General features: G+C 69.0%; 49 protein-coding genes and 1 riboswitch (1 of these 50 running past the window's edge). Of the genes, 20 read left to right on the forward strand and 29 right to left on the reverse strand.

Going from position 1 to position 57,671, the window contains the following annotated elements:
* Positions 1–125: 125 nt before the first annotated feature.
* The 7 genes from JNB_RS05520 to JNB_RS05550 form a co-directional block, all read right to left on the reverse strand.
* Complete coding sequence (locus JNB_RS05520) at positions 126–536, reverse strand: hypothetical protein (RefSeq protein ID WP_009774318.1); 411 nt, start codon at positions 534–536, stop codon at positions 126–128.
* Between the two features lie 74 nt (positions 537–610).
* Positions 611–2,008: a dihydrolipoyl dehydrogenase gene (gene lpdA, locus JNB_RS05525; protein WP_009775433.1), complete on the reverse strand. Its 1,398-nt coding sequence runs from the start codon at positions 2,006–2,008 to the stop codon at positions 611–613.
* A gap of 47 nt (positions 2,009–2,055) precedes the next feature.
* A complete protein-coding gene (mrdA, locus tag JNB_RS05530) occupies positions 2,056–4,074 on the reverse strand; it encodes a penicillin-binding protein 2 (protein ID WP_009775434.1) in 2,019 nt (672 codons plus the stop codon).
* Positions 4,071–4,559: a rod shape-determining protein MreD gene (gene mreD, locus JNB_RS20310; RefSeq protein WP_083784401.1), complete on the reverse strand. Its 489-nt coding sequence runs from the start codon at positions 4,557–4,559 to the stop codon at positions 4,071–4,073. The genes mrdA and mreD overlap by 4 nt, the downstream gene beginning before the upstream one ends.
* The gene (gene mreC, locus JNB_RS05540; RefSeq protein ID WP_009775436.1) at positions 4,556–5,395 is read right to left on the reverse strand and encodes a rod shape-determining protein MreC; all 840 of its coding nucleotides are present in this window, start codon (positions 5,393–5,395) and stop codon (positions 4,556–4,558) included. Before mreC ends, mreD begins: the two co-directional genes overlap by 4 nt.
* Positions 5,392–6,423: a rod shape-determining protein gene (locus JNB_RS05545; RefSeq protein WP_009775437.1), complete on the reverse strand. Its 1,032-nt coding sequence runs from the start codon at positions 6,421–6,423 to the stop codon at positions 5,392–5,394. Before JNB_RS05545 ends, mreC begins: the two co-directional genes overlap by 4 nt.
* Positions 6,424–6,455: 32 nt before the next feature.
* Positions 6,456–8,015 carry an MFS transporter gene (locus tag JNB_RS05550; RefSeq protein ID WP_009775438.1) on the reverse strand — a complete coding sequence of 520 codons (1,560 nt, stop codon included), beginning with the start codon at positions 8,013–8,015 and terminating at the stop codon, positions 6,456–6,458.
* A gap of 101 nt (positions 8,016–8,116) precedes the next feature.
* Here JNB_RS05550 and JNB_RS05555 point away from each other — a divergent pair, with 101 nt between their 5' ends.
* Positions 8,117–8,863 (forward strand): TetR/AcrR family transcriptional regulator, encoded by a 747-nt coding sequence (locus tag JNB_RS05555; RefSeq protein WP_009775439.1) that lies wholly within the window; start codon positions 8,117–8,119, stop codon positions 8,861–8,863.
* A gap of 88 nt (positions 8,864–8,951) precedes the next feature.
* Here JNB_RS05555 and JNB_RS05560 read toward each other — a convergent pair whose 3' ends face one another.
* The 4 genes from JNB_RS05560 to JNB_RS05575 all read right to left on the reverse strand — a co-directional run bounded on the left by JNB_RS05560 (position 8,952) and on the right by JNB_RS05575 (position 12,290).
* Entirely contained in the window at positions 8,952–11,027 is a 2,076-nt protein-coding gene (locus tag JNB_RS05560; protein WP_148232328.1) for a M14 family zinc carboxypeptidase, read from the reverse strand.
* Positions 11,028–11,199: 172 nt separating this feature from the next.
* Positions 11,200–11,622 (reverse strand): nucleoside-diphosphate kinase, encoded by a 423-nt coding sequence (gene ndk / locus JNB_RS05565; RefSeq protein ID WP_009775441.1) that lies wholly within the window; start codon positions 11,620–11,622, stop codon positions 11,200–11,202.
* Between the two features lie 9 nt (positions 11,623–11,631).
* Complete coding sequence (locus JNB_RS05570; protein WP_009775442.1) at positions 11,632–12,027, reverse strand: DUF4233 domain-containing protein; 396 nt, start codon at positions 12,025–12,027, stop codon at positions 11,632–11,634.
* The gene (locus JNB_RS05575; protein WP_009775443.1) at positions 12,024–12,290 is read right to left on the reverse strand and encodes a hypothetical protein; all 267 of its coding nucleotides are present in this window, start codon (positions 12,288–12,290) and stop codon (positions 12,024–12,026) included. Before JNB_RS05575 ends, JNB_RS05570 begins: the two co-directional genes overlap by 4 nt.
* A gap of 178 nt (positions 12,291–12,468) precedes the next feature.
* Here JNB_RS05575 and JNB_RS05580 point away from each other — a divergent pair, with 178 nt between their 5' ends.
* On the forward strand, positions 12,469–13,080 hold the full coding sequence (locus JNB_RS05580) for a cation transporter (RefSeq protein ID WP_237700620.1): 612 nt from the start codon (positions 12,469–12,471) through the stop codon (positions 13,078–13,080).
* A gap of 86 nt (positions 13,081–13,166) precedes the next feature.
* On the opposite strand, the gene JNB_RS05585 is transcribed toward JNB_RS05580, so the two are convergent.
* From JNB_RS05585 to ileS, 5 genes are all read right to left on the reverse strand, one after another.
* Positions 13,167–14,558: a folylpolyglutamate synthase/dihydrofolate synthase family protein gene (locus JNB_RS05585; RefSeq protein ID WP_040884260.1), complete on the reverse strand. Its 1,392-nt coding sequence runs from the start codon at positions 14,556–14,558 to the stop codon at positions 13,167–13,169.
* A gap of 39 nt (positions 14,559–14,597) precedes the next feature.
* Entirely contained in the window at positions 14,598–15,041 is a 444-nt protein-coding gene (locus JNB_RS05590; protein WP_009775446.1) for a VOC family protein, read from the reverse strand.
* A 129-nt stretch (positions 15,042–15,170) separates the two neighbouring features.
* A complete protein-coding gene (locus JNB_RS05595) occupies positions 15,171–15,641 on the reverse strand; it encodes a helix-turn-helix domain-containing protein (protein WP_192807988.1) in 471 nt (156 codons plus the stop codon).
* Between the two features lie 36 nt (positions 15,642–15,677).
* The gene (locus JNB_RS05600) at positions 15,678–16,595 is read right to left on the reverse strand and encodes a sterol desaturase family protein (protein ID WP_009775448.1); all 918 of its coding nucleotides are present in this window, start codon (positions 16,593–16,595) and stop codon (positions 15,678–15,680) included.
* Between the two features lie 78 nt (positions 16,596–16,673).
* Positions 16,674–20,012 carry an isoleucine--tRNA ligase gene (gene ileS / locus JNB_RS05605; protein WP_040884261.1) on the reverse strand — a complete coding sequence of 1,113 codons (3,339 nt, stop codon included), beginning with the start codon at positions 20,010–20,012 and terminating at the stop codon, positions 16,674–16,676.
* A gap of 360 nt (positions 20,013–20,372) precedes the next feature.
* Positions 20,373–20,440, forward strand: a riboswitch (cobalamin riboswitch).
* A gap of 117 nt (positions 20,441–20,557) precedes the next feature.
* Between ileS and JNB_RS21445 the strand changes: the two genes are divergently transcribed.
* From JNB_RS21445 to JNB_RS05635, 6 genes are read left to right on the forward strand one after another with little or no spacing between them, the layout of a single operon-like run.
* Positions 20,558–22,069, forward strand: coding sequence for a secreted protein (locus JNB_RS21445; protein ID WP_009775450.1), 1,512 nt, complete (start codon positions 20,558–20,560; stop codon positions 22,067–22,069).
* Positions 22,066–22,983, forward strand: a complete 918-nt coding sequence (locus tag JNB_RS21450; RefSeq protein ID WP_009775451.1) for a hypothetical protein — start codon at positions 22,066–22,068, stop codon at positions 22,981–22,983. Before JNB_RS21445 ends, JNB_RS21450 begins: the two co-directional genes overlap by 4 nt.
* Before the next feature lie 21 nt (positions 22,984–23,004).
* Complete coding sequence (locus JNB_RS05620) at positions 23,005–24,141, forward strand: energy-coupling factor transporter transmembrane component T (RefSeq protein WP_009775452.1); 1,137 nt, start codon at positions 23,005–23,007, stop codon at positions 24,139–24,141.
* Complete coding sequence (locus JNB_RS05625) at positions 24,138–25,811, forward strand: ABC transporter ATP-binding protein (RefSeq protein WP_009775453.1); 1,674 nt, start codon at positions 24,138–24,140, stop codon at positions 25,809–25,811. The genes JNB_RS05620 and JNB_RS05625 overlap by 4 nt, the downstream gene beginning before the upstream one ends.
* Complete coding sequence (locus JNB_RS05630) at positions 25,808–26,665, forward strand: ECF transporter S component (RefSeq protein ID WP_237700621.1); 858 nt, start codon at positions 25,808–25,810, stop codon at positions 26,663–26,665. The genes JNB_RS05625 and JNB_RS05630 overlap by 4 nt, the downstream gene beginning before the upstream one ends.
* A 31-nt stretch (positions 26,666–26,696) precedes the next feature.
* Positions 26,697–27,236, forward strand: a complete 540-nt coding sequence (locus tag JNB_RS05635; protein ID WP_009775455.1) for an NUDIX hydrolase family protein — start codon at positions 26,697–26,699, stop codon at positions 27,234–27,236.
* 201 nt (positions 27,237–27,437) lie between these two features.
* On the opposite strand, the gene JNB_RS05640 is transcribed toward JNB_RS05635, so the two are convergent.
* A complete protein-coding gene (locus JNB_RS05640) occupies positions 27,438–28,202 on the reverse strand; it encodes a 1-acyl-sn-glycerol-3-phosphate acyltransferase (RefSeq protein WP_009775456.1) in 765 nt (254 codons plus the stop codon).
* A gap of 36 nt (positions 28,203–28,238) precedes the next feature.
* The gene (locus JNB_RS05645) at positions 28,239–32,207 is read right to left on the reverse strand and encodes a type VII secretion protein EccC (RefSeq protein WP_009775457.1); all 3,969 of its coding nucleotides are present in this window, start codon (positions 32,205–32,207) and stop codon (positions 28,239–28,241) included.
* 139 nt (positions 32,208–32,346) lie between these two features.
* Between JNB_RS05645 and JNB_RS05650 the strand changes: the two genes are divergently transcribed.
* Complete coding sequence (locus tag JNB_RS05650) at positions 32,347–33,984, forward strand: hypothetical protein (RefSeq protein WP_009775458.1); 1,638 nt, start codon at positions 32,347–32,349, stop codon at positions 33,982–33,984.
* An 86-nt stretch (positions 33,985–34,070) separates the two neighbouring features.
* Here JNB_RS05650 and JNB_RS21455 read toward each other — a convergent pair whose 3' ends face one another.
* The 5 genes from JNB_RS21455 to JNB_RS05675 all read right to left on the reverse strand — a co-directional run bounded on the left by JNB_RS21455 (position 34,071) and on the right by JNB_RS05675 (position 38,351).
* Positions 34,071–35,543 carry a hypothetical protein gene (locus JNB_RS21455; protein ID WP_009775459.1) on the reverse strand — a complete coding sequence of 491 codons (1,473 nt, stop codon included), beginning with the start codon at positions 35,541–35,543 and terminating at the stop codon, positions 34,071–34,073.
* On the reverse strand, positions 35,530–37,035 hold the full coding sequence (locus JNB_RS05660) for a S8/S53 family peptidase (RefSeq protein ID WP_040883622.1): 1,506 nt from the start codon (positions 37,033–37,035) through the stop codon (positions 35,530–35,532). The genes JNB_RS21455 and JNB_RS05660 overlap by 14 nt, the downstream gene beginning before the upstream one ends.
* A gap of 2 nt (positions 37,036–37,037) precedes the next feature.
* Complete coding sequence (locus JNB_RS05665; RefSeq protein ID WP_009775461.1) at positions 37,038–37,583, reverse strand: hypothetical protein; 546 nt, start codon at positions 37,581–37,583, stop codon at positions 37,038–37,040.
* A 154-nt stretch (positions 37,584–37,737) separates the two neighbouring features.
* Positions 37,738–38,031: a WXG100 family type VII secretion target gene (locus JNB_RS05670; protein ID WP_009775462.1), complete on the reverse strand. Its 294-nt coding sequence runs from the start codon at positions 38,029–38,031 to the stop codon at positions 37,738–37,740.
* A complete protein-coding gene (locus tag JNB_RS05675) occupies positions 38,031–38,351 on the reverse strand; it encodes a WXG100 family type VII secretion target (protein ID WP_009775463.1) in 321 nt (106 codons plus the stop codon). The genes JNB_RS05670 and JNB_RS05675 overlap by 1 nt, the downstream gene beginning before the upstream one ends.
* A 224-nt stretch (positions 38,352–38,575) precedes the next feature.
* Here JNB_RS05675 and eccD point away from each other — a divergent pair, with 224 nt between their 5' ends.
* The 5 genes from eccD to JNB_RS05700 all read left to right on the forward strand — a co-directional run bounded on the left by eccD (position 38,576) and on the right by JNB_RS05700 (position 45,973).
* Positions 38,576–39,907, forward strand: coding sequence for a type VII secretion integral membrane protein EccD (gene eccD / locus JNB_RS05680; RefSeq protein ID WP_009775464.1), 1,332 nt, complete (start codon positions 38,576–38,578; stop codon positions 39,905–39,907).
* A gap of 9 nt (positions 39,908–39,916) precedes the next feature.
* Positions 39,917–41,257: a type VII secretion protein EccB gene (eccB, locus tag JNB_RS05685; protein WP_009775465.1), complete on the forward strand. Its 1,341-nt coding sequence runs from the start codon at positions 39,917–39,919 to the stop codon at positions 41,255–41,257.
* Entirely contained in the window at positions 41,254–42,468 is a 1,215-nt protein-coding gene (locus JNB_RS05690) for a S8 family serine peptidase (RefSeq protein ID WP_148232330.1), read from the forward strand. The genes eccB and JNB_RS05690 overlap by 4 nt, the downstream gene beginning before the upstream one ends.
* Positions 42,469–42,581: 113 nt before the next feature.
* Entirely contained in the window at positions 42,582–45,269 is a 2,688-nt protein-coding gene (gene valS, locus JNB_RS05695; RefSeq protein ID WP_009775467.1) for a valine--tRNA ligase, read from the forward strand.
* Entirely contained in the window at positions 45,266–45,973 is a 708-nt protein-coding gene (locus JNB_RS05700; protein ID WP_009775468.1) for a lysoplasmalogenase, read from the forward strand. The genes valS and JNB_RS05700 overlap by 4 nt, the downstream gene beginning before the upstream one ends.
* On the opposite strand, the gene JNB_RS05705 is transcribed toward JNB_RS05700, so the two are convergent.
* Positions 45,962–46,558 carry a hypothetical protein gene (locus JNB_RS05705; RefSeq protein WP_009775469.1) on the reverse strand — a complete coding sequence of 199 codons (597 nt, stop codon included), beginning with the start codon at positions 46,556–46,558 and terminating at the stop codon, positions 45,962–45,964. The two genes, JNB_RS05700 and JNB_RS05705, sit on opposite strands and share 12 nt — an antisense overlap.
* Before the next feature lie 249 nt (positions 46,559–46,807).
* Between JNB_RS05705 and JNB_RS20320 the strand changes: the two genes are divergently transcribed.
* The 5 genes from JNB_RS20320 to JNB_RS21270 are packed head-to-tail and all read left to right on the forward strand — an operon-like array spanning position 46,808 to position 50,944.
* On the forward strand, positions 46,808–47,512 hold the full coding sequence (locus tag JNB_RS20320) for a DUF4129 domain-containing protein (protein WP_083784405.1): 705 nt from the start codon (positions 46,808–46,810) through the stop codon (positions 47,510–47,512).
* Positions 47,509–48,006 carry a hypothetical protein gene (locus JNB_RS05715; protein WP_009775471.1) on the forward strand — a complete coding sequence of 166 codons (498 nt, stop codon included), beginning with the start codon at positions 47,509–47,511 and terminating at the stop codon, positions 48,004–48,006. Before JNB_RS20320 ends, JNB_RS05715 begins: the two co-directional genes overlap by 4 nt.
* Positions 48,007–49,002 (forward strand): MoxR family ATPase, encoded by a 996-nt coding sequence (locus JNB_RS05720; protein WP_009775472.1) that lies wholly within the window; start codon positions 48,007–48,009, stop codon positions 49,000–49,002. It abuts the gene before it with no gap.
* On the forward strand, positions 48,999–50,390 hold the full coding sequence (locus tag JNB_RS05725; protein WP_148232331.1) for a DUF58 domain-containing protein: 1,392 nt from the start codon (positions 48,999–49,001) through the stop codon (positions 50,388–50,390). The genes JNB_RS05720 and JNB_RS05725 overlap by 4 nt, the downstream gene beginning before the upstream one ends.
* Complete coding sequence (locus tag JNB_RS21270) at positions 50,387–50,944, forward strand: hypothetical protein (protein WP_009775474.1); 558 nt, start codon at positions 50,387–50,389, stop codon at positions 50,942–50,944. The genes JNB_RS05725 and JNB_RS21270 overlap by 4 nt, the downstream gene beginning before the upstream one ends.
* A 351-nt stretch (positions 50,945–51,295) precedes the next feature.
* On the opposite strand, the gene clpX is transcribed toward JNB_RS21270, so the two are convergent.
* From clpX to JNB_RS05755, 5 genes are all read right to left on the reverse strand, one after another.
* Positions 51,296–52,570 carry an ATP-dependent Clp protease ATP-binding subunit ClpX gene (gene clpX, locus JNB_RS05735; RefSeq protein ID WP_009775476.1) on the reverse strand — a complete coding sequence of 425 codons (1,275 nt, stop codon included), beginning with the start codon at positions 52,568–52,570 and terminating at the stop codon, positions 51,296–51,298.
* A gap of 343 nt (positions 52,571–52,913) precedes the next feature.
* Complete coding sequence (locus tag JNB_RS20325; protein ID WP_009775477.1) at positions 52,914–53,873, reverse strand: hypothetical protein; 960 nt, start codon at positions 53,871–53,873, stop codon at positions 52,914–52,916.
* A 231-nt stretch (positions 53,874–54,104) separates the two neighbouring features.
* On the reverse strand, positions 54,105–54,764 hold the full coding sequence (locus JNB_RS05745; RefSeq protein WP_009775478.1) for an ATP-dependent Clp protease proteolytic subunit: 660 nt from the start codon (positions 54,762–54,764) through the stop codon (positions 54,105–54,107).
* Between the two features lie 25 nt (positions 54,765–54,789).
* On the reverse strand, positions 54,790–55,410 hold the full coding sequence (locus JNB_RS05750) for an ATP-dependent Clp protease proteolytic subunit (RefSeq protein WP_009775479.1): 621 nt from the start codon (positions 55,408–55,410) through the stop codon (positions 54,790–54,792).
* Between the two features lie 127 nt (positions 55,411–55,537).
* A complete protein-coding gene (locus tag JNB_RS05755) occupies positions 55,538–56,818 on the reverse strand; it encodes an MFS transporter (protein ID WP_009775480.1) in 1,281 nt (426 codons plus the stop codon).
* A gap of 234 nt (positions 56,819–57,052) precedes the next feature.
* On the opposite strand from JNB_RS05755, the gene JNB_RS05760 reads away from it, so the two are divergent.
* Positions 57,053–57,671 carry the 5' portion of a LacI family DNA-binding transcriptional regulator gene (locus JNB_RS05760; protein WP_040883624.1) on the forward strand. 443 nt of this gene lie beyond the right edge of the window, so only the first 619 of its 1,062 coding nucleotides appear in the window; its start codon is at positions 57,053–57,055; its stop codon lies off the right edge, out of view.

Consider the following 57,671-nt stretch of genomic DNA (forward strand, 5'->3'; position numbering starts at 1 on the left):
GAGCGGCCCCGTCGGTCTTGCGGACGTCCTGACCCGACAGGCCTGCTCGCCATGTGGCATGCATGGGGGGGCAACAATCCCTCCTCCGGCACGAGCTGACCCGAGTCTCGCGGTGCTGCGTCGTGTCAGCCTGGCGCAACCATCCACAGTTGGCCGTGCGGGCATCCACTCGGGATGGTCGCATCGCCCCTCGTGACGGCCTCCCCACCGCCAAGTTCGATGGGGTCGCCCGACACGAACTCCCCACCGCGGAACACCAAGGTGTCTCCAGCCATGGTGGTGCTGCCGCGCGGGAAGACGGGTGTCCACGTCTCGGCGCCGTTGTGGACAGTGACACAGGCAGTCGTGATCTCCACGGTTCCCGTGAGCAGGGCATCCATCCCGGAGTCTCCCGCTGGGTAGACAGCCACGTTGGAGGGATTCGGCAACTTCACGAACTGCATCACGCCAACAACCACGACGGCGGCAAGGACGCAGGCGCCCAGGGCGAGCCAGCGCGTTCTGGTCTGCCGTGCTGTGCGGGCGTAGGACTCCATGGACGACAGTATGCCGCCCGCCCGAGTGGGCGAACGGCATACCGAAAAGCGTTGCGGCACAGGGCCGCTCAGGCTCAGAGGTTGATCATGTGGCCGACGATGCCGTGGACCGACTCCTTGACGGCCTCGGACAGGGTCGGGTGCGCGAAGACGTTGCGGGCAACCTCGTCGGCGGTGAGGTCCCACTTCTGCGCGAGGTTGAGGACGGGCAGCAGCTCGGTGACGTCGGGGCCGATCATGTGGGCGCCGAGGATCTCGTTGTGCTTGGCGTCGGCGACGATCTTGACGAAGCCTACGGCGTCGCCGAGCCCCATCGCCTTGCCGTTGGCGCTGAACGGGAACGTCGCCGTCTTGACGTCGTAGCCCTTCTCCTTGGCCTGTGCCTCGGAGTAGCCGAACGAGCCAATCTGCGGGTGGCAGTAGGTCGCTCGCGGAATGAAGTCGTATTCGATCGGCATGGTCTCGGCGCCGGCGATGGTCTCTGCGGCGACGATGCCCTGGGCCTCGGCAACGTGGGCGAGCATCATCTTGGCCGTGCAGTCACCGATGGCGTAGACGTTGGGCACGTTGGTGCGGCAGAAGTCGTCGATGTCGATGGCGCCACGGTCGGTGAGCTTCACACCGATCGCGTCGAGCCCGTAGCCCTCGGTGCGCGGCGCGAAGCCGATCGCCGAGAGGAACTTGTCGGCCTCGAGCACTTGGGAGTCGCCACCAGCAGCCGGCGAGACCGTGACCTTGACGCCGGAACCGGTGTCCTCGACCCCCTCGACCTTGGTCGACAGGAGGACCTTGACCCCGAGCTTCTTGTAGTGCTTGAGCAGCTCCTTGGACACGTCGGCGTCCTCGGTCGGCACCATGCGATCGAGGAACTCGACGATCGTGACGTCGACGCCGAAGTTCTTCATGACGTAGGCGAACTCGACGCCGATGGCACCGGAGCCGGCGATGACGATCGAGCCGGGGAGGTTCTCGTCGAGGATCTGCTCCTCGTAGGTCACGACGTTCTTCGAGACCTCCACGCCGGGCAGCATCCGGGTCACGGCACCGGCCGCGATGATGAGCTTGTCGAAGGTGACGGTGCGCTTCTCCCCCGAGTTGAGCGCGACGTCCATCGAGGTCGGGCTGGTGAGCGTGCCCCAGCCGTCGATCTCCTCGACCTTGTTCTTCTTCATGAGGAAGTGGACGCCCTTGACGATGCCGGCGGACACCGTGCGCGAGCGCGCGTGGGTCGGGCCGTAGGACATCGTCGCGTCACCCTCGATGCCGTACTTTGCCTTGTCGTGCTGCAGCGTGTGCGCCAGCTCGGCGTTCTTGATCAGGGCCTTGGACGGGATGCAGCCGACGTTGAGACAGACACCGCCCCAGTACTTGGACTCCACGACGGCGGCCTTGAGCCCCAGTTGCGATGCGCGGATCGCCGCGACATACCCACCGGGACCAGCACCGAGGACGACAACATCGAAATCAGCCATGCGGCAAAGACTAGTTGTATGCCGTGCGCTCCCGTCGCCCTCCCCCGTCACCGTGGGAGCAGCCGTAGGGCTTCGTGGATCGAGCGCGAGATCGGCGCTGCGGTGTCGGCTCCGTGGCCACCCTGGCTCACGGCGACCGACACGGCATACCGCGGCTTGTTCGTCGGTGCGTAGGACTCGAACCACGAGGTGTCCGACTTCCCGAACACCTCCGCCGTCCCCGACTTCCCCGAGACCGGCCAGTCGGCTGGCATCCCGGCGAACGTCAGCGCTCCGGTGCCGGACACGACGACCGCCCGAAGGGCATCCCGAACGTAGGCCGCGACGTCCTTCGGGAGTGCGGCGACGTGCGTCGGACCCGCGGGGATCGCCTGTGCCACACCGGAAACAGGGTCGACGATCTTGACCCCGACGCGCGGGGTGCGCACGACTCCTCCACTGGCGATCGCGGCATACGCGACTCCGATCTGCAGGGGCGTCGTCGCGACGTCACCCTGACCGATCGCGAAGTTCGCGGCATCGCCGGCCCGGAAGTCCGCACCCGATGCGCAGTTCTCCTTGGCCAAGGACATCAGGTATGCCGCCCGCGCCGGATCCGTCTTGGCCACCTCGGGGTACCCGGACTTTGCCCGCTTGCAGGTCTCGTCCTTGGTGGACTCCCACACCGACCGCTTCCAGGCCCGGTCGGGGATCCGTCCAGCGGATTCGCCGGGCAGGTCGATGCCCGTGCGCTTGCCGAGCCCGAAGTCACGCACGGTCCTGATGAACGGGTCCTTGGCATCGGAGCCCTTGAGGCCACCGAGCGCCAGCCACGACCGGTAGGCGACGTCGTAGAAGACGGTGTCGCACGAGACCTCGAGCGCCTTGTGGAACGTGATCGGCCCATAGCCACGCGACTCGAAGTTCTGGAAGGCGCGGTTCCCGATCCGGTAGCTCGAGCCGCACTCGTAGGTGCCCGTGAGTGAATTGCCCGCGGCCACGGCGGCCGGGACACTCAGCGCCTTGAGGGTCGACGCCGGCGACATCGCCGACGCGGTGGTGCGCGAGAGGAGCGGCGTCCCGGCAGTGGGCGACGTGAGAGCGGCGTACTGCTTGGCCGAGATGCCGCCCGTCCAGACGTTGGGGTCGTAGGTCGGCGCACTCGCCGACGCCACAACCTGTCCGTTCGCGATGTCGAGGACGACGGCGCCGCCGGAGTCCGCAGGTTGCCCGCGCTTGCGCGCCGCCGCCATCTCACGGACCAACGCCTGCTCCGTGGCAGCCTGGACGGCGGCGTCGATGCTCGTGACGAGGTCCTTGCCGGGGATGGGATCGGTCTGCGACACCACCCCGGTCACGAGTCCGCGGGGGTCGACCGACACCGTCGTGCGACCGGGCGTGCCCCTCAGGGCAGTGTCGTACTGCTGCTCCAGCCCGGCACGACCCACGAGGTCGTCACCGGTGACCCGACCGTCCGAGGCCGAGACCTCCTTGTCGGTGGCGCGGCCGAGGTAGCCGAGGAGGTGCGCCGCGTTGACTCCGAGGGGCGCCGGATAGCGGCGCACAGGCACGGCCTCGACGGCCACTCCGGGGTAGAGGTCCGGACGTTCGACGAGGCTGAGGGCACGCTGCGGGTCGACACCGCTCGCCACCGGGATCGGCACCTGCGGTGAGCCCGCCCAGCACGCTGGCGCCGGCGGGGCCCCGGGTTCGCCACAGAGGTGGGTCCGCGCGAGAAGGTCGTCGACCGGACGCTGCAAGGTCTTGGCCACCCGGGTCAACAGCGCGCGCGCCCCGTCATCACTCTCCGCGACCACGCGGCGTTCCAGCGTCACCACCGTGACGGAAGTGTTGTCCGCCAACGGTTTTCCCATCCGATCGAGAATGCGCCCCCGCACTGCCGGGACGACGATCTCGCGAGTGTTGAGCGACGACGCCGCTGCCGCATAGTCGGCGTGGTCGGTGAGCTGCACCTGCCCAAGGCGACCGAAGAGGAGCACGAAGAGCAGCGCGACGACTGCGCCAGCGGCGAGGAACCGGCCCTGGTGGGCCGACCCGTCGCGGGGGCGGATCCCGATGTTCGTCATGCGAACCGCCGCTGCTCGGCATGTCGCTCCACAGCGGTCACGAGGGGCACGACGACCAGAGCCACGGTCGCCGTGGCGAGAACCCGGCCCAGTGACGACGCACCGTCCACCGGGACACCCTGCGCCAGGGCGATCAACGCCCGCACCGACTCGAGCCCACACCCGGCACCGGCGACAACGGCCACGACCCACACCAGCGACACCTGACCAGGTCGGCGGGCGAGACCGAGGAGGAGGCCGCACACGGCATACAGAAGGGCTTGGGTGCCGAGCACCGGCGAGCCCGGAGGCAGGAGGTCGAGGAGCCAGCCGCCGACCAGTCCTGTGGCGAGTCCGGCGCGTGGCCCCGAGCGCAGGGCAGCGGAGGCCACGACGACGAGGACAAGGTCGGGCAGCGGCGCGAGGTGGCGAGCACCCAGAGTCACTGCGAGGACGGCACCGACCAGCAGCAGGGCACCTCGCACCACCACACCAACTGGGGTCACGACGCTCCCCCGGTCACGGCAGGCCTCGCCGCCGCACGCGGCGCGGTGAGCAGGACTCCGACGATGGACAGGGCGCCGACATCGACGGCGGGGCGCACCGTACCGGACGGCGCGAGTCGGCCACGTTGAGGTTCGACGGCACTGACCGTGCCGACGAGCACACCGGGAACGAAGGGCCGGCCGTCGACGCTGCCGAGGGTGCGGACCTCGTCGCCGACGCGCAGAGCGCCGGTCTGGACGAGGGTGAGCCCCAGTTCTCCCGTGCGGCGCTCGGCAGCTGAGGCCGCCGATCCCCCGACGGTGGCCAGCGAGCCAGCAGGGCCCACACGCACGCCCACCGCGACGTCCGGGCCGCCAACCACGAGCACGTCGCTCGTCCAGGGCGCGACCGACGCGACCCGACCCACCAGACCATCGCCGGACACGACGGTGCGATCGGCGGCGACGCCGTCGCGACTTCCGACGTCAATGGTGATGCGCACGACGCCCTGAGGACCCGGTGCGCCGACACCGACCACCCGCGCCGGGACGACGCGGGCACCCGCTGTCGACGGCGCTGCGAGCAATGCCTTCAACGCAGCGGCATCGGCTCCGGCCAGCTGGGACTCGCGCAGCTCGCTCGCCAACCGGTCGTTCTCACGGCGCAGCTCCTCCTCGCTCGGGCGCCCCGCGGGAGCCAGGACACGCTCGAGCGGGCCGAGCACCGTGGCCGCACCGCGACGCAAGAGCCCCGGACCCGGCCCACCGACGAGGTCCACGAGCACGAGGGCCAGGGTGACGAGCACCGCGACCGCGACGAACCGACGTCGTCGACGGTCGGACGCGTCGCCCCTCACGGCCGACGGTTGTCGACGAGGACGCGGTGCAAGGTGTCGAACTCCTCGACACACTTGCCGGCGCCTCGGGCGACGGCGCGCAGCGGATCGTCGGCGACGACCACAGGCACACCCAGCTCGTGGTGCATCCGCTCGGCCAGGCCGCGCAGCAGGGCGCCGCCACCGGTCAGGGTGATGCCGCGGTCGAGGATGTCGCCGGCGAGCTCGGGCGGGCAGACGTCGAGGACGGCCCGGGCCAGCTCGACCATCTGCAGCACGGGAGCCTCGATGGCGCGACGCACCTCCGCCGACGAGATGGACACGGTCCTGGGCAGCCCGGAGACGAGGTCGCGACCACGCACCCGCTCGCTGAGCTCCTGGCGCATCGGGAAGGCCGAACCGACCGCGACCTTGATCTGTTCGGCGCTGCGTTCACCCATGAGCAGGGAGTACTCGGACTTCACGTGGGCGATGATCGCCTCGTCGACCTCATCGCCGCCGATGCGAATCGAGCGCGACGTGACGATTCCGCCGAGGCTGATGACGGCGACGTTGGTCGTGCCGCCACCGAGGTCGACGACCATCGAGGCGTTGGTCTCCTCGATGGGCAGACCCGCACCGATCGCGGCCGCCATCGGCTCCTCGATGACGTGGACGCGACGGGCACCGGCCCGCAGGGTCGAGTCCTCGAGCGCTCGGCGTTCGACGCTGGTGATGTCGCTGGGCACGCACACGACCATCCGCGGCCGGAAGATCCGCGACGGCGCGACCTGGTCGACGAACCAACGCAGCATCCGCTCGGTGACGTCGGCGTCCGAGATGACGCCGTCGCGCAGCGGGCGGATCGCGCTCACCGAGTCGGGCGTGCGGCCGAGCATCTCCTTGGCGCGGTGACCTGCAGCGAGCAGCTGAGAGGTCCCGGTGCGGACGGCGACGACCGACGGCTCGTCGAGGACGACCCCGCGGCCCCGCTCGTAGATGACCGTGTTGGCGGTCCCGAGGTCGATCGCGAGGTCTCTCGCGCGCACCCATCGGTCCAGTCCAGCCACGTTCGCGATGCTACGCGGGGTGCCACGTCGGGTCAGTCGCCAACACGCGCAGGGACCCGCTCATCTGTCGATCGGGGTAGACGGGTGAGTGCCACGAGCACGCCCACGAGCATCAGCACCGCCGCGGCCACGTCAGCCACATGCATACCTGCCATGTATGCCGTCCGGCCGGCTGCCGTGAGCAGCTCACCCGGGATCCCGGGCAGGTTGCCGGCCACAGCGAGGGCGCCGGCCAGTGACTGGCCGGCCTCGTGCAGGTCCGGACCGGGCAGGGTCACCGCCGAGGGGACCTCGAACCCGTGCCGATAGCCGGCGTTGAGCATGGAGCCGAGCACCGCGATGCCGAGAGCACCGGCCATCTCCGAGGTGGTCTCGAGGAAGCCTGCGACGGAACCGGAGAGGTCTGCGGGAACGGTGCCGACGACGTACTCCGTGACCAGGGTGGCCACCGAGACGATTCCGGCCGCCACGAGGGTCGCACCGATGAGGCAGACCCAGACGGACGAGTCGGCCTGAACCCGGGTGAGCTCGACGAAGCCGGCCGCCGCGAGGCCCAGGGCCACCGCGATCACCCGAGGGCGTCCGAGCCGCGCGGAGAGGGCACCTGCGCCCGGCGCGACGACCGCAATGACGAGGCTGGGCGCCAGGCTCCAGAGCGCCGCCCGGAGGGGGCTGAGTCCGAGGACCTGCTGGAGGTACTGGGTCAGCAGGATGGCATTGCCGATGATCCCGGCCTGGGCGATGACGTTGACCGCGATCGATCCACCGAACCCGCGGCGGGCGAACAGGGAGAGATCGAGCAAGGGCTCCGCGGATTGCAGCTGGCGCACGACGAACAGAGCGGCACAGCTCAGACCCACGACGAGGCCGACTCCAGCCCGCACCGACCAGCCCACGGCCGCAGCTTCCTTGACTCCCCAGATGAACGGAAGCACGGCCGCCAGCACGAGGACCGCGCTGAGGATGTCGATGCGATGCGGGTGCTCGGACCGGGACTCCGGCAGCAGTCTCGGCGCGACGACGAGCAGGGCGAGCATGACGGGGACATTCACGAGGAACACCGAGCCCCACCAGACGTGCTCGAGGAGGACTCCGGCGATGATCGGTCCCAGTCCGACTCCCCCGGCCATGACGGCCGACCAGATACCGATGGCCTTCGCGCGCTGGACCCCGTCGTGGAAGATCGTGCGCACGAGGGCCAGAGTCGACGGCATGAGCGTGGCCCCACCGACTCCCATGAGGGCGCGGGCGCCGATGAGCATCTCCGCGCTCGTCGACCAGGCCGCGAGCAGTGACGCCGCCGAGAAGGCGACGGCTCCGATGAGCAGCAGGCGCCGCCGACCGATCCGATCGCCGATCGCGCCCATCGTGAGCAGCAGTCCGGCGAGGACGAATCCGTAGATGTCGAAGATCCACAGCAACTGGGTCGCAGACGGCTGGAGGTCTTCGGCAATGAATGGCACGGCGAAGAAGAGCACCGACACGTCCATCGAGACGATGAGCAGCGGGAGGCAGAGGACAGCGAGCGAGATCCACTCCCGACGACCGGCCTTGGGCGGGCTCACGATGGGCGGTGAGGTCGCGTTGGTCATGGCAGAACCTTTCTGTGTACGACATATAGGTCTATGCAATACGCAGAAAGTACTCCCACATCCGTGTACGACGCACGCAGTAATGCCCTACTCTTGGATTCATGCCCGCCCCGACGCCACCGCCCGCCCCGCTTCCACTCCCCCGCTACCTGCAGCTGCTCTGGGACGTTGAAGAGTCGGGCCGTCGCGGCCCCAAGCCCGGGCGCAGCATTCAGGAGATCGGCGCCGCAGCCGTGGGCCTCGCCGACCGCGAAGGACTCGAGGCGGTCTCCATGAAGGCCGTGGCCGCCGAACTCGGGCTGACGACCATGTCGCTCTACCGCTACGTCGACTCCAAGGACGAACTCGGCGCGGTCATGCTCGATGTCGCCTACGGCCCGGTGGGAGATCGGCTGACCCACCGAGGTCGCTGGCGGACGCGTCTGGAGGCGTGGGCCCGAGTCGTCGCCGAGCTCTGCCGCGAGCACCCCTGGATCGTCGACATCTCCCTCCCCGGGCCACCCCTCACACCCAACGCCATCGAGTGGATGGAGGCCGGCGTCCGCGCGCTCGCACCGACCGGGCTCACCGGGCAGCAGCAGCTCTCGTCCCTGCTCGTCGTCGACGGCTACGTGCGCGACCACGTGCGGATGTGCGTGCGGTTCGGGCTGATCGGCGACCCCCACGACAACGGACAGCTGTATGGCGCCCGCCTCGCCCAGCTCATCGACCCGGCTCGCTTCCCCCTCGTGAGCGCTGCACAAGGCGCCTTCGAGGACGACGACACCGACTTCTTCGAGACCGAGCTGACCTTTGGCCTGGGCCTGCTCCTGGACGGCATCGGCGCCATGGTCGACCGCTCGAACTAGGCCAGACCCGGTCGACACGAGAGAACGCGCCGCGTGGGCCCGGGCCCACGCGGCGCGTTCTCTCCTGTCGACTACCTCTGTGCGCTGGTCACTTCCCGCGGTTGCAGGGGTTGCCGACGTCGACCGCCTGGCCGCGGTCGACGATGATGCTGCGCGTGCCGAGGACCTTGCCCTTATCGCTCGTGCAGGTGAGGTTCCACGACTCCTTGACGCCGGTGACGATCGCCGGGTCAGGTGAGGCGAACGACATCGTGCCGGTCCAGTCGGTTGCCGGGCTGCCGCCGTCGTAGTTGTTCGCCTCGATCCGGTAGCCACCGGGCACCGGATCGAGTGCCGCGGCCATCTCGGGGTTGTCGGCCGTCGCCGCTGACGCCACCTGGTTGCCGGCCGCGTCGTAGATGTAGAAGTCCCAGTCGACCGCCGTGCCTCCCGGCCAGTTGAAGGTGAAGATGACCTTGCCGTTGTCGTAGGTCGGCATGCCCTGGATCGTGACGTCGGTGAACTCCGACGCACCGACCGCGGGAACTCCGGCAGGATTGGTGATCGGCGAGCTCGGCTGCGGCGGGCCCTGCGGGTCACGGCCATAGCGACCGACGACGAGCGGACGCGTCGACGGGTTGACCGCCCACGAGAACGCGCCACCCTTGCCGGACAAGGACGACGTGAGGACGTCCGTGTACGGGATCGGCGGGGTGGTGCCACCACCTGGCTGGGTGACGGGTGAGGTCATCCCGGTGTAGGACTTGCGGACGCTCAGCGTCGTGTTCGCGGGCGCCTTGCCCGTGATCGTCGAGTGCATCGCCTTGTCCATGGCCGCAGCAGCAGCCCGGTAGTAGGCCTCGCGGTTGCCGCCCAGACCGGCTCCAGCGGCAGGTGCCAGACCGGCATACTCCGCGACGACGCCGTCCTGGAACGGCGGGTGGAAGCCCTCCGTGCCGATCTCGAAGGTGAAGCCGTAGCCACCCGTGTTCCAGTAGCTCCAGTCCTCGACCGAGCCCGAGGTGTCGTAGAGACCGAACGACGGGATGTTGGCGTAGTCGTTGTGCGAGGCGAAGTCGGCCCCGAGCGCGCGGTACTGGATCTCGTCGGGGCTGAATCCCGTGGAGGCCAGCGAGGGCGGTCGCAGGACGAGGTTGCTGTAGGTGTGGTTGGTGATGAGGGTCGTCACCTGGTGGCTGCTGATGAGGTCACGCACCGCGGCACCCTCGGGCTCGCTGCCGGGGGCGTCACCGCGATAGGTCTCGCTGCTCCACGATGCCGAGGCGCCGGGGCCTCCCCAGAAGCCGGGGTAGTTGCGGTTGAGGTCGGTGCCACGCAGCGCGCCCGCAGGATTGTCGGCACAGGTTCCGGGCTGGTACTGCGCAGGAGTGTTGACGCTGATCGCGCAGTTCTTGCGCTTCATCTCGTAGTCGAACAGGCTGAAGTCGCCGAGGGGCGTGGCCTCGCGCGAGATCTCGAAACCATCGACGTTGACGACCGGAACGACGATCGTGCGCACTCCCTTGAGGAGGCCAGCGTTGCGGGCGTCGCCACTCTCGAGGAGGTCGTAGGCGAACTCCATCGAGTGCTCGGCCGACGGCCATTCGCGGGCGTGGTGGGCGCCCATGATGAGGAACACCGGCTTGCCGTCGTTGACGTTGGCTGCGCCGTCGGTGATCTCGATGCCCCTGATCGGCTTGCCGAGGACCGAGGACCTGCTGAGCGTGAGGGGCTTGACCTTCGTCGGGTACTTCGCGGCGAGGGCAGTCATCTCGGCGTTGTAGTCGGCGAGGTGGCGGTAGGACGTGCGGCCGCTGGGCAGCTCGGACTCGGCGACGGAGGCGGCATATGCCTTGTCTGCGGCCCTGTTGGCCCGCTCGGTCGCCGCGAGGTCGGCGTTCTTCACCGTCCACGTGTGTCCGGACTTGCGCAGACGCTCGGCGTCTGCGCGGCCGTGGAGGACGACGTCGACACCGGTCGTGTCGGAGTGCTCGGTCGTGTCCAGCCCGAGTGCATTGACGGCCGAACGTTCCGCCTGGGTGACGGCATGGACGTGGACGATCTGGACCTTGTCGTCCTGCGCGTTGGGCTGTGGTGCCGCGATGGCGGCGCCCGTGCCCACGAGACCGGCGAGGGCCAGCGCTGTCGCGGCCACCACCCCCGGTCCGACTCGAGTGATCCTCATGCCTGCTCCTTGGTCAGGGGAAGCGCCCGGGTGGGGTCGCGATCCTCAACCTAGGGAGTTACCGGGCAGTCCGCGCGGCCAGAAGGTGCCAAATTTTTCACCGGACCACAGACGCCGGTATGCCGCCCGCTCTGGTGAGCGGACGGCATACCGGATGTCTGTTGGTGGGCTCTCAGAGCCCGGGGAACCAGATCGCGATCTCGCGCTCGGCCGACTCAGGGGAGTCCGAGCCGTGAACGATGTTCTTCTGGACCTTCTCGCCCCAGTCGCGGCCAAGGTCACCGCGGATGCTCCCGGGCGCCGCCTCGGTCGGGTTGGTCGCGCCGGCGAGCGACCGGAAGCCGGGGATGCAGCCCTGCCCCTCGATGACCGCAGCGGTCACCGGGCCGGACGACATGAACTCGAGGAGCGGCTCGTAGAACGGCTTGCCCTCGTGCTCTGCGTAGTGCGCCGCGAGCATCTCGCGGGTCGGGGACGTCACCGCGAGGGCCGCGAGGGTGTAGCCCTTGGCTTCGATCCGACGCAGCACCTCCCCGGAGAGGCCGCGGGCGTAGCCGTCAGGCTTGACGAGGACGAGCGAGCGTTCGATGGTCACGTCGTCAGCCTAGCGAGCGGTCTCGGCGTCGTGTTCGCGGGCCGCCATCATCGCGTCGATCTCCTGGCCTTTGATGAGGCAGAGGACCCACAGCCCGGTGAAGACGAGGCCGACACCGATCATGGCCGGGACGAGGAACGCGCTGAGCCAGGTGAGCAGCTGGACGAGCCAGCCGAGGGGCAGACCGAGAGGCCCGCGCAGGAGACCGGCCGCCACGAACGCGAGGACGGCGAGAGCACAACCGGCCCACAGCAGGGTCTTCGCGTTGTCGGCGTCGTTCGCGATGGCGGTGCCGCGGGCGAGCAGGGCGCCGAGCAGGATGACGAGCGCCTGGCTGCCGAGCACGCTCGCGAGCATGCGCCAGGTCATCTTGCCGGTCTGGCCGACAAGGGGAAGACGACTCATCCGCGCTTCCACTCGCGCACGTCGATCGCGGCCTTGGCGGCATCGAGGGGCGCCTTGGTGGCCTGCCGGTAGAGCTTGATCGCGGTCACCTTCTTGTCCTTGGCCAGGGCCAGGTCGATGGACTGCTGCACCTCGAGTGGCAGGTCCTCGACCGGCCGGAAGCTGACCTTGTCGCCGCGCGTGTTGTCACGGAACTTGGTCACGAGCCAGAACACCAGCGCCGCGATGGCGATGATGAGGACCAGTTTGGTGAGCGGATTCATGCCACGAGGGTATGCCGCCCACGCCCATCCCGGCTTCGTGCCCCGCCCGGACATGCCGCAACCCGACTTCGTGCCCCGCCCGGACGTGCCGCAACCCGACTTCGTGCCCCGCACGGACACACACAACCCAACTTCGTGCCCCGCACGGACGTCGGCGGGCGCCTGCTTGGATGTGACCGTGCCCCTTCCCGCCTCAGCCCTGCGCCGAGTCGTGCTCGTCGTCGCGGGTCTGAACTTCGCGTGGTTCTGGGTTGAAGGTGCGGTGGCTCTGGCGATCGGGTCGGTCGCGCTGGTCGCCGACAGCGTCGACTTCCTCGAGGACACGTCGATCAACTTGCTGATCGCGCTGGCACTCGGCTGGGGCGCCCGTCACCGCGCGATCGCCGGCAAGGTGATGGCCGGGATCCTGCTCGTGCCCGCTGCCGCAGCGGTGTGGCAGGCGGTGTCCAAGTGGGGCGACCCGGTGCCGCCGGATGTCGGGTGGCTGGTGGTGACGGCCGGGTCGGCGGCGGTGGTGAACGGGTTCTGCGCCTGGCTCCTCGCACGTGTCCGGACCTCTGGAGGCAGCCTGTCGCGGGCGGCATACCTGTCGGCTCGCAACGATGTCCTGGTCAACCTCGCCATCATCGCGATGGGCGCCGTGACCCTGTGGACGGGATCGGGGTGGCCCGACCTTGTCCTGGGGCTCGGCATCGTGGCCATCGGGATTCACTCAGCCGTCGAGGTCTGGGAGGTCGCGAGCGAGGAGCATCTCGCCGCCAAGGCCCTCGCCGGCGAACCCCTCGACTGACACGCCCCCGACCCGACTTCGTGCCCCGCACGGACAAGAGGAGCGCAGCGACGAGTGTCCGTGCGGGGCACGAAGTCGCAAAGGGCTCAGACGTCGGTGACGCCCAGGAGCATGCGGACCTCAGCGGCGGTGATGACGGAGCCGGTCGCGAGGACTCCCCCTCCGACCCCGCTCTCGTCGGCGATGCCGGCGGCGCGGTCGAGGGCATCGGGCAGGTCACCGACGACGGTCACCCGAGCCTCACCGAAGATCCCCTTGGCGATCTCACCGAGGTCGTTGGGACGCATGGCCCGGGCCGACGTGGTGCGCGTGATGATGACCTCGTCGAGCACGGGTTCGAGGATCTCGAGCATCTCGGAGGCGTCCTTGTCCTTGAGGATCGCGACGACGCCGACGAGCTTGGTGAAGGTGAAGGCTTCCTGCAGGCCGTCACGCAGGGCGGTCGCACCAGCGGGGTTGTGCGCGGCGTCGACGAGGACGGTGGGGCTGCGCCGCACGACCTCGAGTCGGCCCGGGGACGTTGCCGCAGCGAGACCGGCCTTGAGCACGTCGAGGTCGAGCTCCTGCTCGCCGCCACCGAGGAACGCCTCGACCGCCGCGATGGCGAGCGTGGCGTTCTGTGCCATGTGCGCGCCGTGGAAGGGCAGGAAGAGGTCGGGGTAGGTCGTGGACAGGCCACGCACGCTCAGTGCCTGTCCCCCGAGCGCCACGTCCGCGCCGTCGAGACCGAACTGCTCACCCTCGACGGCAATCTGGGCACCGACTTCTTCGGCCCGCTCGGCGAGGATCGCCGTCACCGCGGGGTCACCCTGGTCGGCCGAGATGACGATGCCGCCGGCCTTGATGATCCCGGACTTCTCAAGGGCAATGTCGGTCACGCGGTTGCCGAGGAAGTGCTGGTGGTCGAGGGCGATGGGGGTGATGACGGAGACGACACCGTCCGCGACGTTGGTCGCGTCCCAGCTGCCTCCCATGCCCACCTCGATGATCGCGACGTCCACCGGCGCATCCGCGAACGCTGCGTAGGCCACGGCCACGAGGACCTCGAAGTAGGTCATGCGCGGCTCGTCGTTCTCCGCTGACCTCGCATCGACGAGCTCGATGAGCGGGATCACCTCGGCATAGGAGCGGAGGAACTTCTCGGCCTCGATCGGGCGGCCACCGATGGAGATCCGCTCGAGCATGGAGTGGAGGTGCGGGGACGTGAATCGCCCTGTCGTCAGGCCCATCTCGCGCAGGATCGACTCGATCACGCGAGCGGTCGTCGTCTTGCCGTTGGTCCCGGTGAGGTGGATGACCGGGTAGGTCCGCTGGGGGTCTCCGGCGAGTTCCATGACCGCCTGGATGCGGTCGAGCGAGGGCTCGAGGTCGTGCTCAGGGGCGCGAGCGAGGATCGACTCCTCGACCTCACGCAACCTCTGCATGATCTCGAGGGTGCGCGCTGCTTCACGCTGGGAAGAATCGGGAGCCGGTGCCATGCGACCCATTCTCTCAGCCGCACGGCACCAGCCCGACCCTCAGTCGAAGGAGACGCCCTCGAAGTCCTCGGGCGTGTACTCCCGCGGCTCGACCAGCACCATCCAGTTGCCGGAGTTGTCGCGCATGAGCGCCTCGACGCCGTAGGGCCGGTCCTCGGCCTCCTGGAGGAACTCGACGCCCTTGGCCTTGAGCGTCTCAACCGTCTTGCGGCAGTCGTCGACGTGCAGACCGACACCGGGCAGACCACCTTCGAGCTGGGCGCGCTGCATCGCTGCGATGAGGTCGTCGGACAGGGGCTTGCTCGGCGTCGTGAGGTGCAGGGACAGCTCGGGCTGGCTCGGGTGGGTCACGGTGACCCAGCGGAAGTCCTCCCCGAGGACGATGTCGTCGCCGGCGGCGAAGCCGAGGACGTCGGTGTAGAAGGCGAGGGACTCATCGAGATCCTTCACCCAGACGGACACGAGGGACACGTTGGTGATCATGCGGTCGACGGTATGCCGCGCAGTCAGTGCCCTGCTTCTTCTGGATTGCGGTCCCTCCTTCCGCTGACAAACTTTCGACCAATAGGTCACGAATTGCGCTTCTGAAGCGCGCAATTCGTGACCTATTGGTCAGAAAGTGGTGGGTATGCCGTCCGCTCCCGTTCCGGGGTCGGCGCGCTTCTCGACGAGACCAGTCATGAAGACCCAGCAGCCCGGGATGCGAGGGGCGCCGCTCACGGCATACCTGGCCTGAAAGGCGCTGGGAGTCTCGCCGACGATCTCGCGGAACCGACTGCTGAACGACCCGAGGCTCGAGTAGCCCACGGCGTGGCAGACCTCGGTGACGGTGAGGTTCGTCGTCCGGAGCAGGTCCTGCGCGCGCTCGACCCGCCGCTCCCCCAGGTACGCGAGCGGAGTGGGCCCGTAGACGCTCGCGAACGAGCGGAGGAAGTGGAACTTGCTCAGCCGGGCGATCGCGGCGAGCTCGTCGAGGTCGAGCTCGTCGGCGAAGTGGCGGTCGATGTGGTCGCGCGCGCGACGCAGGTGCACGAGCACATCACCGGGAACGCGACGCACGGGTTCAGGGGCAGGCTCGGGCACCCGCTCACCCTAGGGCTGGGTCCTGAGGAGCCTTCGTCAGCGGTGGACGACCTCGGACTCGGGCGGCAGGGTCGGCTCCCCCGGCTTCCAGCCGGGAGGGGCGAAGAGGTAGCCGGCCCGGTCGCGCCATGAGCGGGCGCCGCGCACGTCGCGCACCGCCGCGAGGAACTCGCCGTACTGCAGACGGAACGGGTTGTGCGTCGTCACCGGCACGGTCAGCCCGTAGACGGGGATGTCCTCCTCCTCGGCGTAGGTACCGAAGATGCGGTCCCAGATGATGAGGATGCCGGCGTAGTTCTTGTCGAGGTACTGCTTCTGGCTGGCGTGGTGCACCCGGTGGTGGCTGGGCGTGTTGAAGATGAACTCGAAGGGCCCCCACAGCTTCGGGATCGTCTCGGTGTGCACCCAGAACTGGTAGATCAGGTTGAGCGAGAACGCGAAGAAGATCATCCACGGCGGCACACCGAGCAGCGGGAGCGGCGTCCAGAAGAGCAGCTCGCCCCACGGGTTCCACTTCTGACGCAGGGCCACCGAGTAGTTGAAGTAGACCGACGAATGGTGCGCCTGGTGCGCGGCCCACAGGATGCGGATGCGGTGGCTGGCGCGGTGGTAGCTGTACCAGAGCAGGTCGACGGCGAGCAGCGTGAAGACCCAGGTCCACGGGTTGCTCGCATCCATGTGCCACGGCGCGATGTTCCACAGCGCGAAGTAGAGGAACAGCGCCGCGAAGCGCGCGCCGAGGTTGATGATCACCGAGCCGACCGCGCTGCCGAGGTTGGAGGCCGTGTCGGGCGAGGAGTAGCCCTTCTTGGGGTTCTCTCCCAGTTCGTCGTCGTGGTCGTCGAGGTACTTCAGCGCAAGGAGCTCGAGCACGATGAACAGCGCGAAGAACGGGATCGCAAACGTCACCGGGTCGTGGAACGGGTTGCTGATGATCTCCAACGGGCTGTCCATGGCGACAAGTTACTCGACCGTAGGCTTCGGCGCCGTAACCCAGCCCACACCCTCCGACTTCGTCGGGGGGTATGCCGGTCAGCCGAGTTTCGTGACGAGGATCCGGACCGCTTCGCCGTCACCCACCGTGGCGTCGGTGGCGCCGTTGCCCGCCGGGATCGCGTCGAGCTGGGGGGCAGAACCGAACTGGGTCGCGAGGGTCTCGTCGACGATGAGCGCCTGGTGCGCCACCGTCGCCTCCCACACGACCTGCGAACCGGTCACGGTCAGGGAGATGCGGTCACTCACGTCAAGACCGGCCTCGCGGCGGGCCTGCTGGACTGCACGGATGACGTCGCGCGCCAGACCCTCGGCCGCCAGCTCGGGCGTGACCTCGGTGTCGAGCACGACGAAGCCACCACCGGGCAGGACCGCGGTCGCCCGCTGGGCCTCTCCACCGCCTTCGACGACGGTCTCGAGCGAGTACTCACCCTCGACGAGCTCCAGCCCACCACTGGTGACGGTGCCGTCCTCGGCCACCGACCAGTCACCGGACTTGGAGCCCTTGATCGCGGTCTGGACCTCGCGGCCCAGACGCGGCCCAGCGGCGCGGGCGTTGACCGTGAGCTTCTGGGTCACGCCGAAGTCGCTGTCGCCAGCGGCGTCGAGGTCGAGCAGGGACACCTGACGGACATTGACCTCGTCGGCGATGATCGCGGCGAAGTCCTGAAGGTCCGCGGCACCCGGCACGACGACCGTGAGGTCGCGCAACGGCAGGCGGACGCGCAGCTTCTCGGACTTGCGCAGCGACGAGGCCACCGAGCAGATGATGCGCGCCTGGTCCATCCGGGCGACGAGCTCGTCGTCTGCCGGCAGCTCGTCAACCGTCGGCCAGTTGGTGAGGTGGACCGACCGCTCCCCTGTGAGGCCACGCCAGATCTCTTCCGAGACCAACGGCAGGAGCGGCGCAGTGACTCTCGTCAGCACCTCGAGCGTCGTGTAGAGCGTGTCGAACGCAGCGCGAGTGTCCGCATCCGACCCGTCCGCGGCATCTCCAGAAGCGGTGTCCCAGAAGCGTTCTCGCGACCGGCGGATGTACCAGTTGGTGAGCACGTCGACGAAGGAACGCACCGAGTCACATGCCCCGGCAACGTCGAGGCCCTCGAGCTGTGCCGTCGTCGTCTCGACGAGTTGGCGCAGCTTCGCCAGGAGGTAACGGTCCAGAGGTGCGGTCGAAGCGGTCGACGACTGTGCGGCATACCCGGCTTCGTCCGAACCGTTGCCGGCGCCGTAGGCGTTGGCGTACAGCGAGAAGAAGTACCACGTGCTCCACAGCGGGATCTGGACCTGGCGCACTCCCTCGCGGATCGCCTCCTCGGTGACGATGAGGTTGCCACCGCGCAGGATCGGCGAAGCCATGAGGAACCAGCGCATGGCGTCGGCGCCGTCGCGGTCGAAGACCTCGCGGACGTCGGGGTAGTTCTTGAGCGACTTCGACATCTTCTGGCCGTCCGAGCCCAGGACGATGCCGTGCGAGATCACCGAGCTGAAGGCGGGACGGTCGAAGAGAGCCGTCGACAGGATGTGCAGCATGTAGAACCAGCCGCGGGTCTGCCCGATGTACTCGACGATGAAGTCGGCCGGGAAGTGGTGCTCGAACCATTCGGCGTTCTCGAACGGGTAGTGCACCTGGGCATAGCTCATCGACCCGGAGTCGAACCACACGTCGAGCACGTCCTCGACCCGGCGCATGGTCGAGCGACCAGTGGGGTCGTCGGGGTTGGGACGGGTGAGCGAGTCGACGAACGGGCGGTGCAGGTCGGGTTCCCCCGCCGCGTTGAGTGGGAGGCGACCGAAGTCACGCTCGATCTCCTCGAAGGAGCCATAGACGTCGGTGCGCGGGTAGGCAGGGTCGTCGGACTGCCACACGGGAACAGGGCTGCCCCAGAAGCGGTTTCGCGTGATCGACCAGTCGCGGGCGTTCTCGAGCCAGCGGCCGAACTGACCGTCCTTGACGTGCTCGGGCACCCACTCGATCTGCTGGTTGAGCTCGACCATGCGGTCCTTGAACTTCGTCACCTCGACGAACCAGGACGACACACCCTTGTAGATGAGCGGCTGACGGCAGCGCCAGCAGTGGGGGTAGGAGTGGTCGTAGGTCTCGCGACGCAGCAGCACCGTGCCGGCCGTCACCGAGCCGTGCTCACCCTCACCCTTCGTGGCCGCCTTGAGGTGGTCGATGATCGGCGCGTTGGCGTCGAAGACGAGCAGGCCTTCGTACTCGCTCACGGGGAACGTGAAGGCACCATCAGCACCGACGGGCATGACCGGTTCGATGTTCTCGCGGTCCGTGACGATCTTGTCGTCCTCACCGAAGGCGCCCGCGCTGTGCACGAGCCCGGTGCCGTCGGTGGTCGTGACGAAGTCGGCCTCGACGACGCGGAAGGCGTTCTCGTGGCCCTCGTAGTAGGAGAACGGCGGGGTGTAGCTGCGACCCAGGAGGTCGGCACCCTTGACCCGCTCGACGATTGCGTCGTCGAGCGATCCGGCGTCGAGACCAAGATCCTTGGCGTATGCCGCGAGGCGGCCCTCCGCGAGAACGTAGCGTTCCGTCGTGCCCGTGAAATCAGACTCGACGACGACGTAGTCGATGTCAGGCCCGACCATGATCGCGAGGTTGCTCGGCAGGGTCCACGGCGTCGTTGTCCAGATGAGCGCCAGTTCGCCTGTCTCGAGGCGCAGTCCGACGGTGACAGCCGGGTCCTGGCGCTGCTGGTAGACCTCGTCGTCCATGCGGAGCTCGTGGTTGGACAGCGGCGTCTGGTCGTTCCAGCAGTAGGGCAGGACGCGGAAGCCCTCATAGACGAGGCCCTTGTCATGGAGCGACTTGAACGCCCACATGACCGACTCCATGTAGGGGGCGTTGAGCGTCTTGTAGTCGTTGTCGAAGTCGACCCAACGCGCCTGACGGGTGACGTACTCCTGCCACTCGTCGGTGTACTTGAGGACCGAGGAACGGCAGGCGTCGTTGAACTTCTCGATGCCGAGCTCGAGGATCTCGTCCTTGGTCTTGATGCCGAGCTGGCTCATCGCCTCGAGCTCGGCGGGCAGGCCGTGCGTGTCCCAGCCGAAGCGGCGCTCCACGCGGCGTCCGCGCATCGTCTGGAAGCGCGGCACGAGGTCCTTGACGTAGCCGGTGAGCAGGTGGCCGTAGTGCGGCAAGCCGTTGGCGAAAGGAGGTCCGTCGTAGAAGACGAACTCGTTGTCACCGTTCTCGCCGGCGTCGCGCTGGTCGATCGAGGCCTGGAAGGTGTCGTCGGCGTCCCAGTAGGCCAGGACGGCTTCCTCGATCTGCGGGAAGCGCGGGCTCGAGGACACCTTGGGGGTGCCCGACTGCTCCGGCTGGTCGCCGCTGGTGGAGACCTGGGGGTAGGCCATCGTCGTCTCGTCCTCTACTCGATCGCTGCGCCGCCTGTACTGACGTCGCTCCTGCTGATCGAGGACGACGTCACCGGGATCGATCCCGGCGGCACCGCGGTACCACCCCGCTTGCCGCATTTCCAGGTCGAACATGCTGTGACACTGGAGATACAACCGCTCTTGTTCCAAGGTCGTGACGCGACCCGCACGTCCGGTTCTAGTGGGCGACCCGTGAAGGTCACTGTTCTTCCGAAAGGCTCACCGCTGATGACGGCTCGAACGCCTGTGACCCCAGTCTAACGGCAGTTGGGAGGCGACTTGGAGAGCGCTAGACTCGGCCCGTTGCCGATCCTTCGGTGACACCAACCGCGTCCGCGGGGGAAAGCCGGTCCAAGTCCGGCGCTGACCCGCAACCGTAGGCCCCCGTGAGGGTGGCGAGCCGGACCTCCTCGTAGGCGCGAGCGGCTCCACATCACCCGTCGAGGTCACGGGACGGAGCCCGAACAGCCTCTTGGCCGGGTTCGGGCGATCGTCACGAACCGCTGAGGAAGGCTGTACCCCACATGCTCCGCACCGCTCTTCGCGTGCGCGTCGCCGCGCCCTTCGCGCTGGCTGCGCTCACCCTGGGTATGCCGTCCGTCGCGGTTGCCGAGACCACGCCGACTCCCAGCGCAACCACCTCGGCAAGCAGCACCCCGACCCCGTCGGTGAGCGCCACGCAGACCGCCACGGAGTCGGCGACGCCCAGCGCCACTCCCACTGGGGCGGCGACGGCGAGCCCCAGCCCCACCGCAGCGGCATCGCAGACACCCCCAGCCCCCAAGCTCGCTCCCCAGGCCGCCCCGGACCCGACCTTCACCGTCGTTCCCCTCGGCAACTACGAGACCCAGCAGGGCCGATACGCCGCGCACTTCCTGGCCCAGCAGCTCCACGCAAATGGCGACCACTTCAACTTCCCCGTGTCTGAGTTCGGCACCTTCGCGGACACCGGCAACACGATCGACGCGATCCTTGCTCTCGACGCGACCGATACGGGTGGCACGGCCGCCGCGGCAGCCACTGCCTGGGTCGAGAAGAACGTCGGGGACTACATCGCCTACCCGGACAGCCCCGTGAGCAGCGGTGGGACGGGCAAGACGCTCATTCTTGCGGCGGCCCAGGGACGTGACCCGCACGCCTTCGGCGGCTTCGACCTCGTGGCCGAGCTGCAGAAGCTCGTCACCGCGCAGGGTCGCTTCGGCACGGCAGACAACGACTACGGCGTCACGATCAACCAGATCCTCCCGATGATCGCCCTGCAGAAGGCCGGGATTGCCGTGCCCGACGCCAGCTTGGCTTTCCTCGGTGCGCAGCAGTGCGCGGACGGTGGCGTGCGCGGTGGGCTCGATGCCACGACCTGCGCCAGCGACCCTGACGCCACGGCGTTTGCGGCCCAGGCCTTCCTCGCGTTGGGTGAAACCGCCCGGGCCACCAAGGCTCTGGACTACTTGGTGTCGCGGCAGCGTGCCGACGGCGCCCTGACCAATGCCAGTGGAGAGGGTGCCAACGCCAACACCACTGGTGTTGCGGCTCAGGCCTTCGCCCTCGGTGGGCGTGACATCGCCTACCTCAAAGCGGCCGACTTCATCGTGAGCCTGCAGTGGAAGTGCGAGGTCGCGACCCAGTACCGCGGCGGCATCGCCTTCACGAGCGCCAATCGCACCATCAGCACGAGCAACGTCGAGCAGGCCATCCGCGCGACCCCGCAGGCCGTGCTCGGACTCGTCGCTGGCTCGCTCCCGACCGTCGACAACGACGGCGTGGTCGCCACGACCACCGCTCAGCCCTGCGCGGCGCCGACCACGACGACCTCAACCCCCACGTCCACGGGCACGTCCACGCCCACGGGCACGGGCACGGGTTCCAGCACACCCACGACGGGGCCCTCCACGACCTCTGGTCCCTCGACGCCAGCTGGCTCAGGTTTGGCGTACACAGGTGCCTCGCCCTTCATGCCGCTCACCATCGCAGTGCTCCTCCTCCTCGCCGGCGCTGCGACGATCCTCGTCTCGCGCCGTCGGGGTACTCACCAGTGATCCTGAGCAACCTCACCCACCGGTTCCTCGCCCTCGCGGCGAGCGTGACCATCGCGGCGGCTGGCCTCGTCGGAGCGGCTGGTCCGGCGCAGGCCGCGGCGTGCTCCGGCAGCAACGGGGTCACCGTTGTCGTCCAGTCCTCTGCCGGCACATCGACGAAATGCGCGGGCGGAGACCCGTCGTCGGCCCTGGCCGCCTTGCGCGATTCGGGCCACTCGATCACCTTCGTCCGCAATCAGCCCGGCTTCATCTGCCAGATCGACGGCTACCCCAACGTCACGTGTGCGACTCCACCCCCGCTGGACGCCTACTGGGCCTTCTTCCACGGACCCGCAGGTGGGTCGTGGACCTACAGCCAGAGCGGCGCCGGCAGCTACAACCCCAGCCCGGGTTCGTCTGTGGGATTCCGTTTCGGCTCGGGCACCCAACCGTCAGTCCCGCCTGCCGCTCCGGCGCCCGCACCGAAGCCGACCACGGCCAAGCCGAAGCCGACGACAGCTGCGCCCAGGCCCACGACGGCCGCCCCGAAACCCACCACGGCTGCACCTCGTGGCACGACGGCTCCCGCTCCGGCCCCGACCAGTGGGGCGGCGCGCAGTGCCACCACAGCAGCGTCCTCAGCTGCATCGGCCGCGGCGTCGGCGTCGGCGTCGGCAGCGGCCAGTGCCTCGGCATCAGCGTCGGCGTCGGCCGGCAGCCCCCCTGCCTCCGCGTCACCGACCTCGTCCGCCTCGGCGGGCGACACGGTGAGCGCGCAGAAGCCTCCGGGCACCGGCTCGGGCAGTTCCGGTCGACTCGTCGGCGGTGGAGTGCTGCTCCTCGCCCTCGCAGCGGCCGTCGGGGCCGTCGCCCTGCGTCGCCGCCAGGCCGCGGCTGCACCGTCCGCACCGCCCACGGACACGCCCGCGCCGTGACGCGCCCCTGATGAGAATCCCATGAGCCCACTCCTTCCTCGCGCCGTGCACCCCGCGGCGTGGTGGGGGTGGGCCATCGGGCTCGCGGTGGCCGTGAGCACGGTGACCAACCCCTTCCTGCTGCTCACCGCTCTGGGCGTCGCCGCCCTCGTCGTCACGTCGCGCCGTGGCAGCTCCCCCTGGGCGAAGTCGTTCCGCCTCTACCTCTGGCTCGGCGCCTTCATCGTCATGGTGCGCGCACTGCTCCACGTCCTCGTCGGCCTCAAGTACGGCGACACCGTCGTGCTGCCCCTCCCCGAGGTGACCCTCCCGTCATGGGCTGCGGGCATCAACATCCTCGGCGACGTCCGGCTCGAGGGCCTGCTCGGCGCCATCACCGACGGTCTGCGGCTCGCCGTGATGATCGCCTGCATCGGCGCGGCCAACGCCCTCGCCAACCCCAAGCGGCTGTTGCGAAGCCTGCCGGGAGCCCTGAGCGAGATCGGATCCGCCGTCGTCGTCACGATCACCGTCGCCCCGCAGCTCGCCGACAGCGTCCAGCGGGTCATGCGAGCGCGCGCGCTGCGTGGCGACACGGCTCGTGGCATCCGGGCACTCCCCCGCATCGCCCTGCCCGTCCTCGAGGACACGCTCGACCGCTCGTTGCTCCTGGCATCTGCGATGGACTCCCGCGGCTATGGTCGTCGTCGCGACGTCGCTCCAGCCCAGCGCATCCTCACCGCCATCTGCACCCTCGGCGGGCTCCTGGCCAGCGCCGTCGGCATCTACGGAATCCTCGACGCGACGACCCCCGACTGGCTCGGCGCTCCCGTCCTGTGTGTGGGAATTGCGTTGTCCCTCAGCGGGATCTGGCTCGGTGGCCGCGCCAATGCCCGGTCGACCTATCGCCCGGACCCATGGCGCTGGCCCGAGTGGCTCACCGTCGTGTCGGGTTTCGCAGCCGCGCTGGCCGTCCACCTCGCGGCCCGCGGCGATGCCGCATCCTTGGGTATGCCGCTCGCCCCCCTCACCGTGCCCGCCCTTCCCCTGGTGGCTGTGGCGGGCTTCCTCGTGGCGGCCCTGCCTGCCTTCCTCACCCCCGCACCTCCAGCCCCCGCCACCCGCGGCCAGGACCGACTTCGTGCCCCGGACGTAGGACTGGAGGGGGTGCCGTCATGATCGAGCTCGACCGCGTGTCCGTGACCTTCGACGGCGCCGCCACCCCCGCACTGCGCGACGTCACGCTCACCATCGAAGAGGGCGAGCTCGTGCTCGTCGTCGGGCGCACGGGCTCGGGCAAGTCCACCCTGCTCGGGACCATCACGGGCCACGTCCCACACTTCACCGGCGGCACCCTCGCCGGGAACGTCCGCGTCCACGGACGGGACACCCGTGACCACCGACCCCGCGACCTGGCCGACCTCGTGGGGGTCGTCGGCCAGGACCCGCTCGCCGGATTCGTCACGGACACGGTGGAGGAAGAGCTCGCCTACGGCATGGAGCAGCTCGGCCTGTCGGGTTCGACGATGCGCAAGCGCATCGAGGAGACCCTCGACGTCATGGGCATCGCCGACCTGCGCGGTGCCGCCCTGCGCGAGCTCTCGGGTGGTCAGCAGCAGCGCGTCGCCATCGGCTCGGTCCTCACCGCCCACCCCAAGGTCATCGTCCTCGACGAGCCGACGTCAGCCCTGGACCCCACTGGCGCCGAGGACGTCCTGGCCACCATCACCCGCCTCGTCCACGATCTCGCGGTCACGGTCATCGTCGCCGAGCACCGCATCGAACGCGTCCTCCAGTACGCCGACTCCGTCGTCCACGTCGGTCTCGATGGCGCTGTCTCACAGGGCGATCCGGCCCAGATGATGCTCACTGCCGACGTTGCACCGCCCGTGGTGGAGCTGGGGCGTTGGGCCCACTGGACGCCCCTGCCGCTGTCCGTTCGCGACGCCCGTCGACGGGCCAGGCCCTGGCGTTCGCTTCCCGTTGCACCGCACCCCACGGCACCACTCGACGGTCCCGTCCTCGTCGAAGCGAAGCACGTCATCATCCAGCACGACGCCGTCGTCGCCGTTGCCGATGTCGACCTCTCGTTGCGCGGCGGTGAGATCACCGCCCTCATGGGTCGCAACGGCGCCGGCAAGTCGTCGCTCCTCTGGGGCCTCCAGGGATCCGGCGCGCTGCGCTCCGGCACCGTCCGCATCACCACCGACTTCGTGCCCCGTACGGACGAGCGAGCCCCGGCGAGCGCGTCCGTGCAGGGCACGAGGTCGCAGGCGCAGGCGGACATTCACCGGCTCGACGCAGCGGAGCGCCGTCGACATGTCGGACTCGTCCCCCAGTCCGCGGCCGACCTCCTCTACCTCGACTCCGTCGGAGCCGAGTGCCACCAGGCCGACCGCGAGAGCGAACGCCCACCGGGCACCTGCCGCAGCCTGCTCGACGACCTGGCACCCGGCATACCCGATGACCGTCACCCTCGAGACCTGTCCGAAGGACAGCGGCTCGCCGTCGTCCTCGCCGTCCAGCTCACCGCCGACCCGCCGGTCCTCCTCCTCGATGAACCCACTCGCGGGCTGGACTACTCCGGCAAGGCTGCGCTGCGGCAGGCACTGCACGACCTCACGGCCCGCGGACGGTGCGTCGTCGTGTCGACGCATGACGTCGAGTTCGTCGCCGAGACCGCCGACCGCGTCGTCGTCATGGCCGCCGGCGAAGTCGTCGCCGACGGACCGACCGCCGACGTCGTCGTCTCGAGCCCAGCGTTCGCCCCGCAGGTCGCGAAGATCACCGCACCGCAGCCGTGGCTCACCGTCGACGACGTCCGGTATGCCGTCGGGGAACCCACGTGACCGCGCTCGCCACTCCCCCGCAACCCGCGACCCGGGTGGACCGCACCCGAGCAATTCGGTTGCGGCCCAGGTCCATTGCGGCGATCGCGGCCGTGAGCGTCGCTGGTGTCATTGCGTTCGGCTGGCCGCTCATCGTGGACCCCGGAACGGCCTTCGGTCACTCCACCGACGCACCCCTGCTCTTCTCGCTGCTCATGCCGCTGCTGCTCGCCGTCGTCCTCGCCGAGATCTCGGAGGGCGGACTCGACGTCAAGGCGATCGCGATGCTCGGCGTCCTCTCGGCTGTCGGCGCCGCGCTTCGGCCCGTCGGTGCCGGGACCGCCGGACTTGAGACGGTGTTCTTTCTGCTCATCCTCGGCGGGCGCGTCTTCGGTGCCGGCTTCGGCTTCGTCCTCGGCGCGACCACCCTCTTCGCGTCCTCACTCATCACGGGCGGCGTCGGCCCGTGGTTGCCCTTCCAGATGCTCGGCGCCGCCTGGGTGGGGCTCGGTGCGGGACTGCTGCCACCCCTGAAGGGAAAGGCCGAGATCGCCCTGCTCGCTGCCTACGGCGCCGTCTCCGGTCTCCTCTATGGCGTCGCCCTCAACCTCATGTTCTGGCCCTTCACGACCGGCCTCGACAGCGACCTGTCCTTCGTCGCCGGTGCCTCCCTGGTCGACAACCTGCAGCGGTTCCTCGTCTACTCGTTCGCGACCTCGCTCGGCTGGGACATCGGCCGCGCCATCACCAACATCGTGCTCGTCAGCCTCACCGGCAGCGTTGTCCTGCGCACCCTGCGGCGCGCTGCCCGCAAGGCAGCCTTTGACGCACCGGTTGAGTTCACCGCACCCCAGAACTCAGACGCCGTTCACTGACCCGTTCTACCCCTTTGGCACAATCGCGCTCATGGGTCCCCTCGAAGTCGACAGCACGCCCGCCTGGCTGAGCCGCGAAGAGCTCGACAACGCACGTGAGCGCCTGCCCATCCTCTACGTGGACGCCGTCCCCGTCCGGGTCGACGAGCGTGGAGCCGTCACCGCCGTCGGCCTCCTCCTGCGTGCTTCGAGCGACGGAGACATCCAGCGCGAGCTCGTCTCGGGACGCGTGCTCTATCACGAGCGCGTCCGCGACGCCCTGCTCCGCAACCTCGAGAAGGACCTCGGCCCCATGGCCCTCCCGCAGGTCCCCACCTCCCCCGTGCCCTTCACCGTCGCCGAGTACTTCCCCACCCCCGGCGTCACGCCCTTCCACGACCCACGCCAGCACGCCGTCTCCCTGGCCTTCGTCGTCCCCGTCACCGGCGACTGCGCCCCCCAGCAGGACGCCCTCGACCTCGCCTGGCTCACCCCCGACGAAGCCCTCGCCCCCGGAGTACTAGCCGAGATGGAGAGAGGCCACGGCGTCCTCCTCCGCCAAGCCCTAGCCCACCTGGGCCACCCCGTCTAGACCGATGCCGCAGCCGGCGACCAAAGGGCTGCGAGCGAGAGGTGATCGGCCGAGCAAGCGACGAAAACGCCCGTTCGCCGCTGGCTGGGTCTGGCGGGAGCCGGGAGTGCGCTCAGCGCGCGAGCGGCGGATGGGATTGCGGCGAACGGGCATTTTCGTCGCGCCGAGCGCAGGCGAGCGCGACAACCCGAGCGAGGCGGGTCAGGCTTTGCGGCCTTTGTTGAACTTGTCGACCGTGCGGGTCATGTCGGCGTCGTCCTCGGCCTTGGCCTCTTCGGGTGTGGGTGCCTTGCCGCCGAGTCGGGCGGGCAGGAAGATCAGGTCGTCGCCGGTCATGGGCGGGTAGGCGGCCTGCTGGGCGGCGAGCTGGGCATTCATGACGTCCTGGAGGCGGGCGGTGGCCTCGACGCGGTTCTCGGTCGGATCGAGGTGGATCGGCTCCCCGACCGTGATGAAGATCGGGATCTTGCTGCGCTTGACGTGCTTGGGGGTGTTCTTGCTCCAGACGCGCTGCGAGCCCCAGAGAGTCGTCGGGAGGATGGGAACGCCGGCCTCCTGGGCCATGCGGACTGCGCCCGGCTTGAACTCCTTGAGCTCGAAGGAGCGTGACATCGTCGCCTCGGGGAACACGCCGACGATCTCGCCGTCCTTGAGGGACTGGACGGCGCGGTTGAAGGAGCCGCGACCGTCCTTGCGGTCGACCGGGATGTGCTTCATGCCGCGCATGAGCGGGCCCGCGACGCGGTGGGAGAAGATCGACTGCTTGGCCATGAAGCGCACGAGACGCTTCGAGTCCAGGGCGGCCAGGCCGGCATACGTGAAGTCGAAGTAGCCCGTGTGGTTGATCGCCATCACAGCACCACCGACGCGCGGGACGTGGTGGGCGCCCTCGATCCTGAACTTCAGACCTTGGGCCGCGAACAGGCCACGCGCCGTGGTGATGACCGAGGTGTAGACGGGTTCCATGCCGCCTAGCCTACGGCCCCGTAGGTTGTCCTGGCCTCAGGAGTGCTTGGCCGGGAGCCACCCCAGTTGGACGACCTGGTTGCCCTGGTCACGCGTCACCATGCGGCCACGTCCGGGAGGCTGGAGCGAGCCCTTGACGTTGCCGACCAGTGCGCCCTCGTCGGGCGGGGTGCTGAGCATGATGGCGGGGCTGGCGAGGTCACGCATGGCCTGGAGGACCGGCTCATAGCTCGCCCGCGACGCACCACCGGAGCGGCGGGTGACGACGAGGTGGAGACCGACGTCAGCGGCCTGGGCGAGCAGCGGGATGAGCGGGCGCAACGGTGAGCCCGCCGACGTGACGACGAGGTCGTAGTCGTCCACGAGGATGAACGCCTCGGAGCCGGACCACCAGGAGCGTGCCCGCAGCTGCTCGGGTGTGACATCGGGCCCCGGCAGGCGAGTGCGCAGGAACGCGGTCAGGCCCTCGATCTCGGCCGTCACCTGCTCCTCGGTCGTCATGTATTCGGCGAGGTGCTCGGTGGGGAGTTCACCCAGGAGCGCTCGGCGGTAGTCGACGACGAACAGCTTGGCATCGGCCGGCGTGTAGAGCCGCGCGATCTCGCTGGCGTAGGCGCGCAACATCGCCGACTTGCCCGAGTCGCTGTCGCCGTAGAGGTAGAGGTGGGACTCCTCGGCCACGTTGACGCCGACCGGTTCGAGATTGCTCTCGTTGATGCCGAGGAGCACGCGCTTGTCCCCTGCGCCGGCCTGCTCGCGAATGGCCTCGAGCGAGATCTCCTCGGGGAGGAGTCGGAGCTTGGGCGGACGCGGGCCCTTCCAGGCAGCCGTCACCTTGGCGACGAGATCCTCGACGCCGTCACCCAGGTCCTCGACGCTGCCGGAGTTGTCGATGCGCGGGATGCCCGCGAGGAAGTGGTGCTTGGTCGTCGTGATGCCTCGCCCGGGGCGGCCCTTGGGCACGTTGGCCGAGACCTTGCGGTCGATCTCGGAGTCGCCGGGGTCACCGAGGCCGAGCTCGACCTTGGTGCCGAGGACGTCGCGGATCTGCATCCGGAAGTCCATCCAGCGCGAGGTCGTGATGACGACGTGGATGCCGAAGGTGAGGCCGCGACCGGCGATCCCGCTGATCGTCTGCTCGAGCTCGTCGAACTCCGCCCGGATGGTCGGCCAGCCGTCGACGACGAGGAAGACATCGCCGTAGCCGTCGTTGACGCGACCCTCGGCCCGGCGACTGCGGTAGGTCTCGATCGAGTCGATGCCGTTGGCGCGGAAGTAGGCCTCGCGCTTGTCGATGATGCCGGTGATCTCGGCGACGGTGCGACGCACGACGTCGGGCTCGTTGCGGTTCGCGACACCGGCGACGTGGGCCAGCCCGGCGAAGGGCGTGAACGTGCCGCCACCGAAGTCGAGGACGTAGATCTGCGTCTCGAGGGGGGTCGTCGTGAGCGCCAGGGAGCTGACCAGGGTGCGGGCGAAGGTACTGCGCCCGGTGCGCGGCCCACCGACGACGGCCACGTGGCCGGCAGCGCCGCCCAGACGCAGGACGAAGAGCTCGCGACGCTGCTCGAGCGGACGGTCGACGATGCCCATCGGGATGACGTAGGAACCCTGGGCGCGCCATCGCTTGCTCACGAGGCCCAGCTCCGGATCCGGTGCCAGATCGCCCAGCAGCTGGTCCATGGAGTTGGGGACGTCGAGCGGCGGCAGCCACACCTGGTGCGCGGGACGACCGTGACCCTTCATCCGCGCGACGGCGATGTCGAACACTGCCCTGGTCTCATCCGGCTCGTTGACGGCCTGCGGCTCCTCCTCGACCCGTGAGACCGCCGAGACGGCCTTGGCCGTGGTGAACGGCAGCACCTGCATGTTGGAGCCGGTGCCTCCCGCGGCCGTGCGACGACTGCGACCCTTGGGCGGTCCGGAGACGTATGCCGCCTTGAACTTCAGCAGCGTGGTCTGGTCCGGCTTGAGGTAACCCAGGCCGGGGATGGGCGGCAGCTCGTAGGCGTCGGGCACACCGATGACGGTGCGGGACTCGCCGGCCGAGAAGGTGCGCAGACCGATCCGGTAGGACAGGTGCGACTCCAACCCGCGCAGACGCCCCTCCTCAAGGCGTTGCGACGAGAGCAGCAGGTGCATCGACAGGGATCGACCGAGTCGACCGATGGCCACGAAGAGGTCGGCGAACTCCGGCTTGGCGGACAGCAGCTCGGAGAACTCGTCGGCCACGATGAGCAGGGCCGGGAGTGGCTCGAGGTCCGCGCCACCAGCGCGCGCCTTCTCGTAGTCGGTGACGTTGGAGAAGTTGCCGGCAGAGCGCAAGAGCTCCTGGCGACGGGTCATCTCACCCTGGAGCGCGTCCTGCATGCGCTCGACGAGGGTGAGCTCCTGACCGAGGTTCGTGATGACGGCTGACACGTGTGGCATGTCGGCCATGCCCGCGAAGGTCGCACCGCCCTTGAAGTCGACGAGGACGAAGTTGAGCTGCTCCGAGGAATGGGTCATCGCGAGCGCGAGGACGAGGGTGCGCAGGAGCTCGGACTTGCCGGAACCGGTGGCGCCGATGACGAGGCCGTGCGGCCCCATGCCCTGTTGGGCGGACTCCTTGATGTCGAGGGCGACGACCTGGCCGCTTCCACCGACACCGATCGGCACCCGGAGACGGTCGCGCTGCAGACGCGGCCGCCACGCGGTGGCCGGGTCGAAGTCGCGAACGTCGCCCAGTCCCAGCAGGTCGACGAGCTCGGTGCTCGAGGTGAGCGCGTCACGCACCTCGACCTCACCGCTGACGAACATCGGGGCGAGGCGGCGGGCCGCGGCCTCGGCCTGCGTCACGCTCATCTGGTCGGCGAGGCCTCTTGCGCCGCCACGGCTGAGGCTGAGGATCTCGAACGGAACCTGACCGGCCGGCATACCCTGCCGTGCCGGATCGACGGCGAGACGCAACGTCGTGGTCGAGTCGAGCTCACCCCACTGTTCGGGAAGGTCCAGAACCGTGACACCGAGGACGCCGTCGTCGGTGACGAGCGGGTTGTGGCGTGGGAGCCTGGCGCCGTCGACGATGACGAGCACATGAGGTGTCGGTGGCTGGCCACCCGGTCCGAAGCGCGGCCGGTCGGTGATGTCGTCGGGCAGCAGCTCGAGAAGTTCGTCGATCGACTCGGCGACGAGGCGCATCGGGCCGATCGCGTCGCGTTCACGCGGGCTGAGGGCGTGCGGCAGCCACTTGAGCCAGTCCCACTCGTCGCGCGAGTCCGGGCTCGTCAGCGCGGCCACGATGAGGGAGTCAGGCGAGTGCATGATGGCCGCGTTGACGACCAGGGAGCGAGCGAGAGCACGCGCTGGGCCGGCCTCGCCGGTGACCTGGATCCGCGACCAGGCCGACATCGAGACCGATGCAGGCAGACCGTGCTGCACGCGGTGGGTCGTGAGCAGGCGGTGCAGGCCGGATGCCGCGACCGGGTCGAGCTGAGCCAGGGGCGGGGTCTCGGCGGGTTCGAGGGTGAGGCACAGCGGCTGGGACGTGGTGCCCATGCGCACGTGGAGGAAGTCCTCGTCCTTGGGCAGTCGCTCCCAGACGCGACTCTTCTCCTCCGCGAGGAGGGCGAGTGACGCTGGCGCGGGGTAGTTCCAGAGCCCCGCCTCACGCTGCTTCGCCGCTGCGTCACGGACGGTGCCGCGAACCTCGGCGAGGTACGCGAGGTACTCACGCCGGTTGGAGATGACCTCCGCGTTGTGCTGCTGGCGGGTCCGAAGACCACTCGAGAAGACGAATCCGAGTGAGGCGACGAGGAACATGCCGGCACCGATGATGCCCTTGGGCCCCGGCGACGACAGTGCGACGAAGCCCATCGAGCCCACACTGCCGAGCATCGGCACGGCCTGCATGAGGGTGTTGCTGAGCCCCTCCGCCGGGGTGATCTCCGGCGGTGGCTGCAGGACGATACGTCCCGTGGGGACCGACGGTGCTTCCTGTCGTGTCCCTGCGACTGTGGCGGTCACGCTTTCCTCCCCGAGTACATGTACCGGCTCAACTTATCCCGAGACCGTGGACACGGTGGAGGGTGCCGCACCATGAATCGTCTCGGACGCCTATCCTTCGATGAGGCCAAGGCCGTGTGGACGAGGAGGGGGTTGACGTATGCCGGGTACGGACGCGAGCACGGGGCTCCAGATCAGCCTCACTGCCGGCGGACGTCGCTATGACCTGGTGGTGCCCATGGGCGCGCAGGTCACCGAAGTGCTGTCGGTCCTCGGCATCGCCTCACGCGCCAATCCGCACGCCATCGCGACCCCGAGTGGCCGCGTCCTGGGACCGCACGACACCTTTGACGAGTCGGTGCCGACGGGTTCGGTCCTCACCGTGGTGCCCGTGACGACCCACGCCATCACCCGCGACATCCTCAACCTCGACCGTGGCCGCGGTGCCGGTGGTGCCCGGGCCAGCGCCCCCGCCGGTTCGGGTGGACGCCACCGCGAGGTCGTCGAAGCCCCCCGCACCCCGATCGTGGACGAGTCGACGCGCCGCCGCGGCGAAGCCCCCGCATCGGAAGCCTCCGACGTCACCGCTCCGCGCTCGAGTCTGGGCGCCCCCCGGCCCGCCCGTGCCGTGCACCGCGCCGCCGACCCGGGTCGCCGGACGGCACCGTCGGCAACCGCACCGTTGCCCTCGACCGCTGCTCAGTTCATCTGGTTGGCAGCGGCCTTCGGTGCGGTCATCAGTCTCGTGGCCGCGTGGGGTTTGGCCCACAGCGGTGACAGCACGTCGACGACATCCACCTTCTGGGGCACCACCACCGCGTGGATGCCCACGGTCGCGGCAGCACTCCTCGCCGGCGGCGCCATCGGACTGGCAGCGCTCAGCAACCAGCGGTCCCACCAGTTCGCCGCCGCGGCAACGGCCCCGGCCCTCGGGCTGGCGGCGGGCCTCACACTCCCCCTGCCTGAGTCGCCCGGTCGCGCGTCGGTCGCGGTCGTCGCCGGATGCGCCGTGGCGGTCCTCGCCCTCGCGATCACCAGGACCCGGGTGGCGGTCGACTCTCCCGGCGACAGGACCGTCATGTCGGCGATCGGGGGCCTGGGACTGCTCGTCGGGTTGGGCACCGTCCTCGACTGGTCGGGCACCTCGATCGCCGCACTCGTCACCGGACTCGGGCCACTGCTGATCCGCTTGCTTCCCACGACGAGCCTCACGGTCGATCTCAACCAGCTGGTCGACACCGAGCGGCTCTCCACCACGATCTGGTCCGTGCGCGAGCGTGGAGCCGGCCGTCGTCAACGCATCACGCGTGGCGACATGCGAGCGCGGTTCGAAGCCGCCCGGGAGATCGTGGCCATCGGCACGGCATACCTCTCACTGTCCACGGCGGTCAGTGGTTGGCTGCTCGTGACCACCCCGGCACGCGACAGCGTGACCCGCTGGGGAACCGTGGCCGTCCTCGTCGTCGCGGCGCTCGCCTGCGGCTACCAGTCGCGGTCCGTGCGCGACCGCCTCCCCCGCTACAGCATGCTGGCCGCGTGCGGCTCCCTGTTGCTCGCCGCCGCTGTCGCCCTGCTTGCCACGGGCTGGTCCGGGGCCACCCTCGTGGTCTTCCTCGCCGCCACGGCCATCGCCTGGATCAGCGTCGTCAGCGCCTCCGCCATCGTGCAGGGCTATCGCTCAACCCGGATGTCCCGGTTCGCGGACTCCATCGAGACCATGACAGTGGCGCTCTGCCTGCCTCTGGGCATCGTCGCCGCTGGCGGCGTGGAAGCAATCCGGCGGATGACCTCGGGTTGAGGCCATCCGCCGGATGACTCGCTGACACGTCAGTTCGGTGACACTGAAACCACGGCGACACCGCGACGGTCAGCGTTGGAGTCGGGTCACTCCCAGACCTGAGGGCTGGACTCCTCAGTGCCCTCGAACCACTTCTCTTCGTCCTCGGTGGTCAGCGTGTCGACGTCCTCCGGCTGACCGTTCTTGTCACCCTTGCGAGCCCCACCGGATCCGGCCGCACCCATGGAACCGCGACCGCCGCCACGGGCGCCCGCCTTGCCCGAGCCAGCGCCCTTGCCTGCTCCCGAGCCCTTGCCGGCCTGTCCTCCACCGCCAGCGGCACCGTTGCTGCCCAGCTTCGGAACGCCGTAGCGACCCGAGCCGGTTGCACCCTTGACCGCGCTGCCCCGGGCCGAGGCTCCGCCGCGAGCGGACGCCCCGCCACCACCGGGGACGGCCCCTCCGGGACGTCCAACTGCGCCAGCTCGCATGGCCGAGCCGCGAGCGCCGGTTGCCGCACCCCCACGGGCCGCGCCACCGTTCGAGAACATGCCGCCAGCGCCGCCACGGAGCATTCCACCGAGACCGGCTGCACCGCCGATGCCGCCAGCCGCAATTCCGCCCGCCCCGACACCACTGCCGCCACCGGTCGGATAACCGCCCGTCGAGCCACCAGGACCCGTCCCTGTGGAGATTCCCGTTGAACCGGTGGTCTGCCCGTCAGAGCCGATCGGGTCGAGGATCGGTTCCACCGGCGGCGGGTACCCGGTGCAGATCTCGATGACCGGGTCCACGGGTTCGTTGGGCTTCACCGGCCTGATGTCGTCCGTGTTCCCACCGTCATCGACAGGGTGGCCCTGCCCGATGACCACAGCGTGGCCACCCGTGAGGTAACCACCCGAGGTGGGCGACTGCGAGGCCGTCCCCGGCGTGCTGGTCGAGGGCGCTGGACCGTTGTTGCTGTAGGGAGTCTCGGTGTCGCTCTTCGGCTTGATCGGCATCGTGGCCGTGGCGGTGTCCGTCTGCTCGCCCAACGTCTCGAGGATCGCCTTGGCCTTGGTGTTGCGCTCCTCCCAGAGCACGTCCTCGGCTGCTGCTGCAGCCTCGGGATCCCGCACGCTGTAGGCCGCGATGTTGTCCGCCGTGGGCAGGTAGGGAGCCGGAAGACGCTTGTGGTCATCAGGGTCGACGTAGGTCGAGATGCTCGCGACGTCGCTGTAGTACGAAGACTTCGCCTCGGTGACCGCGGTGTAGACTTGGCCCAGGCTCTTGTCGACGTCGGCGACCTTGGTGGCATGGCCGTCGAGGGTGTCGCTGAGCTTCTTCAGGCTCGCGAGCGCGGCGTCGGCCGCCGGTCCGGTCCAGCCCTTGCCACCGTCAGCGGGCGCCTGGAGCTCGCCACGAACATTGCTGACATCCTTGGACAGGTCATCCAACCGCTTCTTGGCGTCCTGCCAGTTCGTCTGCGTCATCGAGATCGACCCGATCTGGACGTCGAAGATCTTGAAGAGCTCGCGCTCGTAGTGCTTGGCCTTGGCATTGAGCGTGGGTCCGCCCCCGCCCTCGTCAATTCTGACCATGGCTGTGCTCCTTTGTCGTGGCTGCGGCCCCATCCGCCGCAGCCTGTGTGTCGTGCGTGTCGTTGAGGTTTGTGTCGTTCGCGTGCGAGTCAGGGGTCAGTGTTGGTGCGGCGGGACCAGCGGACGCGGCCGAGCGCCGACGGACCAGGAACGCTGCCCCGCCGACGACCAGGATGGCCAGACCTGCCAGGACCGGCCAGAGGATGCCCGACCCCGACCCGGACTGAGGGGCCTTGTCGGAGGTGGCTGCGCCCTCGGTACTCGGCGTGGCCGACGAGATCGAGGACGTCGAGGCGCTGGGCCCCGCAGAAACGGATGTCTGGCTCGTCGCTGCAGCGATCTCCTGGATCGTCGGCTCGGCGAGGCTGTCGTCGACGACCATCGGATTCGTGTCCGGCAACGACTCGACATCGAGCTTGACTGCGTCGGCCGGAGCAGCGATTCCGAAGCCGTAGGACTCGGTCTTGCCGCTGGCTTTCGGCAGGTTGCTTCCCACGCGACGGAACCACGTGAAGTACTTGCCGTCCTTGGCACGGAGGCCGATGGCGTCCTTGGCTGCCTGAAGGACCTGGTTTCCGGTGGCGTCCGGGTGCGCGGACCACACTGCGGCAAGCCCCCCGGCGGTGATGGCTGTGGCCTGCGAGCTGCCGTCGGAGATGACGTCGCTGCGCCATCCCGACGGCGTCCAGGCACCTGCCGCGACCTTGGTCCCGGGAGCCGCGAAGTCGACGAAGTCGCTCTTGCGCATCGCACTGTCGTCGAGGTTCCCTGCGGCGTCGACGTGGGTCACGGTGACGACGCCATTCCCGATGCCGGGCCAGAAGACCTTGCGGGTGTCGTTGTTCGTGGACGCCACGACGATCGTGCCGGCTCGGTAGGCCTCGAGCAGGGCCGGTGCGAACTCCGCGCTGTAGTCCGTGGTCAGGCTGATGCTGATGACCTTGGCGCCATCCTTGACGGCCTGGCGGATGGCCCGTGCCGTCGCCTCACCGACCACGCTGATGCTGGCGTCCTTGAGCCCGCAGGACAGGTCCTCCGGATCGGTGTCCGACGGGAAGGTCACGGCGTAGTGGCGCAGGGTGGCTCTGGGCGCAATGCCCGCGATGCCCCGTCCTCCGGATGCGGTGCCCTTGCCGCTGCCGACGATCAGTGAAGCCATTCTCGTGGCGTGGTCAGCGGCGGCGCCCCTGACCGTGGCGGGGCGCAGTCCGCCGCCTGGGGCGACGCACTCAGTCGTGGACGAGGCCACCCGACCCTTGAGCTCGGGAACGCTGGAGTCAAGGGGGCCGTCGATGAGGGCCACCGTCACCCCCTGGCCAGCACCGCTGCGATTCAGCTCGTCCACACCCATGGCGGCACGCCACCACTGTCCGTCGTCGAGAGCGTCAGCAGAGGCAGACGGAGCAGCGGCGAGCAGGCTCGCGCAGGTGGCAGCGCTGAGTGCGGCCGCGACGAGGCCGCGACCGGCACGATGACACCGAAGGACAGTCATGGTCACGGAAGAGGTGGCTCTTGTCCCGGCCCGGACACGGGCACTTCACCCTCACTCTGGGTGTCAGGATTCTCGCCGGTCGGCACCTCGCCACCGGGCGTCTGCTCACCAGGAGTCTCGGCACCGGGCGTCTCGGCAGATGCGGCCGTCGCTGCAGCTTCCTGTGCTGCTGGGGTCGACGAGGCCTGCTCCTGGTTGCTCGTGCTCTCGAGGGGGCCCCGCTCCCACTTCTGCCAGAGCTCGACGAAGGCAGCACCGGCCGTGTCGTCGTGGTCCTTCATCTGCCTGGCAGACGTCTTGATCCCCTCTGCCACGGCGTCGAGGTCAGCCTTGGCACCGCGCATCGTCTCGACGTAGATCTGCCGCACCTCGGTGAAGACACGACCGTAGTCCTTGAGGCGCTGGAGATCACCGAAGGAGGCCTCGTCAGCGGCTCCGTCCCGGATCTTGACGAGACCATCATGGGAAGAGGTCTCCCACGTGGTCTGCCTCGTGTTGGCCAAGGTGTTCATGTACTCGGTCGGGTACTCGACGTCTTCGCCTGCCATGGCTTCCTCCCCTGATTCTCTGCGACATTAATGTGCCGTTGCTCCACTGCTCACCGCTGTACGGCTCACCAGCGTGCGTCGCTGGGACGCAGTCCGTGCCGACACCCCTGTCGTAGGGATGTCGGCACGGACCCAACTGTTCATGACCGTTTGGTCAGCTCCAGCTGTTCTTGTTCCTGAGCTCGCCCGCGAGGTAGTTCTCCTTGGACGTCTGGACAGCCGTCTTGATGTCAAGCAGGAGCTGGTTGAGGTCTTCGACCTCACCGTTCCACTTGCGCTTGACGTCCTCGAACGCCTGCTTGGCGCCGGCTTCCCACTCGCCCATGTGGGGCTTCATGTCGTTCTCCATGTCAGTGACCTTGCTCTTCAGGTCATTGACACCCTTGACCATGGCGTCGATGAGGGTGTCAATCCCGCCACCGGCAACCTTGATGTCCTGGCCACTCATCACTTACCACCCATCTGCGACGTGTACTTGCTGAGCATGTCGGACGCGCCCTGGTCGTCCGCGGTGTACTGCTTGTCGTTCGCCACGAGGTTCTCGCGGAAGTTGTCGAGGATGTCGACGAGGTCCTTCGCCTGAACGGTCCATGCGTTCTGGACGTTCTGGAAGGCGCCAGCACCTGCACCCTGCCAGTGCGCCTTGACCTCTTCCATCTGACCCTGAAGCGTGCCGAGCTTGGTCTTGAGGTCGGTCCTCGCCTGGTCGACGATCCCCGCACTCTTGGCGATTGCTCCGGCGCCAACGCTGTGTGTCGTGTTGCCCATGCCACTTCCCTTCTCTCAATTGGTCCCTTGAGGACCTCGGTGGTCCTACCGACCACTCCTGGTGGTTGGACCCCGGCTTGCTGTTCCCCCGAAGTCCTGACAAGGAAGACCATACGGGGGACCAACGCACGAGGCCATGGGGAGAACTCCCCGTCTATGCTCGGGTTCGATCTCCGCTGCGGCGGGGCGAACCACAGCAGGCATGATCGGGGAGGATCACACTCGTGAGTCAGAGCACGGCGACGTCACTCGTCAGGCTGTCCGTGACATCGGGGACGCGACGGGCTGATCTCGGCATCCCCGGCTCCATCCCCGTGGCAGAGGTCATCCCTGACCTCGCGCGTGAGCTGGGCGTCCTCGACGCGCACTCCGCCAGCATGGGATACCGCCTCGTCCGCGCCGACGGACTCGTCGTCGAGAGCGACAGAAGCCTTGCGGCACAGGGGATTGAGGACGGAGCCGTCCTGGCCCTCGAGCCCAACCGCCCCGATGACGAGAAGGTCTACGACGACGTCGTCGAAGCAGTTGCCGACCTCGTCGAGACCCAGTTCACGCCGTGGACCCCGGCGCACAGCGCCGGCACAGCGGTCGGTGCATCGGTCGTCCTCTTCCTTGCCGCGGCATACGCACTCTTCACAGCCCGCGACAGCGGCATCCTCATCGCGGCCCTCGCGGGCGTGTGCGCGCTGCTCCTCGTCGGAGCAGCTGCTGTCCTCGCGCACGTGCGCAACCAGCCTTCCGCTGCGGTTGCGCTCGCGCTGACTGCGGTGGCGTATGCCGGCGTGTCGGGTTACGCCGCCGTGCCCGACGCCCGCTTGTGGGGCGAGGGCCTGGTGTATGCCGGGGCCGGCGTCATCGTCGTCGGTGTCCTCGGTGCGGTGGCTGTCACCCACCACCGACTGCTCGTCGCAACCACCGCCGTCGTCGGCCTGGCCATGGCTGCTCTCGGCGCTCTCAACCACTTCGCGGGCTGGGACCTGACCGCGATCGCTGCCGTCGTGTTCGTCATCGCGGCGGTCGCCGGCAACGTCCTGCCCTGGGTCGGCATCTCCTCGAGCCGCCTCACGACACACCCGCCCAAGACCGACCTCGAGATCTATGGAGACACACCCGAGGTGGAACGCGAGCGCGTGCGCGATCAGGTCGCAGCCGGCCACGAGCTCATGGTCGGCCTCGGAGTCGCGAGCGCCGGCGTCATGATCCTGTGCACCCCGCAACTCGTCAGCTCGGGCGCGCCCGGTGCTCTGCTCACCTTCGTCGGTTTCATCGCCACCCTGCTGCGTACCCGCCACAGCCGCACGCGCACCACGGTGCTCATCGCCATGATCGCCGGGGTCACGGGTGTGGCCGTCGCGGCCGTCGCCGCGGCCCAGACCCATCCCGACTGGCGACCCATCCTTGCGCTCGCGCTGGCCGTCGCCGCCGCCCTCGTCGTGGGGATGGCCCTGGTCCTCCCCCGCACGCGGGTGCAGATGGGTCGGATCGCCGACGCCGTCGAAGGCATCGCCCTCGTCGCCCTCGTGCCCCTGGCGGCTTTTGCCGTCGGGCTCCTCTGAGGCGGCGCGATGGCAACCAAGAAGGACCTCGTCGAGGCCCAGTCGTTCAGCAAGCGTCGGCTGACGACAGCGTTCGTGAGCGGTGCACCGGGTGGGCGTGAGGTCGAGCCGCACCGGCCGATGAAGGCCGTCATCGGTGGCTTGGCGCTCACCGTCGTCCTCGTGCTCGGCAGCCTCGCGTTCGGCTGGCTCAAGGGCTCCTTGCCGCAGAACTGGGGCGACAACAAGCTGGTCATCGCGAAGACGAGCGGCGCCCGCTACGTCTCCATCAAGGAGACTCTGCACCCCGTCCTCAACACCACGAGTGCACGCCTGCTCATCCCGGCCAACAGCTTCGAGGTCATCACCGTGGCCGATGACAAGCTGGCGACCAAGAAGCGCGGCAGCACGATCGGCATCCTCGGTGCACCCGACTCACTCACTCCTCCCAAGTCGCTGACGAACACCGGGTGGGTCTCCTGCCTCGGCGGCGACGGCGGAGTCGCCACCTCCGTCGGCGCGTCGGTCAGGAGCACTCCCGCCGGAGTCGGCGCGTCCGTGGTGATGACGGGTCGGCAGCCGTTCATCCTCGCCGGGGGGATGCGCTACCCCGTGAGCGCGAAGAACCTCTCCGCCGTGACGATCGCGCTCGGGCTCGATGGCAGCGCGGCGCGCCAGGCGCCGGCCGTGTGGACCAACCTGTTCGCCCTCGGACCTGAGATCGCGCCCCTGAGCATCCCGGGGTTCGGCAAGGCCGCGCCGGCCCTTCCGCCCGGAGCGACCGTGGGTTCGGTCCTTGCGGTGAGCAACGCGGGCCAGACCGCCCGCCGCTACCTCGTCAACCCTGCGGGTGAGCTCGAGCCCCTTCCGGACTTCGCTCACGCCATCTACCGGATCGGCTCGGGCAGCAACACCGAGGACCTGCCCGTGACTCCGGCACAGGTGACGCAGCTCAAGGTGCAACCCCAGCGGGTGGCACCCACCCAGTGGCCGACGGCACTGCCCACCCTGGTGTCAGAGACGCCGTGCGCCAAGCTCACTGCGGCCACCGGAACGCGACCCTCCGTGACCCTGTCCACGTCGGAGTCGGTCAAGCCCGAGGCCGGCGCCAACAAGGTGGCCGTTGACCTCGGAACCGGGGCCCTGGTGCGCGCTGTCGGCGCCGGTTCGATCAGCGCCGGTCCGCTCCTGGCGATCGACCAGACCGGGACGTCCTACGCCATCGACGGCTCGACACCGGACCTCCTGCAGCGCCTCGGCTACGAGCCCGTCGACGTGGCCCCCGTGCCCCAGGCCTGGGCCGAGCTCTTCCACACCGGGCCGGTCCTCAGCGTCAAGGCCGCCCAGACGACCGTGGCCGCCGCGTCGTGACCCGTCCTTCGATGGGTGTCGCCGCGACCCTCGGCGCCCTCGCACTGGGGGTGAGCGGACTCGTCGTCCCGTCAGCCACTCCGATGGCCCACGCCGAAGTGCGCGCCTGCACGGAGAATCAGACCCGCTACATCACCGAGACTCCCCCGGCCCTGGCTCGGCTCGGCGCCACGCAGTCCTGGACGCTGTCCACGGGCAAGGGCGTCGTCGTGGCCATCGTCGACTCCGGCGTCCAGGCCAACAACGTCCACTTCCCCGCAGGGTCGGTCCTCACCGGCAAGAGCTTCGTCGGTGGCTCCGCGACGACGGACGAGACCGGCCACGGCACGGCCCTCGCCGGCATCATCGCCGCTCGCAGCATCGGTGAGAGGTCCGGCGTCGTCGGCGTGGCCAAGGACGCCCAGATCCTCCCCGTGAAGATCACCGGCGGCGAAGGTGGCGACCCGGAGCAGCAGCGCTCCGCCAACCTTGCTGCGGGAATCCTGTATGCCGTCTCGGCCAAGGCCGATGTCATCAACCTCTCGCTCTCGACGACGGGCAACCGGGCCGACATCCGTGCCGCGGTCGCTGCCGCGGTCAAGGCCGGAATCATCGTCATCGCCTCCGGCGGCAACCGCGAGCAGGGAGCGGACGTGAAGGACGGCGTGCGCTACCCCGCCGGCTACCCCGGAGTCATCGGGGTTGCGGCGACCACGACCGGTGACGTGGTGGGCGCGAACTCCATCCACGGTCCGCAGATCGACCTCGCGGCGCCGGGCGACAACGTCATCACGACCTTCCGGCAGTGGGGCGACTGCGTCTTCTCCGAGGCGCAGCAGTCGAGCAGCTATGCCACGGCCTATGTCAGCGGTGCGGCCGCCCTGTTGAAGCAGGAGTTCCCCGCTGCCTCCCCCGACGAGATCGGCTATCGCCTCACGGCGACGGCATCGCGCGGCTCGCGCACCGCCCGCGACGACGTCGCCGGATGGGGCGTCGTGCAGCCGTACGAAGCCATGACCGCAGAGCTCGACAACAGCGTGGCCGGTCCCGTGCCCCCGGGTGGGACCCCTCGGGCCACACCACGGCCCAAGGTCTCGACCGTCGACCTCACACCAGCGCCCGACCCGCGCGCACCCGACCGGGGCGCTGTCCAGTGGCTCCTCCTCGGTGTCGGCGCCTCCGTCCTCGGCCTCGCCATGGCCAGGATGCTGCGCAGGTCCACCCACGCCTGACCCCTCCGCCGTCGGCGATCAGAAGGTGCGCCGGTCGCGAAGGCGAGCGGGCGGCATACGCCGCAAGGGAACCCGGTTGGGAGCACGGGTGACGTTCTGGGAGAATCACGCCCATGTCTGCTGACCTCACCGCATCTCGCGCTGCCACCATTCCGGAGCGCCCCTCGCTGGACGGCCTCGAGGACAAGTGGGGACAGGTATGGACCGAGCAGCAGACCTACGCCTTCGACCGTGAGGCAGCCCTGGCGGGCGACCGGTCACAGGTCTTCTCGATCGACACGCCGCCGCCGACCGCGTCGGGCAGCCTGCACATGGGCCACATCTTTTCGTACACGCACACGGACTGCATGGCGCGCTACAAGCGGATGGCCGGGTTCAACGTCTTCTACCCGATCGGCTGGGACGACAACGGCCTGCCGACCGAGAAGCGCGTCCAGAACTACTACAGCGTGCGCGGTGACGCCTCGCTCCCCCACGACCCGACCTTCGAGCCGCCGCACCGTGGCGACGCCAAGAGCCTGCGGGCCGGCGATGCCCTGCCGATCTCGCGTCAGAACTTCATCGAGCTCTGCGACGAGCTGACCGTCGAGGACGAGAAGGCGTTCGAGTCGCTCTTCCGTCGCCTCGGGCAGTCCTTCGACTGGGACATCTCCTACCGCACCATCGACGACCACTCTCGCGCCACGGCACAGCAGGCGTTCCTGCGCAACCTTGCTCGCGACGAGGCCTACCAGGCCGAGGCTCCGGGACTGTGGGACGTGACCTTCCAGACCGCTGTGGCGCAGGCCGAGCTCGAGGCACGCGACTACCCGGGCGCCTATCACCGCGTGGCCTTCCACTCCGCGGATGGACCCATCTACATCGAGACCACGCGTCCCGAGCTCATCCCGTCGGTCGTTGCGCTCATCGCGCACCCGGACGACGAGAGGTATGCCGGCCTGTTCGGTTCCACGGTCACCTCACCGTTGTTCGGTGTCGAGGTGCCCGTCGTGGCCCACCCGATGGCCGAGAAGGACAAGGGCGCCGGCATTGCCATGTGCTGCACCTTCGGTGACCTCACCGACGTCATCTGGTGGCGCGAGCTGCAGCTGCCGACCCGATCGATCATCACCCGTCAGGGCCGCATCCAGGCCGAGACGCCGGAGTGGCTGGCCGGTGGCGCGGGTGCTGAGCTGTTCACCGAGCTGTCGGGCAAGACGGTGCACTCTGCCCGTGAGGTGGTTGTGGCCGCCCTGCGCGAGTCCGGTGACCTCGACGGTGAGCCCAAGGCGACGCAGCGCAAGGCCAACTTCTACGAGCGCGGCGAGAAGCCGCTCGAGATCGTCACCTCACGCCAGTGGTACATCCGCAACGGTGGCCGAGACGCCGAGCTCAATGCCGCCCTGGTGGCGCGTGGCGACGAGGTCGACTTCCACCCGGACTTCATGAGCGCCCGCTACAAGAACTGGGTCAGTGGCCTCAACGGTGACTGGCTCGTGTCGCGTCAGCGCTTCTTCGGCGTGCCGATCCCCGTCTGGTACCCGCTCGACGCCGATGGCGATCCTCTGTGGGACAAGGTGATCGTGCCGTCCGAGGCTTCGCTGCCGGTGGACCCCGCCGCTCAGGCGCCGGAGGGCTACGACGAGTCGCAGCGCGACCAACCCGGTGGCTTCATCGGCGACGCCGACGTGCTCGACACCTGGGCCACCTCGTCGCTGTCTCCCCAGATTGCTGCCGGCTGGCGCAGTGTGGACGAATCCGGTTCTGTCACAACTGATCCGGTGTTCGACAAGGTCTTCCCGATGGACGTTCGTCCGCAGGCGCACGACATCATCCGCACGTGGCTCTTCGCCACGGTCGTGCGCTCCCACTTCGAGCACGGCACGGTGCCGTGGACCAACGCCGCGATCAGCGGCTGGATCCTCGACCCCGACCGCAAGAAGATGAGCAAGTCCAAGGGCAACGTCGTCACCCCCGAGGACGTGCTGAAGGAGCACAGCGCCGACGCCGTGCGCTACTGGGCGGCCTCGGGTCGTCTCGGCGCGGACGCGGCCTACGACGTCGGCCAGATGAAGGTCGGCCGCCGCCTCGCGATCAAGGTGCTCAACGCGTCGAAGTTCGCGTTGTCCTTTGGCGAAGCCGAAGCAGGGATTGGGCTCAGTGGCGAGGTGGAGGGCGCAGGTTCGCTGGCCGACCAGGTCACCAACCCGCTCGACCGGGCCCTGCTTGCTGGTCTTCGCGAGGTCGTCGAGAAGGCGACCGCGGGCTTCGAGTCGTGGGACTACACCCGCTCGCTCGAGGTCACGGAGACGTTCTTCTGGACCTTCTGCGACGACTACCTCGAGCTGGTCAAGGACCGCGCCTACGGCTCGCAGGGTGACGCCGAGGCCGCATCGGCCCGGGCCACGCTGCGCATCGCCCTCGACGTCCTTTTGCGTCTGCTCGCGCCGTTCCTCCCCTACGTCACCGAAGAGGTGTGGTCGTGGTGGCACGACGGCTCGGTGCACGTCACGACGTGGCCGACGGCCGACGAAGCCGCTGTCCCCGGCGAGGCTGTGGACCCGGCGATGCTCGGAGCCGTCGGCGCAGCATTGGCGACCGTGCGCAAGAGCAAGTCCGAGGCCAAGCTGTCCATGCGGGCCGAGGTTGCCCGGATCACGTTGGGAGGGCCCGAGGCCCTGCTCGACCACGTCCGCGCCGGTGAGCAGGACCTCCGGTCGGCCGGCAAGATCACCGGGTCCCTCGACCTCGTCGCCGCCGAGACCTGGGGCGCGAGCGACGTCGAGCTCATCCCGGTGGAGAAGCCCAAGCCCCAGTCGTGAACTCCTCTGCACCGGTCCCGGTCACCCGGACGGGCACCGCATCGGGCACCCGACTGACGCCGGGAGCGGGAGGTGCGCTGACGGCATACGCCGTCGTCGTTCTGGTGCACCTCGGTGCGCAGCTGACCGGTGCCGAGCCGCTCGCGAACGCAACGCAGTGGGTCGTCGTGCCGTGGCTGCTCGTCGCGCTCATCACCCAGACCCGGTTGCGGTCGCGACTGGCTCGCTTCACGGCGGGTGGGTTGCTGTTCTCGTGGATCGGCGACACGCTGCCGGACTTCGTGCCGGACTCGGCCGCGTTCATCGCGCTCATGGGCTCGTTCCTGGTGGCGCACGCGCTCTTCGTCGGCGGGTTCTGGCCATGGCGTCGGGAGTCGCTTCTGGGGAGCCGGTGGGCGTGGGGCTACGCGGCGGTGGCCGTTGTGATGGTGATTGCCTGCGCTCCACGCGCCGGTGCGCTGACCGTCGGAATCGCCGTGTATGCCGCGGCGCTGGCGCTGATGGCGTTGCTGTCAGCCGGCATTCACCGCCTGGCCGGTATCGGTGGCGCACTCTTCCTCGTGTCCGACGGGCTCATCGCGGTGGGCGAGTTCGTGCCGTCCGTGGACGTACCGCTGCCCGGGTTCTGGATCATGGCGACCTATCTCGGTGCGATCCTGCTGCTCACCCTCGGGGTCGTGCGACGGGACGCGTCACGCGCCTGAGGTCATCCGCGCACCGTTGAGTTTGGGCGACGCCGAGAACGCACGCACCCGGCGGTGACCCGTCGGTTGGACGACGAACCACGGGACCTGCCATCCGCTGAGCGCCAGCCGCCGCTCGACGACCGTGTCTCGACGCAGGTGGCCGACCCGTCCCGTGCCGGGGTCGTAGACGTCGAGGACGCGGTCACCATCACCGGGCAGCACGAGGACGACGTGACGGGGAAGGTGGGCGGAGCCGACGTAGAGCAAGCCCGGCTCCCCCTCTGCGACGACGTCGACGAGGTGGTCGAAGGCGTCGCGCAGGCTCTCGTCCGAGAGCTGACGCAGGGCCATGACGTCGTAGCGGGTACCCGTGGTGGCCGCGCCGTACTCGAGCTCGCGCTTCGCACCCCACGGCGGTGTGCCGAGCGCCCGCGGCCATGGGGCATTGAGACGGTTGGGGCCGGCGAAGAGCCCATTGGTGCGGCGCATGACCACGCGTTCGTAGGCCGCGAAACGCTCCGCCTCGGTGTTGCCCTCAGGAGAACCAGGCAAATGTGGTGTGCCCGTGCGGACCCAACTGGCAAAGACGGAGTCGACCAGCATTCTCGCCACGGTCAGACACGCAGAGCCACACGTCACCGGAGACTGCTGCACCGGGCCCGTGTCACCAGCGCGAAGTCGGTATGCCGTGGCCACATGGCCATCCTGTCGTTCCCCTGCCCTTCGCGCCACCACCCACGTTGCTGTTGACATCCGCGACTCGGCTCTCGCCCTCGCGGCTCCACAACGACTGGGCAACGGCCTGGCCGCAGACGCACGCGAAGTGGGCCACGGCGGCATACCCTCGAGCGCATGGGGCGTCGAGAGTGGGCATGGGCCATGGGGGCCGCGTGCGCCCTGTTGCTCGGTGCCTGGGTCTCCGGCGCTGGGTCGATCTCGGCCTTCACCACTCAGGGGCTCTCCCAGGCACGGGACAAGGAGTTCGGCGAGACCTTCGAGCCGGACCAGACCGACAACTCCACCCGCGGCGGCTCCCGTGGGCGGGTGGTCGAGGACAACCACATCGTCACGACCATCGTCGTGTGGACATTGCGGCTGCTGCTGGTCCTCATCGTCCTCACGGTGCTGTTCTTCGTGGTGCGGACCCTTGTGCGCCGGCTGGGCCGTGACCCCGTCTCGGCCAAGGACGACGTGCAGGGCGGGATCCTGCCCCATGTGCTCGTTGCCGGCCTGCGTGACAGCGAGGCACAGCTCGACCGCGGCACCTCCGCCGAAGCCGTCATCAACGCCTGGCTCACCCTCGAACGCACGGCGATCACCGTGGGGATCGACGACGACCAGTCACGCACACCGGCCGAGCTCGTCACCGCGGTGCTCAACGAGTACGACGTCGACCAGGGAGCCATCGAACGCCTGGCCGCGCTCTATCGCGAGGCTCGCTTCTCCCGACACCTCATCGGCGAGGAGCACCGCGAGGCGGCCCGGGCGGCTGTGCGGCAGGTTCGCGAGGACCTCACCCGCCCCCTCCAGGCCCTCGGTTGTGACGTCCGTCCATGAGGGCCAAGCTCCTTGCGAGGTTGCGTGGGCACGAGGTCGCCGGCGCGGTCGCCCTCGCCGCCTTCCTCGGCCTGGTCCTCGGGGTCGTGCCAGCTCTCGACCGTGTCTTCCTGCTCGTCGCCTCCGCGGGACTGCTCGTCGGCGCGGGCGCGCTCGTCGTCTGGCTCCTGCGTGACCACCGCGAGATCGAATGGACCACCAGCTCCGGCACCACCACGCGTGTGCGCGGGAGCGATCGGCGCGTCACCGCGCTCGCCCGAAACATCGACGCCTCGCTCAGCGGAGACGACGACGCGGCGCGCGCGGTTCAGGCCACTCTGCGATCCCTCGCCGACGCGCGCCTCTCACCGCAGGGCCTCGCTCTCGACGGCCCGGGCACAGAAGCCGAGGCCGCGCTGGGACCGGACCTCACGGCATACCTGAGCTCGTCAAAGCCACCACACGTCAACGCGGACGAGCTCGCCTCGTTCATCACCACTCTCGAGGAGCACTGAGTGAGCGACACCCTTTCCCTGAACGAGGTCACCGACCGCACGGCGCACATCCTCGCCGCGGTCGAGCGGGCCGTCGTCGGCAAGCGCGCCAGCCTCGAGCTCGTTCTCGCAGGTGTCCTCGCGGGCGGGCACGTCCTCATGGAGGACTTCCCCGGCCTGGGCAAGACGTTGGCCGCGCGCTCGTTCGCCCAGGCCCTCGGACTGGATTTTGCGCGCGCCCAGTTCACGCCGGACCTGCTGCCGAGCGACCTCACCGGTGCGTTCATCTACGACCAGCGCACTCACGAGTTCGTCTTCCGCCGCGGGCCGCTCTTCACCGAGCTGCTGCTCGCCGACGAGATCAACCGCACGCCCCCCAAGACGCAGTCGGCGCTCCTCGAGGCCATGCAGGAGGGACAGATCACCGTCGAGGGCGAGACCTTTGCGTTGGCGCGGCCCTTCCACGTGCTGGCCACGGCCAACCCGGTCGAGTACGAAGGCACCTATCCGTTGCCCGAGGCCCAGCACGACCGGTTCCTGCTGCGGATCTCCTTCGGCTACCCCACCGCTGGCGAGGAGTGGGAGGTCCTGCGCCGCCGGGTCGAGCGGCAGCAGGAAGCCCAGACGGTGTCGGCCATCACCGACGCGGCCGGGCTCGTCGCCATGCAGCGCGCCGTGGAGACGGTGACGGTGGACGAAGGCGTCGGGCGCTACTGCGTCCGGCTGGCCGCCGCGACTCGCTCGCACGCGAGTCTCGTGCTCGGCGCTTCGCCACGCGGCTCGCTCGCGCTCATGCTCACCAGCCGGGCGTATGCCGTGATCCGCGGCCGCGACTACGTCACCCCCGAGGACGTCAAGGCCGTCGCCCACGCCGCGCTCGACCACCGGGTCACCGTGCGCCCCGAGCTCTGGATCAACGACGTCACGGCGCGGAGCGTCATCGCGTCGATCCTGTCGACCGTGCCAACTCCCTCGCCGACGGGGCGCGAGGTGCGGACCGGGTACGAAGGACCGTGAGCGACACCGAGGTCAGACCCGAGGCACCCGAGGGGAGCCAACTCTCAGCACGTTGGCGATCGACTCCTGCCCATGTGCGCTCCGTGGTCCTCGCCATCGCCTTCGTCGGCGTCGGGGTGATCATGCGCCGCCCGGATGCGGTGGCGATGGGTGCTCCCCTGGCCATCGTTGCCGTGTGGTCCCTGATGCGCCGCCCGAGCAGGTCGCCCGTCGTGCACACGTGGCTGCGACACACCGTGCTGCGTGAGGGCCAGACCACCGCCTGGACCGCGACCGTCGAGGCTGGCGCCGAGGTCGAGGACGTGGGGCTCGCAGTGACCGAGACCGCGTTCACGCGCTACACGCCGACGAGCCAGTCCATCGCTTCCGGTGACGCGGGCGTAGAGCTGCGCCAGCTCGACGTGCTCTGCCAGAGCACTCGCTGGGGACTGCGCCGCCTCGGGCCGGCGACCTGCGCTGTGAGCAGTGCGTTCGGCGCCTTCATCTGGGACCCTCCGCCCGTGGAGGCCGCGCTGGTGCCGACCGTCCCTCTGCCAGAGGCGTTTTCGGCTCGAGCACCTGTCCCTGACCCGGACGGGCTCGTGGGTCGAAGCCGCTCCCGAGGCCAGGGCGACGGCAGTGAGATCGCCACCGTGCGCGCGTTCCGCTTCGGGGACCGACTGCGCCGGATCCACTGGCCGGTGTCAGTGCGCACCGGCGAACTCCACGTCACCACGACCTATTCGGACGAGGACAGCGAGATCCTCATCCTCGTCGACGCCATGCAGGACCTCGGGCGCAGCACTGGCGTCGAGGGCGAGGACAGCAGCCTCGACAACGGGGTTCGGGCGGCCGCGGCCATCGCCGAGCACTATCTGCGCGCGGGCGACCGGGTCGGGCTCCAGGTGCTGGGCGCCCTCCAGAGCCCGCGCCTCGCCCCCGGCCTCGGGAGCAACCAGCTGCGTCGCCTGCTCGACGTGCTCGCCCGGGTCCGCGTGGCCGACGGTGGCATCATCGACGAGAAGCGTCTCCAGGGCCAGCTCCGCCACCCGGTGTCCGTCGGCACGCTCGTCGTGTTCCTCACCCCCGCCATCTCCGTCGAGGTCCTCGCCCACGCGTCCGCCCTCGCGCGCCGAGGCACCTCGACCGTGGTGGTCGACACGCTGCCGCGATCCATGGCCGTCGCCCACCTCAGCGATGAGGAGCTCAGCGGGCTCGTCCCCGAACACGAGATCTCGACCGGAGCCCGGCTGGCATGGAGGTTGCGTCTGATGGAGCGCTCACGCGAGATGACCCGGACCCGGCTCACAGGAGTCCCCATCGTCACGTGGATCGGGCCCGGAACCCTCGACCTCGTCCTGCGCGACATCGGCCGCCAACGCCGCTCCCCACGGATGGTGTCGCGATGAGTCCCGCGTCGCAGAAGGTCCTGCGGGTCCTCATCGCCGTGCCCTCTGTGGGGCTTGCCCTCCTGGCCGCGTTCACCGGGCTGCACGGAACGATCGTCGGCGCCCTCGTCCTCATCGTGCTCACGCCATTCGTGGTCCTCGAACCTGCCTCGCGTCTCACGGCCCTCCTGCTGGGGCTCCACGCCGTCAACTGGCTGTCCAGCACGGAGGTTCCACACACCACTCGCGAGTGGATCCTGACCGTGGTGGCCTCACTCGCCCTGCTGACGATCCATCTGGCTGCCGCCCTCGCCTCTGCCCTGCCCCCTGCGGCGCCCCTGCCTCGCGCGACCGTGGCTCGCTGGGTCGGACGAGGCCTCGCCGTCGTCGGGCTGTCCGTCCCTGTCTGGGTGCTGCTCGTCGTCCAGACCAGTGATGCTCCCCCCGGCGTGCCTTCCCTGACGTATGCCGCGGTCGCCTCGCTCGCCGTGCTGGCCCTCGCCTTCTGGCTGACCCAGGCGGACACGGAGGCCACGCCACCGGCCGCGCTGGCACCGGACCGAAACCCTCGGTGACGGCACCGCCCGAGGTGGGCGGGCGGCATACGCCGCGGGTGTGGGTCAGTCGAACGATCGCGCCGAGGGCGTCGCGCCGCCCGAGGGTGAGGGGTATGCCGTCGAGCACGGTGAGCAGTGAGCGTTCCTCGTAGCGGACGTGCCTCTTCATGATGGCGCCGATCCCGTCGAGTGCGGCGCAGAAGCCGTGAGAGTGAATGAGCAGGTCCGCTGCAATCGGGCCGGTGTCGGCGCCCGCAACGATCGCCTCACGGGCGAGCGCCAGCGCGCGACGACGCCGGACGTGAACCGCACGCAACTCAGCCGACCAGGCCAAGGTGCGGTCCCGGTCGGCGTCGTGCGGGGTGTCGCTCAGGCCGTGCGCTTGCGACGCTTGGGGCCGGCCTCGCGACGCACGATCGTCGGCAGGACATTCTTGCGAACGACCTCGTCCGTGACGACCACCTTGGTGATCTCGTCATCGCTGGGCACGTCGAACATGACGGGGAGGAGGACCTCCTCCATGATTGCGCGCAGTCCACGGGCGCCGGTGCCGCGCGCCTGGGCCTGCTCGGCGATGGCGACGACGGCCTCGTCGGTGAACTCCAGCTCGACGCCGTCGATGCGGAACATCTTCTGGTACTGCTTCACGAGGGCGTTGCGCGGCTCGGTGAGGATCTCGGTGAGTGCCGGGATGTCGAGCGGCGACACGGTCGTGATGACCGGGAGGCGACCGATGAACTCTGGGATGAGCCCAAACTTCATGAGGTCCTCGGGCATGACCTCGTGGATCGACTCGGCGAGGTCCTTGGGGTTGTGCAGCTCGGAACCGAAGCCCAGGCCCTTCTTGCCGCTGCGCGACTCGATGAGCTTCTCGAGGCCGGCGAACGCGCCACCCACGATGAAGAGCACGTTGGTCGTGTCGATCTGGATGAACTCCTGGTGCGGGTGCTTGCGGCCACCCTGCGGCGGGACGCTCGCGGTCGTGCCCTCGAGGATCTTGAGCAGCGCCTGCTGCACGCCCTCACCGGAGACGTCGCGGGTGATCGACGGGTTCTCGCTCTTGCGGGCGATCTTGTCGACCTCGTCGATGTAGATGATGCCCGTCTCGGCCTTCTTGACGTCGTAGTCCGCGGCCTGGATGAGCTTGAGGAGGATGTTCTCGACGTCCTCGCCGACGTAGCCGGCCTCGGTCAGCGCGGTCGCATCAGCGATGGCGAACGGCACGTTGAGCATCTTGGCCAGCGTCTGCGCGAGGTAGGTCTTGCCACAACCCGTCGGCCCGATGAGCAGGATGTTGGACTTGGCGATGTCGACGTGGTCGGCGTCCTTCTTGCCGACACCCTCACCCGACTGGATGCGCTTGTAGTGGTTGTAGACGGCCACGGCGAGCGATCGCTTGGCGACGTCCTGACCGATGATGTATTGCTGCAGGAAGTCGAAGATCTCTTTGGGCTTGGGGAGCTCGTCGAGGCCGCCGAGGTCGGAGGACTCCGCCAGCTCCTCCTCGATGATCTCGTTGCAGAGCTCGATGCACTCGTCGCAGATGTAGACCGCTGGTCCGGCGATGAGCTTCTTGACCTGCTTCTGGGACTTGCCACAGAACGAGCACTTCAGCAGATCGCTGGTCTCTCCGACTCGTGCCACTTGGCTTCGGTCCCTTCATCCAGACGGTGGTGTTTCGCTCCACATCAACGGCGCGGGGGCGGGCCGATGACCCGTGGGCGACGCGACCGACGCTACCTCGCAGCATCGCCGGTACAACCCATTGAACGCCCCCGACACGGCACGAGTCGCGCTTGTCCGCTCAGGGCAGAACCCCACCTCACCCACTGCGCCGCCGAGCCGGTTGAACCTTCACGAACTCGTCGAACCCGCCCGGCGGGCCCCCTCCCTCACCGGCACGTCGAGCTCGCGCACGCATGCCGACATGGCGCCTCCCTCGTGCGAGATCGACGTGCCGCCACAAGGGGAGCCCGACCGTGGGGCCTCAGGAGGCGTTGGACGATCCCAGATCGAACCACCCCGGCCGCGCCACGGGCCGAATCCCCACGTGCGCGAGCTTCTGGAGAAGTCGGTCCGGCCGCAGCGCGTCAAACCACACCCACCGCGCCATCCTGGCCCGGGTGCGGATCCTGTCCTCTCGCCTCTTCTCGGCCCAGAGGATCCGGGAGGCTTCCTCGGCTGTGGCCCCTGCCGGAATGCGGTACTTCACCTTGCCGTCGAACTCTCCCACGACGCCCTCCCACCAGAAGTCGCCCAGCCCAATGAGACCCTCGCCGTCGTGCAGCTCCCGCTGGAGGATCGGCTTCGGGAGGTTGAGGTGGAACATCTGCACACGCGACAGGCTCTCTCCAGCAGACATGCTCAGGGGATCTGCGAGGTCGCGGGTGAGGGCGGCGCTCGTGCGTCCGGCGGCCCGGCGTGGGATCGCTGCCACCTCGGCGATCAGCTCTGAGGGACTGCACAGCTCGTGGCGCAGGGCGTGATCCGCTGCTGCAACCGCGGTCACGAGCGAGCCCGATCGCGCCAGGTCGATGACGGTGCGGGCCACCGGCGTCACCAGCACGCCATGCACCTCCTGCGGGTCAGTCTCGAGGCCGACCATCGGTCGCATGATCGCGGAACCTCGCACCCGTCGCCCGGTGACCAGATGTCGAACGTGGCTCGGCCACGCCTCGATCCGGGGCAGACCCCACAAGGCTGCCGCCGAGGTCCCGGCCGCGATGAGCGGCGCGTCCAGTCGTCGCTGGAGGGACGTGGCATGGACGAATGCGGCGTGGCGCTGCGTCGGGTCCAGCCCCACCCACACCGTGGCGTCGACCCAAACTCCGTGACGTACGTGGTGCCACCCTTCGCCTCGTGACGGCTCGATGCCCGCCCGGCGGAGGTCGGTGGCGAGGCGGAGGAACCCCGGGTCGAACGGAGGCGGAGGCAGGGCACCGAGCATGCGCCGAGCCTGTCAGGGCTCGCCGCTCTCGCCGTCGAGATTTCCACAGGCCCGCCCGGACCGTCGGGTTCGCCTCTCGCCACCACGTCGGTCTCGCGGCATTACGCCACCATGGCACCGTGCTCGGGCGAGATCGACGTGTCAGTGAGGCCAGACGCGCCTCCTCGGACGCAGGTATGCCGCGCACTCTGGTGAGTGCGCGGCATACCTGCGTGGTTTGAACCTGGAGGGTCAGACCTCGTTGGTGGCCTTGCGCGAGGCGAGGACCTCGTCGATCAGGCCGTACTCCTTGGCCTGGGCGGCGGAGAGGATCTTGTCGCGCTCGATGTCCTTGCGGACGAGCTCGACGTCGCGACCCGAGTGGGAGGCGATGGTGTCCTCGAGCCAGCCACGCATGCGCAGCACCTCGTTGGCCTGGATCTCGAGGTCGGAGGCCATACCGCCCGTGCCCTCGATCGCCGGCTGGTGGATGAGCACGCGTGCGTTCGGCAGGGCGTAGCGCTTGCCGGGAGCACCCGCGCCGAGCAGCACCGCAGCAGCCGAGGCCGCCTGACCGATGACGAACGTCTGCACGTCCGGGCGGATGTACTGCATCGTGTCGTAGATCGCGGTCATCGCCGTGAACGAGCCCCCGGGGCTGTTGATGTACATGAGGATGTCGCGGTCCGGGTCCTGGGACTCGAGCACGATGAGCTGGGCGATGACGTCGTCAGCAGACGCGTCATCGACCTGCACGCCGAGGAAGATGATGCGGTCCTCGAAGAGCTTCGTGTAGGGGTCGGTCCGCTTCATGCCGTAGGAGGTGCGCTCCTCGAACTGCGGAAGGATGTAGCGGCTCGACGGGGCGGGCATGTGCAGGCCGCTCGGTGAGGTCGGGTAGTTCGCGTTCATATCTCTGAGTCTCCTGGTCGCCGGGTCAGTCGGTGACCGGGTTGTCGGTGTTGGCAGCCTGGTCCGCACGTGAGAACACGTGGTCGACGAAGCCGTACTCCTTCGCCTCCGAGGCCGTGAACCAGCGGTCACGGTCGGAGTCCTCCTCGATCTGCTCCGGCGTCTGACCGGTGTGCTCGGCGATGAGCTCGGCCATCTGCTTCTTGATGTGCAGGAGCTGCTCGGCCTGGATCTTGATGTCGGACGCGGTTCCGCCGATGCCGCCCGAGGGCTGGTGCATCATGACGCGGGCGTGCGGGGTCGCGTGGCGCTTGCCCGGCGTACCGGCCGACAGGAGGAACTGGCCCATCGAGGCGGCCATGCCCATGGCAACGGTGGCCACGTCATTGGGCACCCACTGCATGGTGTCGAAGATCGCCATGCCGGCGGTCACGGATCCACCGGGGCTGTTGATGTAGAGCCAGATGTCCTTCTCGGAGTCCTCCGCGGCGAGCAGGAGCATCTGCGCGCAGATGGCGTTGGCGTTGTCATCGCGCACCTCGGAGCCGAGGAAGATGATCCGCTCCTTGAGGAGGCGGTTGTAGATGCTGTCGTCGAGCCCGAGCTTCTCGCCCGGTCCGGCTGCGACGATCTCGTTGCTGCTCACGCTGATCTGCTCCTGCCGTGATGTGGGGGTTCTTGCCTTTCGCTGACCTTAACGCGCTGGTCCTCCCCCACACTCCCGGTCCCGGCCCGTGTTCGCCCTGAGCACAAAAGCAGGCGGCGTATGCCGCTCAGCTCGCTTCGCGTGCAGGCGCCGGTGCCGGTGTGGTCGTGTCGCGGGCGGGTTCGCGCACGCTCTCGAGGATCACCTGGACGAGGAGCGCCATGGTGCCGACGGCGAGCAGGCTGCGCAGGACGCCGACGTGGTCGCCGAGGAACCCGAGGGCGGGCGGTCCGGCGATGAAGGCGAGGTAGCCAATCGTGGCCACGACGGACATGCGGGCACCGGCTCGTGCCGGGTCGTCGGCGCTGGCGCTCATGCCCACAGGGAAGCCGAGCGAGACTCCGACACCCCAGATGGCGGCACCGAGGAACGCCATCCAGGCGTTTCCGAAGATGACGAGCACGGAGCCGACGACGGCCAGGGCGAAGGTGGCCCGCAGGACCGGGATGCGCCCGTAGGTGTCGAGCCACTTGGTGCCGAGCAACCTGCCGAGGGTCATGAACGACAAGAAGGTGGCGAAGGCCAGGACTCCGGCCCAGGCGGGCAGCTCGTGACCCTCGACGAAGGCGACGGCGAGCCAGTCGTTCGCGGTGCCCTCGGTGAAGGCGGCGACGAGGGTGACGAGCCCGATGAGCAGGGTCCGCGGCTCGAGCCAGGCCGACCGCGCCTTCGGGGCAGCACCAGTGTCGGCGTCATCGCAGACCTGCTCGGCAGCAGAGGCGGCCGCGCCGGACGCCGCAGCCTCCTGCTCCTCGAGGTCGCGCGGCAGGAACGAGCGCATCGCCCAGAACCCGACGACGGTGACGAGCAGCGCCGAACCGAGCAGGTGTGGCAGCAAGGGGATGGATGCCCACGACATCGCCGACCCGACGAGCGCGGACACGACCGTGCCACCGCTGAACGCGGCGTGGAACTTGGGCATGACGGTCTGGCCGAGCAGTCGCTCGACGGACGCGCCCTCGAGGTTCATCGCGACGTCCCAGACGCCGATGCCCGACCCGATGAGGAAGAGGCCCAGTCCGACGACGAGCCGGGACTCGGCGAGGTCAACGCCAGCACCGACGACGGCGAAGCCCGCGACGCCGATGACCATGCCCACCCGGATGGTCGGTGCAATGCCGAACCGGTTCACGATGCGCCCGGTCGAGGGCATGGCGAGCATCGAGCCCGCGGACATAGCGAAGAGGGTGGCGCCCAGCTGACCGGCACTGAGGTCCAGTCCGGCCTTGGCGTCAGCGATGCGCGAGGCCCAGCTCGCGAAGGCCACACCGGCCAGGGCGAAGACGATGAAGACGGCGGTACGTGCGCTGACGACGCGTTCGCGGGGCAGGGCGGTGGGGCTGGTCACGGGCTGAGGCTCTCTCTGTGTTCTGACGGCTGCTCCACTTCGTGCCCCGTACGGACAACGAACGGAGTGAGATGTGTCCGTGCGGGGCACGAAGACGAGTTCGTTCCTCTTCGTGCCCCGTACGGACAACGAACGGAGTGAGATCTGTCCGTGCGGGGCACGAAGACGAGTTCGTCTGTGTCCGTGCGGGGCACGAAGTGGAGACTATCGAATCGATTCGATAGTCTCGTCCCCATGAGCCCCTCACGTCAAACGCGCAAGGTGACCCTGCGCGACGTCGCCGAGCTCGCCGGGGTGTCCATCAGCACTGCCTCCCTCGTCTTCAGCGGCAAGGGCCCGGTGTCCGCGACCACCGCCGAGCGAGTGCAGGCGGCCGCCGCCGAACTCGCCTACGCCGGCCCCGACCCCCTGGCGAGCTCCCTGCGACAGGGCCGCGCGGGCACCGTCGCCGTGATCGTCGAGGACCGCCTGCTCCACGCGTTCCGCGACCCCTTCGCCCTGGCCGTGCTCGATGGCCTGGCCCAGGAGCTCGACGCCATGGGCACGAGCATGCTGCTCATCGCCGACCATGGCGACGCCCAGCCGCACCCGTTGGCCGCACACGCGATCGACGCCGCGATCTTCCCCCTGTGCGGCCGCACCGACAGTCCCCTCGTCAGCCACCTGCTCGCCCGCCGCATCCCGATGATCGGCGCGGGCGCGCCACTGCACGACGGGGTCACGCACGTCCTCGTCGACGAGCGCGGCGCCTCTGCCGCAGCCACCCAGCACCTCGTCGACCTCGGCCACACGCGCCTGGCCCACGTCCTCATGCCCATCGGCCCCGGCCGACCCACGCACCGCATCGCGGTCG

Source organism: Janibacter sp. HTCC2649, assembly GCF_000152705.1.
In the GTDB taxonomy this organism is placed as follows: domain Bacteria; phylum Actinomycetota; class Actinomycetes; order Actinomycetales; family Dermatophilaceae; genus Knoellia.

Coding starts and splice junctions, on each gene's coding strand:
- JNB_RS05520 (WP_009774318.1), bottom strand. CDS start 536: ATGGAGTCCTACGCCCGCACAGCACGGCAGACCAGAACGCGCTGGCTC.
- lpdA (WP_009775433.1), bottom strand. CDS start 2,008: ATGGCTGATTTCGATGTTGTCGTCCTCGGTGCTGGTCCCGGTGGGTAT.
- mrdA (WP_009775434.1), bottom strand. CDS start 4,074: ATGACGAACATCGGGATCCGCCCCCGCGACGGGTCGGCCCACCAGGGC.
- JNB_RS05550 (WP_009775438.1), bottom strand. CDS start 8,015: ATGACCAACGCGACCTCACCGCCCATCGTGAGCCCGCCCAAGGCCGGT.
- JNB_RS05555 (WP_009775439.1), top strand. CDS start 8,117: ATGCCCGCCCCGACGCCACCGCCCGCCCCGCTTCCACTCCCCCGCTAC.
- JNB_RS05560 (WP_148232328.1), bottom strand. CDS start 11,027: ATGAGGATCACTCGAGTCGGACCGGGGGTGGTGGCCGCGACAGCGCTG.
- JNB_RS05570 (WP_009775442.1), bottom strand. CDS start 12,027: ATGAGTCGTCTTCCCCTTGTCGGCCAGACCGGCAAGATGACCTGGCGC.
- JNB_RS05575 (WP_009775443.1), bottom strand. CDS start 12,290: ATGAATCCGCTCACCAAACTGGTCCTCATCATCGCCATCGCGGCGCTG.
- JNB_RS05585 (WP_040884260.1), bottom strand. CDS start 14,558: ATGGCACCGGCTCCCGATTCTTCCCAGCGTGAAGCAGCGCGCACCCTC.
- JNB_RS05590 (WP_009775446.1), bottom strand. CDS start 15,041: ATGATCACCAACGTGTCCCTCGTGTCCGTCTGGGTGAAGGATCTCGAT.
- JNB_RS05600 (WP_009775448.1), bottom strand. CDS start 16,595: ATGGACAGCCCGTTGGAGATCATCAGCAACCCGTTCCACGACCCGGTG.
- ileS (WP_040884261.1), bottom strand. CDS start 20,012: ATGGCCTACCCCCAGGTCTCCACCAGCGGCGACCAGCCGGAGCAGTCG.
- JNB_RS21445 (WP_009775450.1), top strand. CDS start 20,558: ATGCTCCGCACCGCTCTTCGCGTGCGCGTCGCCGCGCCCTTCGCGCTG.
- JNB_RS05620 (WP_009775452.1), top strand. CDS start 23,005: ATGAGCCCACTCCTTCCTCGCGCCGTGCACCCCGCGGCGTGGTGGGGG.
- JNB_RS05625 (WP_009775453.1), top strand. CDS start 24,138: ATGATCGAGCTCGACCGCGTGTCCGTGACCTTCGACGGCGCCGCCACC.
- JNB_RS05635 (WP_009775455.1), top strand. CDS start 26,697: ATGGGTCCCCTCGAAGTCGACAGCACGCCCGCCTGGCTGAGCCGCGAA.
- JNB_RS05640 (WP_009775456.1), bottom strand. CDS start 28,202: ATGGAACCCGTCTACACCTCGGTCATCACCACGGCGCGTGGCCTGTTC.
- JNB_RS05650 (WP_009775458.1), top strand. CDS start 32,347: ATGCCGGGTACGGACGCGAGCACGGGGCTCCAGATCAGCCTCACTGCC.
- JNB_RS21455 (WP_009775459.1), bottom strand. CDS start 35,543: ATGGTCAGAATTGACGAGGGCGGGGGCGGACCCACGCTCAATGCCAAG.
- JNB_RS05660 (WP_040883622.1), bottom strand. CDS start 37,035: ATGACTGTCCTTCGGTGTCATCGTGCCGGTCGCGGCCTCGTCGCGGCC.
- JNB_RS05665 (WP_009775461.1), bottom strand. CDS start 37,583: ATGGCAGGCGAAGACGTCGAGTACCCGACCGAGTACATGAACACCTTG.
- JNB_RS05670 (WP_009775462.1), bottom strand. CDS start 38,031: ATGAGTGGCCAGGACATCAAGGTTGCCGGTGGCGGGATTGACACCCTC.
- JNB_RS05675 (WP_009775463.1), bottom strand. CDS start 38,351: ATGGGCAACACGACACACAGCGTTGGCGCCGGAGCAATCGCCAAGAGT.
- eccB (WP_009775465.1), top strand. CDS start 39,917: ATGGCAACCAAGAAGGACCTCGTCGAGGCCCAGTCGTTCAGCAAGCGT.
- valS (WP_009775467.1), top strand. CDS start 42,582: ATGTCTGCTGACCTCACCGCATCTCGCGCTGCCACCATTCCGGAGCGC.
- JNB_RS05705 (WP_009775469.1), bottom strand. CDS start 46,558: ATGCTGGTCGACTCCGTCTTTGCCAGTTGGGTCCGCACGGGCACACCA.
- JNB_RS20320 (WP_083784405.1), top strand. CDS start 46,808: ATGGGGCGTCGAGAGTGGGCATGGGCCATGGGGGCCGCGTGCGCCCTG.
- JNB_RS05715 (WP_009775471.1), top strand. CDS start 47,509: ATGAGGGCCAAGCTCCTTGCGAGGTTGCGTGGGCACGAGGTCGCCGGC.
- JNB_RS21270 (WP_009775474.1), top strand. CDS start 50,387: ATGAGTCCCGCGTCGCAGAAGGTCCTGCGGGTCCTCATCGCCGTGCCC.
- JNB_RS20325 (WP_009775477.1), bottom strand. CDS start 53,873: ATGCTCGGTGCCCTGCCTCCGCCTCCGTTCGACCCGGGGTTCCTCCGC.
- JNB_RS05745 (WP_009775478.1), bottom strand. CDS start 54,764: ATGAACGCGAACTACCCGACCTCACCGAGCGGCCTGCACATGCCCGCC.